Annotated in this window: 57 protein-coding genes and 4 tRNA genes (2 of these 61 only partly in view); 50 read left to right on the top strand and 11 right to left on the bottom strand. The window is 73.7% G+C overall.

The window, feature by feature from the left end; genetic code table 11:
- The 4 genes from ACU4ZT_RS14955 to ACU4ZT_RS14940 all read left to right on the top strand — a co-directional run.
- On the top strand, positions 1-874 hold the 3' portion of the coding sequence (locus tag ACU4ZT_RS14955; protein ID WP_445337465.1) for a serine hydrolase. 44 nt of this gene lie to the left of the window's left edge; 874 of the gene's 918 nt are visible here — the last part of the coding sequence; the start codon falls outside the window, past its left edge; the stop codon is at positions 872-874.
- Positions 875-983: 109 nt separating this feature from the next.
- Positions 984-1,736, top strand: coding sequence for a histidine phosphatase family protein (locus ACU4ZT_RS14950; protein WP_063071498.1), 753 nt, complete (start codon positions 984-986; stop codon positions 1,734-1,736).
- Positions 1,737-1,813: 77 nt separating this feature from the next.
- Positions 1,814-2,797 (top strand): 1,4-dihydroxy-2-naphthoate polyprenyltransferase, encoded by a 984-nt coding sequence (locus ACU4ZT_RS14945; RefSeq protein ID WP_445337464.1) that lies wholly within the window; start codon positions 1,814-1,816, stop codon positions 2,795-2,797.
- Positions 2,798-2,836: 39 nt separating this feature from the next.
- Entirely contained in the window at positions 2,837-4,072 is a 1,236-nt protein-coding gene (locus ACU4ZT_RS14940) for a cation:proton antiporter domain-containing protein (RefSeq protein WP_414763914.1), read from the top strand.
- A 52-nt stretch (positions 4,073-4,124) separates the two neighbouring features.
- Here the strand turns inward: ACU4ZT_RS14940 and ACU4ZT_RS14935 are convergent, their stop codons facing one another.
- Complete coding sequence (locus ACU4ZT_RS14935; protein ID WP_063071501.1) at positions 4,125-4,499, bottom strand: DUF4229 domain-containing protein; 375 nt, start codon at positions 4,497-4,499, stop codon at positions 4,125-4,127.
- A 116-nt stretch (positions 4,500-4,615) separates the two neighbouring features.
- Here ACU4ZT_RS14935 and ACU4ZT_RS14930 point away from each other — a divergent pair, with 116 nt between their 5' ends.
- The 3 genes from ACU4ZT_RS14930 to ACU4ZT_RS14920 all read left to right on the top strand — a co-directional run bounded on the left by ACU4ZT_RS14930 (position 4,616) and on the right by ACU4ZT_RS14920 (position 7,760).
- A complete protein-coding gene (locus ACU4ZT_RS14930) occupies positions 4,616-5,050 on the top strand; it encodes a PLD nuclease N-terminal domain-containing protein (protein WP_063071502.1) in 435 nt (144 codons plus the stop codon).
- A gap of 4 nt (positions 5,051-5,054) precedes the next feature.
- Complete coding sequence (gene menD, locus ACU4ZT_RS14925; RefSeq protein WP_445337463.1) at positions 5,055-6,830, top strand: 2-succinyl-5-enolpyruvyl-6-hydroxy-3-cyclohexene-1-carboxylic-acid synthase; 1,776 nt, start codon at positions 5,055-5,057, stop codon at positions 6,828-6,830.
- A gap of 75 nt (positions 6,831-6,905) precedes the next feature.
- The gene (locus tag ACU4ZT_RS14920; protein WP_063071504.1) at positions 6,906-7,760 is read left to right on the top strand and encodes a DMT family transporter; all 855 of its coding nucleotides are present in this window, start codon (positions 6,906-6,908) and stop codon (positions 7,758-7,760) included.
- A 40-nt stretch (positions 7,761-7,800) separates the two neighbouring features.
- On the opposite strand, the gene ACU4ZT_RS14915 is transcribed toward ACU4ZT_RS14920, so the two are convergent.
- Both ACU4ZT_RS14915 and ACU4ZT_RS14910 read right to left on the bottom strand, forming a co-directional pair.
- Positions 7,801-8,535: a tyrosine-protein phosphatase gene (locus ACU4ZT_RS14915; protein ID WP_270981215.1), complete on the bottom strand. Its 735-nt coding sequence runs from the start codon at positions 8,533-8,535 to the stop codon at positions 7,801-7,803.
- 79 nt (positions 8,536-8,614) lie between these two features.
- Positions 8,615-9,889: an isochorismate synthase gene (locus tag ACU4ZT_RS14910; RefSeq protein ID WP_270981216.1), complete on the bottom strand. Its 1,275-nt coding sequence runs from the start codon at positions 9,887-9,889 to the stop codon at positions 8,615-8,617.
- Positions 9,890-10,049: 160 nt separating this feature from the next.
- On the opposite strand from ACU4ZT_RS14910, the gene ubiE reads away from it, so the two are divergent.
- From ubiE to ACU4ZT_RS14885, 5 genes are all read left to right on the top strand, one after another.
- Positions 10,050-10,787 carry a bifunctional demethylmenaquinone methyltransferase/2-methoxy-6-polyprenyl-1,4-benzoquinol methylase UbiE gene (gene ubiE / locus ACU4ZT_RS14905; RefSeq protein ID WP_270981396.1) on the top strand — a complete coding sequence of 246 codons (738 nt, stop codon included), beginning with the start codon at positions 10,050-10,052 and terminating at the stop codon, positions 10,785-10,787.
- A 36-nt stretch (positions 10,788-10,823) separates the two neighbouring features.
- The gene (locus ACU4ZT_RS14900) at positions 10,824-11,897 is read left to right on the top strand and encodes a polyprenyl synthetase family protein (RefSeq protein ID WP_063071508.1); all 1,074 of its coding nucleotides are present in this window, start codon (positions 10,824-10,826) and stop codon (positions 11,895-11,897) included.
- 90 nt (positions 11,898-11,987) lie between these two features.
- On the top strand, positions 11,988-13,358 hold the full coding sequence (locus ACU4ZT_RS14895) for an FAD-dependent oxidoreductase (protein WP_445337462.1): 1,371 nt from the start codon (positions 11,988-11,990) through the stop codon (positions 13,356-13,358).
- Between the two features lie 123 nt (positions 13,359-13,481).
- On the top strand, positions 13,482-14,159 hold the full coding sequence (locus ACU4ZT_RS14890; protein WP_445337461.1) for a prepilin peptidase: 678 nt from the start codon (positions 13,482-13,484) through the stop codon (positions 14,157-14,159).
- A 122-nt stretch (positions 14,160-14,281) separates the two neighbouring features.
- Entirely contained in the window at positions 14,282-14,776 is a 495-nt protein-coding gene (locus tag ACU4ZT_RS14885; protein ID WP_063071511.1) for a MarR family winged helix-turn-helix transcriptional regulator, read from the top strand.
- A 42-nt stretch (positions 14,777-14,818) separates the two neighbouring features.
- Here the strand turns inward: ACU4ZT_RS14885 and cls are convergent, their stop codons facing one another.
- Both cls and ACU4ZT_RS14875 read right to left on the bottom strand, forming a co-directional pair.
- Positions 14,819-16,288: a cardiolipin synthase gene (cls, locus tag ACU4ZT_RS14880; RefSeq protein WP_445337460.1), complete on the bottom strand. Its 1,470-nt coding sequence runs from the start codon at positions 16,286-16,288 to the stop codon at positions 14,819-14,821.
- A gap of 99 nt (positions 16,289-16,387) precedes the next feature.
- Positions 16,388-16,876 (bottom strand): YajQ family cyclic di-GMP-binding protein, encoded by a 489-nt coding sequence (locus tag ACU4ZT_RS14875; protein WP_063071513.1) that lies wholly within the window; start codon positions 16,874-16,876, stop codon positions 16,388-16,390.
- A gap of 867 nt (positions 16,877-17,743) precedes the next feature.
- Here ACU4ZT_RS14875 and ACU4ZT_RS14870 point away from each other — a divergent pair.
- From ACU4ZT_RS14870 to ACU4ZT_RS14835, 8 genes are all read left to right on the top strand, one after another.
- Positions 17,744-18,556 (top strand): hypothetical protein, encoded by an 813-nt coding sequence (locus ACU4ZT_RS14870; RefSeq protein ID WP_445337459.1) that lies wholly within the window; start codon positions 17,744-17,746, stop codon positions 18,554-18,556.
- 304 nt (positions 18,557-18,860) lie between these two features.
- Entirely contained in the window at positions 18,861-19,724 is an 864-nt protein-coding gene (locus ACU4ZT_RS14865; RefSeq protein ID WP_063071515.1) for a chymotrypsin family serine protease, read from the top strand.
- A 239-nt stretch (positions 19,725-19,963) separates the two neighbouring features.
- Positions 19,964-20,045, top strand: a tRNA-Tyr gene (locus ACU4ZT_RS14860).
- 114 nt (positions 20,046-20,159) lie between these two features.
- On the top strand, positions 20,160-21,146 hold the full coding sequence (locus ACU4ZT_RS14855) for an aldo/keto reductase (RefSeq protein ID WP_445337458.1): 987 nt from the start codon (positions 20,160-20,162) through the stop codon (positions 21,144-21,146).
- A 69-nt stretch (positions 21,147-21,215) separates the two neighbouring features.
- Positions 21,216-21,926, top strand: a complete 711-nt coding sequence (locus ACU4ZT_RS14850; protein WP_414763918.1) for a YoaK family protein — start codon at positions 21,216-21,218, stop codon at positions 21,924-21,926.
- A gap of 62 nt (positions 21,927-21,988) precedes the next feature.
- Complete coding sequence (locus ACU4ZT_RS14845; protein WP_063071518.1) at positions 21,989-22,735, top strand: YoaK family protein; 747 nt, start codon at positions 21,989-21,991, stop codon at positions 22,733-22,735.
- 88 nt (positions 22,736-22,823) lie between these two features.
- Positions 22,824-23,633, top strand: coding sequence for an inositol monophosphatase family protein (locus ACU4ZT_RS14840; protein ID WP_063071519.1), 810 nt, complete (start codon positions 22,824-22,826; stop codon positions 23,631-23,633).
- A 225-nt stretch (positions 23,634-23,858) separates the two neighbouring features.
- Positions 23,859-25,040, top strand: a complete 1,182-nt coding sequence (locus ACU4ZT_RS14835) for a M23 family metallopeptidase (RefSeq protein WP_063071520.1) — start codon at positions 23,859-23,861, stop codon at positions 25,038-25,040.
- A 91-nt stretch (positions 25,041-25,131) separates the two neighbouring features.
- On the opposite strand, the gene ACU4ZT_RS14830 is transcribed toward ACU4ZT_RS14835, so the two are convergent.
- The gene (locus ACU4ZT_RS14830) at positions 25,132-26,871 is read right to left on the bottom strand and encodes a glycoside hydrolase family 13 protein (protein ID WP_414748804.1); all 1,740 of its coding nucleotides are present in this window, start codon (positions 26,869-26,871) and stop codon (positions 25,132-25,134) included.
- 140 nt (positions 26,872-27,011) lie between these two features.
- Between ACU4ZT_RS14830 and ACU4ZT_RS14825 the strand changes: the two genes are divergently transcribed.
- From ACU4ZT_RS14825 to ACU4ZT_RS14795, 7 genes are all read left to right on the top strand, one after another.
- On the top strand, positions 27,012-27,950 hold the full coding sequence (locus tag ACU4ZT_RS14825) for an aldo/keto reductase (RefSeq protein ID WP_063071521.1): 939 nt from the start codon (positions 27,012-27,014) through the stop codon (positions 27,948-27,950).
- 110 nt (positions 27,951-28,060) lie between these two features.
- Positions 28,061-28,132, top strand: a tRNA-Thr gene (locus ACU4ZT_RS14820).
- Positions 28,133-28,173: 41 nt separating this feature from the next.
- A tRNA-Met gene (locus ACU4ZT_RS14815) sits at positions 28,174-28,247 on the top strand.
- A 227-nt stretch (positions 28,248-28,474) separates the two neighbouring features.
- Positions 28,475-28,666, top strand: coding sequence for a hypothetical protein (locus ACU4ZT_RS14810; protein ID WP_445337457.1), 192 nt, complete (start codon positions 28,475-28,477; stop codon positions 28,664-28,666).
- A gap of 601 nt (positions 28,667-29,267) precedes the next feature.
- Positions 29,268-29,717 carry an FAS1-like dehydratase domain-containing protein gene (locus ACU4ZT_RS14805; RefSeq protein ID WP_086517109.1) on the top strand — a complete coding sequence of 150 codons (450 nt, stop codon included), beginning with the start codon at positions 29,268-29,270 and terminating at the stop codon, positions 29,715-29,717.
- Positions 29,714-30,151, top strand: coding sequence for a MaoC family dehydratase (locus ACU4ZT_RS14800; RefSeq protein ID WP_063071524.1), 438 nt, complete (start codon positions 29,714-29,716; stop codon positions 30,149-30,151). Before ACU4ZT_RS14805 ends, ACU4ZT_RS14800 begins: the two co-directional genes overlap by 4 nt.
- Positions 30,152-30,157: 6 nt before the next feature.
- Complete coding sequence (locus ACU4ZT_RS14795) at positions 30,158-31,312, top strand: UDP-N-acetylmuramate dehydrogenase (RefSeq protein ID WP_063071525.1); 1,155 nt, start codon at positions 30,158-30,160, stop codon at positions 31,310-31,312.
- A 33-nt stretch (positions 31,313-31,345) separates the two neighbouring features.
- On the opposite strand, the gene ACU4ZT_RS14790 is transcribed toward ACU4ZT_RS14795, so the two are convergent.
- Complete coding sequence (locus ACU4ZT_RS14790) at positions 31,346-32,575, bottom strand: pyridoxal phosphate-dependent aminotransferase (RefSeq protein WP_063071526.1); 1,230 nt, start codon at positions 32,573-32,575, stop codon at positions 31,346-31,348.
- A 188-nt stretch (positions 32,576-32,763) separates the two neighbouring features.
- On the opposite strand from ACU4ZT_RS14790, the gene ACU4ZT_RS14785 reads away from it, so the two are divergent.
- From ACU4ZT_RS14785 to ACU4ZT_RS14760, 6 genes are all read left to right on the top strand, one after another.
- Positions 32,764-32,836 (top strand) — tRNA-Trp (locus ACU4ZT_RS14785).
- A gap of 86 nt (positions 32,837-32,922) precedes the next feature.
- Entirely contained in the window at positions 32,923-33,195 is a 273-nt protein-coding gene (gene secE / locus ACU4ZT_RS14780) for a preprotein translocase subunit SecE (RefSeq protein WP_063071527.1), read from the top strand.
- A gap of 183 nt (positions 33,196-33,378) precedes the next feature.
- Entirely contained in the window at positions 33,379-34,413 is a 1,035-nt protein-coding gene (gene nusG / locus ACU4ZT_RS14775; protein WP_063071528.1) for a transcription termination/antitermination protein NusG, read from the top strand.
- A 53-nt stretch (positions 34,414-34,466) separates the two neighbouring features.
- The gene (gene rplK / locus ACU4ZT_RS14770; protein WP_012299878.1) at positions 34,467-34,898 is read left to right on the top strand and encodes a 50S ribosomal protein L11; all 432 of its coding nucleotides are present in this window, start codon (positions 34,467-34,469) and stop codon (positions 34,896-34,898) included.
- Positions 34,899-34,997: 99 nt separating this feature from the next.
- Positions 34,998-35,684, top strand: a complete 687-nt coding sequence (gene rplA, locus ACU4ZT_RS14765; RefSeq protein WP_063071529.1) for a 50S ribosomal protein L1 — start codon at positions 34,998-35,000, stop codon at positions 35,682-35,684.
- Positions 35,685-35,788: 104 nt separating this feature from the next.
- Positions 35,789-36,373 (top strand): GNAT family N-acetyltransferase, encoded by a 585-nt coding sequence (locus ACU4ZT_RS14760; RefSeq protein ID WP_445337456.1) that lies wholly within the window; start codon positions 35,789-35,791, stop codon positions 36,371-36,373.
- A gap of 13 nt (positions 36,374-36,386) precedes the next feature.
- Here ACU4ZT_RS14760 and ACU4ZT_RS14755 read toward each other — a convergent pair whose 3' ends face one another.
- On the bottom strand, positions 36,387-37,439 hold the full coding sequence (locus tag ACU4ZT_RS14755; RefSeq protein WP_445337455.1) for an NADP-dependent oxidoreductase: 1,053 nt from the start codon (positions 37,437-37,439) through the stop codon (positions 36,387-36,389).
- A 154-nt stretch (positions 37,440-37,593) separates the two neighbouring features.
- Entirely contained in the window at positions 37,594-38,256 is a 663-nt protein-coding gene (locus ACU4ZT_RS14750) for a YqaJ viral recombinase family protein (RefSeq protein WP_445338669.1), read from the bottom strand.
- A gap of 183 nt (positions 38,257-38,439) precedes the next feature.
- Between ACU4ZT_RS14750 and ACU4ZT_RS14745 the strand changes: the two genes are divergently transcribed.
- The 17 genes from ACU4ZT_RS14745 to ACU4ZT_RS14665 all read left to right on the top strand — a co-directional run bounded on the left by ACU4ZT_RS14745 (position 38,440) and on the right by ACU4ZT_RS14665 (position 52,958).
- Entirely contained in the window at positions 38,440-38,664 is a 225-nt protein-coding gene (locus ACU4ZT_RS14745; RefSeq protein ID WP_063071530.1) for a hypothetical protein, read from the top strand.
- A 10-nt stretch (positions 38,665-38,674) separates the two neighbouring features.
- Entirely contained in the window at positions 38,675-39,622 is a 948-nt protein-coding gene (locus ACU4ZT_RS14740; RefSeq protein ID WP_445337454.1) for a TOMM precursor leader peptide-binding protein, read from the top strand.
- Positions 39,610-40,881: a YcaO-like family protein gene (locus ACU4ZT_RS14735; protein ID WP_254654509.1), complete on the top strand. Its 1,272-nt coding sequence runs from the start codon at positions 39,610-39,612 to the stop codon at positions 40,879-40,881. The genes ACU4ZT_RS14740 and ACU4ZT_RS14735 overlap by 13 nt, the downstream gene beginning before the upstream one ends.
- A gap of 128 nt (positions 40,882-41,009) precedes the next feature.
- Positions 41,010-42,059 carry a SagB/ThcOx family dehydrogenase gene (locus ACU4ZT_RS14730; RefSeq protein WP_445337453.1) on the top strand — a complete coding sequence of 350 codons (1,050 nt, stop codon included), beginning with the start codon at positions 41,010-41,012 and terminating at the stop codon, positions 42,057-42,059.
- Positions 42,052-43,062, top strand: coding sequence for an ABC transporter ATP-binding protein (locus ACU4ZT_RS14725; RefSeq protein ID WP_445337452.1), 1,011 nt, complete (start codon positions 42,052-42,054; stop codon positions 43,060-43,062). Before ACU4ZT_RS14730 ends, ACU4ZT_RS14725 begins: the two co-directional genes overlap by 8 nt.
- Positions 43,059-43,928 carry an ABC transporter permease gene (locus ACU4ZT_RS14720; protein WP_445337451.1) on the top strand — a complete coding sequence of 290 codons (870 nt, stop codon included), beginning with the start codon at positions 43,059-43,061 and terminating at the stop codon, positions 43,926-43,928. Before ACU4ZT_RS14725 ends, ACU4ZT_RS14720 begins: the two co-directional genes overlap by 4 nt.
- Before the next feature lie 167 nt (positions 43,929-44,095).
- Positions 44,096-45,070: a sugar phosphate isomerase/epimerase family protein gene (locus tag ACU4ZT_RS14715; protein ID WP_445337450.1), complete on the top strand. Its 975-nt coding sequence runs from the start codon at positions 44,096-44,098 to the stop codon at positions 45,068-45,070.
- On the top strand, positions 45,067-46,005 hold the full coding sequence (locus tag ACU4ZT_RS14710; RefSeq protein WP_445337449.1) for a TolB family protein: 939 nt from the start codon (positions 45,067-45,069) through the stop codon (positions 46,003-46,005). The genes ACU4ZT_RS14715 and ACU4ZT_RS14710 overlap by 4 nt, the downstream gene beginning before the upstream one ends.
- A 152-nt stretch (positions 46,006-46,157) precedes the next feature.
- Positions 46,158-47,186, top strand: a complete 1,029-nt coding sequence (locus ACU4ZT_RS14705) for a TerC family protein (protein ID WP_445337448.1) — start codon at positions 46,158-46,160, stop codon at positions 47,184-47,186.
- A gap of 120 nt (positions 47,187-47,306) precedes the next feature.
- Positions 47,307-48,128 (top strand): tetratricopeptide repeat protein, encoded by an 822-nt coding sequence (locus ACU4ZT_RS14700; protein ID WP_445337447.1) that lies wholly within the window; start codon positions 47,307-47,309, stop codon positions 48,126-48,128.
- A 60-nt stretch (positions 48,129-48,188) separates the two neighbouring features.
- The gene (locus ACU4ZT_RS14695; RefSeq protein ID WP_414748793.1) at positions 48,189-48,959 is read left to right on the top strand and encodes a response regulator transcription factor; all 771 of its coding nucleotides are present in this window, start codon (positions 48,189-48,191) and stop codon (positions 48,957-48,959) included.
- Positions 48,960-49,045: 86 nt separating this feature from the next.
- On the top strand, positions 49,046-50,638 hold the full coding sequence (locus ACU4ZT_RS14690; protein ID WP_445338667.1) for a sensor histidine kinase: 1,593 nt from the start codon (positions 49,046-49,048) through the stop codon (positions 50,636-50,638).
- Between the two features lies 1 nt (position 50,639).
- The gene (locus tag ACU4ZT_RS14685) at positions 50,640-50,900 is read left to right on the top strand and encodes a hypothetical protein (protein WP_063071537.1); all 261 of its coding nucleotides are present in this window, start codon (positions 50,640-50,642) and stop codon (positions 50,898-50,900) included.
- Positions 50,901-50,951: 51 nt separating this feature from the next.
- The gene (locus ACU4ZT_RS14680; RefSeq protein ID WP_063071538.1) at positions 50,952-51,494 is read left to right on the top strand and encodes an amino-acid N-acetyltransferase; all 543 of its coding nucleotides are present in this window, start codon (positions 50,952-50,954) and stop codon (positions 51,492-51,494) included.
- 113 nt (positions 51,495-51,607) lie between these two features.
- The gene (locus ACU4ZT_RS14675; protein WP_445337446.1) at positions 51,608-52,276 is read left to right on the top strand and encodes a hypothetical protein; all 669 of its coding nucleotides are present in this window, start codon (positions 51,608-51,610) and stop codon (positions 52,274-52,276) included.
- Between the two features lie 108 nt (positions 52,277-52,384).
- Entirely contained in the window at positions 52,385-52,543 is a 159-nt protein-coding gene (locus ACU4ZT_RS14670; RefSeq protein WP_063071540.1) for a hypothetical protein, read from the top strand.
- A gap of 100 nt (positions 52,544-52,643) precedes the next feature.
- Entirely contained in the window at positions 52,644-52,958 is a 315-nt protein-coding gene (locus ACU4ZT_RS14665; RefSeq protein ID WP_063071541.1) for an ArsR/SmtB family transcription factor, read from the top strand.
- Positions 52,959-53,014: 56 nt separating this feature from the next.
- On the opposite strand, the gene radA is transcribed toward ACU4ZT_RS14665, so the two are convergent.
- Positions 53,015-54,376 (bottom strand): DNA repair protein RadA, encoded by a 1,362-nt coding sequence (radA, locus tag ACU4ZT_RS14660; protein ID WP_063071542.1) that lies wholly within the window; start codon positions 54,374-54,376, stop codon positions 53,015-53,017.
- A gap of 47 nt (positions 54,377-54,423) precedes the next feature.
- Positions 54,424-55,210, bottom strand: partial view of an ABC transporter permease subunit gene (locus ACU4ZT_RS14655; protein ID WP_445337445.1) — the 3' portion only. It continues 41 nt past the right edge of the window; only the last 787 of its 828 coding nucleotides appear in the window; its start codon lies off the right edge, out of view; its stop codon occupies positions 54,424-54,426.

Here is a 55,210-nt window from a genome sequence, read left to right as displayed (position 1 = left end):
CCGCCACGCCGGCGGGGGCCCGGCGCGGCACCGCGGCGGCGAGACGGCGGCCGCGTTCCGCAGCGCCTTCCGCGCGCTCGGCGGGCTGGCCCTCGACGGCATGCGCGTCGCCGCCCGCGCGACCGACCTCGACACCGGGGAGGTCGTGCTCGCGGTCGACGACCACGTCGCGCTGCCCGCCGCGGGCCTCGGGCGCGTGCTCCTGCTCATCGAGCTGTCGGCGCGCATGACCGCGGGCGACCTCTCGCCGCTGCACCTGGTGGACCGCCTGCCGGAGGACGAGGGCGGCAGCGCGGGCCTCTGGCGGCACCTCGTGGTGCCGTCGCTGCCCGCGACCGACCTCGGGTCCCTCGTCGGCGCGACCGGCGATGCCGCGGCCACCAACGCGCTCCTCCGGCTCGTGGGCCTCGGCGCCGTGCGCGCCCGCGCGGAGTCGCTCGGCCTCCGGCGCACGGCCCTGCTCGACTTGGCGCGCGGATCCCGGGGGCCGGACGACGCGCCGCAGCTCTCCGTCGGATCCGCCCGCGAGCTCGCCTCGCTCTTCTCCTCGCTCGTGCACGGCGAGGTCGTGGACGAGGAGACGAGCACGCGCGTGGTGGGCTGGCTCGCGCTCAACACCGACCGGTCGCTCGTCGCGGCGTCCTTCGGGCTCGACCCGCTGGTCGAGCGCGGCGGCGAGCACGGCATCGTGGTGGTCGACTGCACCGGGGTGGACGCGGGCGTGCGCGCCGAGGCGGGCGTGCTCCGCGGGCCGCGCGGCGCGGTCGCGTACGCCGTCATGGTGCACTTCGACGACGCCGACCTCCCGGCCCGGCTCGCGGTGCGCGACGCCCTCGGGATCGTCGGGCTCGACCTCCTGGAGCACGTGCACTGAGCCCGGCCGCGGCCGTCCCGCGGATCCGGCGCCCACCGGCCGCGGATCCGCCCGGGCGTAGAGTCGGATGTCGCCCGCCACCCGCCCGGACGACGGAGGAGACCCCCGCATGACCGGCATGAACCCCGCCACCGCCAAGCGCCTCGCCCGCGACGACGTCGCGCCCGTGTACGCGGAGGTGGATGCGGCCATCGCGCGCGCCGAGATCCCCGGCACCCCGGAGTGGCAGGAGAAGGTCCGCGGCCGCATCGTCATGGTGCGCCACGGGCAGACCGAGTGGAGCGTCAACGGGCGCCACACCGGCACGACCGACATCCCCCTCACGGAGACGGGCGAGGAGCAGGCGCGCGCGGTCGGCGGCGTGCTGGCCGGCACCGACTTCGGGCTCGTGCTCGCGAGCCCCCGCTCCCGTGCGCAGCGCACGGCCGAGCTCATCGGCTACGGCGACCAGGCCGAGGTCGACGACCGGCTCGTCGAGTTCGACTACGGCGCGTACGAGGGCCGCACCACCGCCGACATCCAGTCCGAGCGCGGCCACTGGGATCTCTGGACCGACGGCGTCCCCGCGGGCGACACCCCCGGCGAGACGTCGCAGCAGGTCCGCGACCGCGTCCTCCAGGTGCTCGAGCGCGTGCTGCCCGTGCTCGAGTCCGGCCAGGACGTGCTGCTCGTCGCCCACGCGCACGTGATCCGCGCGCTCGCCGTCGCGTGGGTCGGCCTGCCCGCGGAGGCCGGCGGGATCCTCACCCTCTCCACCTCCACGCTCAGCGAGCTCGGCTTCGAGCACGGCCGCCACGCGATCATGCGCTGGAACTGCCCGGCCGACGGTTGGGCGCCGTCGCCCGTGGGCGGCAGCCGCTAGGCCAGCATCGCAGCCGACCGTGGCCCGGGATCGCGGGTCGCGGTCGCGGAGCACCCCGCCGCGTAGGATCGCCCCTCGTGGCACAGAAGAAGAAGCGCACCCGGCAGGCCCCCTCGAACTCCGCCCGAACCCGTCTGGGATCGCACGCGGCGGCGCGCTCGGGGAACCCGGCGAAGGCCCCGAAGGCCACCGCGCGCGACTGGATCTCCGGCGCCCGCATCCGCACCCTCCCGCTCGCCGTCGCCCCCGTCGCGATCGGCGCCGGGGCCGCCCGCGCGCTCGGCCCGGACGAGGGCGTCTCCCTCGGCCTCGCGCTCCTCTGCCTCGCCGTCGCGGTGCTGCTGCAGATCGGCGTCAACTACGCCAACGACTACTCCGACGGCGTCCGCGGCACCGACGACGTGCGCGTCGGCCCCGCCCGCCTCACCGGATCCGGCGCCGCGAAGCCCCGCACCGTGCTCACCGTGGCGCTCGCGTTCTTCGGCCTCGCCGCGGTCTCCGGCCTCGTGATCGTGCTGATCACCGGCCACTGGTGGCTGCTCGCGGTCGGTGCGGTCGCCATCGTCGCGGCCTACTTCTACACGGGCGGCAAGCGCCCCTACGGCTACGCCGGCCTCGGCGACGTGGTGGTCTTCGTGTTCTTCGGCCTCGTCGCCACGGCCGGCACGCAGTTCATCCTCATCGGCATGATCACGGGCGAGGGCTGGCTGGGCGGCGTCGCGGCCGGCGGGTTCGCGGCCGCGGTGCTCATGGTCAACAACATCCGCGACATCGAGCAGGACGGGAAGGTGGGCAAGCGCACCCTCGCGGTGCGGCTCGGCCCGCGCGGCTCGCGCATCGTCTACTGCATCGAGATCGCGATCGCCTACGCGGTCGTGGTCTTCTTCTTCCTCTTCTACCCGAAGGCGCTGCTGGTGCTGTTCACCCTCGTGCTGGCGCTGCCGGCCGCGATCATCGCGTGCACCGGCCGCACCCCGAAGGAGCTGATCCTCTCGCTGCAGCTCACGAGCATGGCCGCCCTCACGTTCGGCCTGGGGCTCGGGGCGGCGTTCGCGTTCTGACGTCGGCCGCGCGGCGCGCGTCGGCCGCTACTGTCAGGGGTGATCGCTCTCCTCCTCGTGACCGGCGCCCTGCTCATCTGGGCCGTCACGCACCGTCGCCTGCGCCGCATCGCCGTCAGCGGTCCGCTGCTGATGGTCATCCTCGGCGCCGTCGCCGGCTGGTTCGTCGTCGGGGAGAGCGCCCTGTTCTTCGACTCCGACGCGGCGCTCGTCGTCGCGGAGGTGGTCCTCGCCCTCCTCCTGTTCGTGGACGCCATCGACGTGAAGGGCCCGCCGCACGCCGTCCTCAGCGCGATCCCCGTGCGCCTGCTCTTCATCGCCCTCCCGCTGTCGTTGGCCTGCATCCTCGCGGTCGGCATCGTGCTTCCGCTCGGCCTGTCGCTCCCCGTCATCCTGGCCATCGCCTGCATCGCCACACCCGTCGACTTCGCGCCCGAGACCTCCATCGTCCGGGACGCGCGCATCCCCGCCCGGGTGCGGCGGTGGCTGAACATCGAGAGCGGATACAACGACGGACTCGTGACGCCCGTGCTGCTCGCCGCGCTCGCGCTCGTGAGCCAGACGTCCGCGCGTCCCGAGAGGGATGCCGTGGCCGCGTTCCTCGCCGCCGCACCCGCGGGTCTCATCGCGATCCTCGTCGGCGGGCTGGTGGGGGTGGGAGGCGGCCGGCTGTTCCGCGTCGCCCGTGCGAGGGGCTGGGCGGACTCGCAGAGCATCCGCATCGGGTTGCTCGCCCTCCCCATCCTGACCTTCGCGTTCGCGCACGAGGTGCACGGGAACGGCTTCGTGGCCGCCTTCGTCTGCGGCGTGGCCTTCCGCCTGGCGCGGGGTCGGGAGTGGGACGAGCACAGCGAGAAGCCGCTCGTGGAGGACGTCACGTCGTTCCTCACGCTCCTGCTGTGGTTCGCGTTCGGGATCGCCGCCCTGGTGCTGTCCAGCGGCGCCGTCGACTGGTGGCCCGCCCTGCTCCTCGCGCTGTTCGCCCTCACCGTCGGACGCTTCGTCCCGGTGATGGTCGCGCTCATCGGCACGCGCTCCACCCGACGCGACCGGATCTTCATGGCCCTGCTCGGCCCCCGCGGCGCCGCGTCCATCGTCTTCGGGCTCATCGCGTTCAACGCCCTCGGCGGGTCCGACGGCTACGACGTGCTCGCGGCGACCAGCTTCATCATCGTGGGGAGCCTGCTGCTCCACGGCATCGGCGGCCCGCTGCTCATCAGCCGGTTCTACGGCACCAGGGCGGAGGCGGAGGCGAGGGCCGCGCGGCCGGGGTGATCATCCCGGTGCCCCCCGGAGGCGGGTGGCGACTCTGCGCGGCGGACCGGCGTCAGCTGCGCTCGGCCTCGCCGTCGGCGCGCGGCTTCGCGGCGTCCACAGCGTCGGCGGCGCCCGCGGACTCGGCCGGGGAGGCCGGGGAGGCGGGCCCGCCGGCCCGGCGCTCGGCCGCGTCGATGGCGGCGTCTTCGCTGTCGTCGTCCTCGACGGGACGGCGGCGTCCGGCGGCGACGGCCGCGAGATCCGCCGCCATGGCCTCGCGCTGCGTGCGCAGGAAGATGTAGGACCCGCAGAACGACACCACCGCGCCGATGACCGCGGCCAGCGGCCACAGGTCGGCGTTCACCGCGACCACGAGGCCGAACGGGATCGCGAACATGAGCACGCGGAGGACGGTGTAGACGAGCCAGTAGCGACGGGAACTCACCGGGCCAGCATAGGTCGGGCGCCTGGGCGGGACCCCGGCCGGGCGCACAGCTCGCATGCCCTTCCCGCCCGCTGGACGCCCGGCATCCTCCCCGGTTGCGGAGCTACCATCGACAGATGCCCCGCCTGCTGATCGGTCTCGCCGTCGTGATCGTGTTCTTCACGGTCTTCGTCATCGTGGACACCGCGATGACGCCGCGGACCCGCATGCGCGGCCTCCCCAAGCCGGCGTGGATCGCCGTGGTCGTCCTCGTGCCCGTCATCGGCGGCATCCTCTGGCTCACCGTCGGCAAGGACCGAACCGACCTCGCCCGCTCCTCCGGCCGTCGCCTCGGCCCGGATGACGACCCCGACTTCCTCTCGAACCTCGGCCGCGCCCGCTCGGAGCAGGAGCGCATCCGCCGCCTCGAGCAGGAGCTCGCCGACCTCGACAGCGACGGCGCCGGTCCCGACGCCGACGGCCCCGCGTCCTCGGGCGGCACGGGCACGGCCCCGCGCCCGAGCCCCGACGGCGACGAGGACCGCGGCGCCCCCGGTCGCCGGGACTCCTGACCCGGTGACCGCCGCCGACTCCCTCCCCGTCCCGTCCGCCGTCGCCCCGCCCCGCACCGGCAACCCCTCCACCGACCGCGCGCTCGCGATGCTGCTGGCGCTCGTGCGCGAGGGCGTCACCGACGTGGTGCTCTGCCCCGGATCCCGCTCTCAGGCCCTCGCGCTCGTCGCCGCCGAGCTGGAGCGCGTCCACGGCGTCCGCCTGCACGTGCGCATCGACGAGCGCGCCGCCGCGTTCCTCGCGCTCGGCCTCGGCGTCGAGTCCGGCCGGCCCGCGCCCGTCATCACCACCTCCGGCACCGCCGTCGCGAACCTGCACCCGGCCGTCCTCGAGGGATGGCACTCGGGCGTCCCGATGCTCCTGCTCACGGCCGACCGGCCCGCCGAGCTCCGCGGCATCGCGAGCAACCAGACCACGCGGCAGCCGGGCATGTTCGGCGAGCGCGTCGCGTGCGTCGACGTGCCGGCGCCCGAGGGCACCGACGACGACCTCGCGCAGGACGCGCGCATCGCCCGCGACGCCTACCGCCGGGCGCGCGACGAGCGCACGCCCGTGCACGTGAACGCGGCGTTCCGGGATCCGCTCTCGGTCGCGGTGCCCGACCTCGCCGAGGCCGCCGCGGAGGCGCGCGCCGCTGCCGCTGCCGCTGCCGTAACCGCCGCCTCCGCTGACGCACCCGCGACCCCGCCTGCCGCCGACGTCCTCGACCTCCCGCACGGCCCACGCACGCTCGTCGTCGCCGGTCACGCCGCGGGCGAGGCCGCCGAGGAGCTGGCGCGCGCCGGGGGATGGCCGCTCGCCGCGGAGATATCCAGCGGATCCCACTTCGGCCCGAACCTCGTCGTCTCCTTCCGCGAGCTGCTCGCCCGCCCCGGCTTCGGCGACCGCGTCGAACGCGTGATCGTGTTCGGCCACCCCACGCTCACGCGCGAGGTCCCGCTGCTCGTCGGGCGGGAGGGCGTCGAGGCGATCGTCGTCGGATCCACCGGCGGCGAGGACTACGACCCGCGCCACCGCGTCACCGCTCACCCCGCCGCCGTGCGCGTGGTCGGCGAGCCCGCGGATCCGGCCGACGCCCGGCGCTGGCTCGGCACCTGGGTGCAGGAGAGCCGGGCGATCCTCGACGCGGCCACCGCCGCGGAGTCCACGCCGCGCGTCCCCTCCGGTACCACGCCCGCCGAGCGTCGCGACTTCGCGAAGGCCGAGCTCGCCGCCGTGCGCGCCGACGTCACCCGCCGCAGCCTGGTGCGCGCCGTCTGGCAGGCCACCTGGCCGCACGACCGGCTCGTGCTCGGGGCGTCGCGCCTCATCCGGGAGGCCGACCGCGCGCTCCCCGGCAAGCGCGTGCGCGTGCACGCCAACCGCGGGCTCGCGGGCATCGACGGCACCATCTCCACGGGCCTCGGCATCGCGCTCGCCTCGCAGGCCGGATCCGGCACGGCCGCCGCGGGCGTCACGCGCGTGCTCGTCGGCGACCTCACGCTCCTGCACGACGTCGGCTCGCTGCTCCTCGGCACGGGCGAGCGGGTGCCGCGCATTCAGGTCATCGTCGGCAACGACGGCGGCGGCACCATCTTCGACGGCCTCGAGGTGTCCCGCACGGCCGCTCCCGACGCCATCGATCGCGTCATGTTCACGCCGCAGCGCGTGGACCTCGCGGCCCTCGCCCGCGCCTACGGGTGGACGCACCTCCGCGCCGCGACCCACGGCGAGCTCGAGGCGGCGCTCACGACCGCGTCGGATGCGCCGCTGCTCATCGAGGTGCCGCTGGTCCGGTAGCGGGTCGGCCAGGGTCCGCGACGCCTCGCCGGTACCGTCGGAGGGCGGGCGCCGACCCGCGCGATCGGGGGACGCATGCTGGGCATCGCGCTCGCGCTCGGATCCGCCGTCGCGCACACCGGCTGGAACGCGCTCAGCAAGACGGGCGCGGCCGGCGGCACGGCGTTCGTGTGGCTGTGCACCGTGATCGGCGCGCTGGTCGCGATCCCCGTCGCGGTCGTGATCGTGCTCGCGCAGGGGCTCGTCCCCGCGTGGTCGTGGCTCGGCGCCGGCGCGGTGGGCGCCGTCCTGCACGGCGGCTACAGCCTGGTGCTCCAGGCCGGCTACCGGCGCGCGGAGGTGAGCGTCGTGTACCCGGTGTCGCGCGGCCTCGCGCCCGTGCTGGTCGCGGTGCTCGGCGTGATCCTGTTCGGCCAGCGCCTCGGCCTCGCCTCGGGCCTCGGGGTGCTCCTCATCGCCGTCTCGGTGCTGCTGCTCCTCGGCGACGGACCCGGCCGGGGCCCCGGGGGAGGCGTCGGCTGGGGCGCGCTCACCGGCGTCGTCATCGCCGGGTACACGCTGTGGGACGCGGCCGTGGTCGTCAGCTGGGGCATCCCACCCGTGCCGTACTACGCGGTGGTCGCGGTGCTGCAGCTGGGCATGATCACCGTCGCCGCCCGGCGGCACCTCGGTCGTGCGGCGCTCCGCGACCGGCGCCGCCTCGGGCTGGCCGCGGCCGTCGGCGTGCTGATCCCGCTCTCCTACGTGCTCAGCCTCCTCGCGCTGGAGCACGCGCCCGTCGGCGAGGTCGCGGCGCTGCGGAGCACGAGCATCGTCCTGTCGGGGGTCGTCGCGTGGATCGCGATGGGTGAGCGGGTGAGTGTCCGCCGGCTCGCGTCGACCGCGCTCGCGACCGGTGCGGTCCTGCTGATCGCGGTGTCGGCGACCTGAGGCGGCCGGCTGGGCGGAGTCCGCGTCGCGCCGTCGGACGTCAGGCCGGGAGCGAGCCCCGCCACGTCCGCAGCGCCTCGCGCTCCGGGTCCGTGAGCCCGGCCGCGGCGAAGAGCGCGTCGAGGTCGATCCCCGCCATCGCCTCGCGGAACGCCCCCTCGCTCGTGGTGCCGCGCTCGGCGAGGAAGTCCGCGATCGCGGGCTCCAGGTCCTGCTCGCCGGAGTTCGCCGACCGCTCCGGGCCCAGGCGGATCGTGGCCAGGTAGTCGTCGACGATGTCGTCCGGCTCGGCACCCACGGCGAGGAGCAGCAGCAGCGCGATGAGGCCCGTGCGGTCCCGGCCGGCGCCGCAGTGGAAGAGGACGCCGCCGGCGGGGGCGTGCGCGATGGCCCGCAGCGCGGATCCGGCGCGCTCCGGCAGCGCGGCGAGGTGCGGCAGGTAGTAGAGCGGCGTGCCGACGAGGCCGGTGTCCCAGTAGGGCACCCAGAAGTCCGGGTGGTCGTCGAGGCCGTCGAGGTCGACGTGCACCACCTGGATCCACTCGGGCCGTGGACGCGAGTCGCGGGCGCGCTCGAGCGGCTGGCGGAGGTCGAGCACCGTGCGGAAGCCGAGCTCGCGCAGGCGCTCCCAACCGGCGTCGGTGATGAGGTCGGCGTCCTCGCAGCGGGCGAGGACGCCCGTGGGGGTCGTGCCGCCGGAGCGGAGGCGGATGCCGCCGAGGTCGCGGGCGTTCACGAGGCCGTCGATCGGGAGGGTGCGGTCGGATGCGGTCATCGGCCGAGTCGACCACGGGGACCGGCCGCGTCGCGTCTGACGAGCGAGTGATCCTCGTCGATCCGGCGGCGGACCCCTCCTAGCCCAGCGCCTCCACGACCGGCCGGAACTTCATCGCCGTCTCGGCGCGCTCGCGCTCGGGGTCGGATCCCGCGACGATGCCCGCGCCCGCGTGCGCGACGATGCCGCCTGACGGATCCACCTGCGCGCCCCGCAGCGCGATGGCCCACTCGCCGTCGCCGTCCGCCGCGACCCAGCCGACCGGCCCGGCGTAGCGCCCGCGGTCGAAGGGCTCGAGCTCGGCGATCAGCTCCAGCGAGGCGGCCGTGGGGTGCCCGGCGACCGCGGCGGTCGGGTGCAGGGCGCCGACGAGGTCGAGCGACGAGGATCCGTCGCCCAGCGTGCCCGTGACGTCGCTCGCCAGATGCCACAGGTTCGGCAGCTTGAGCGTGAAGGGCGCGTCGGTGGTGGAGAGGTCGCGGCTGTGCGGGCGGAGCGCGTCGAGGACGCTGTCGCGCGCGAACGCGTGCTCCTCGTTGTCCTTGGGGGAGGCGGCGAGGCCCGCCGCCGCGGCGGCGTCGGCCCGGGCGTCCGCGCCGCGCGACACCGTGCCGGCGAGGACGCGCGCCCCGACCGTGCCGCGGCCCACGCGCACGAGCGTCTCGGGGCTCGCGCCGATGAGGCCGTCGACCGCGTAGGTCCAGCAGTCGGGGTAGCCGAGCGCGAAGCGGCTGAGCGCGAGGCGGAGGTCGCCGCCGAGGGGGAGGCGGCCCACGAGGTCGCGCGCGAGCACGACCTTCTGCACCTCGCCCGTCCCGATGGTGGCGACGGCGCTCGCGACGGCTCGCTCGTAGTCGTCGGGACCCATGGATCCGGGCCGCAGGTGCAGGCGGTACTCGGCGCCGGAGCGCTCGGGCACGGGGACGGAACCCGCGGCGAGGCCGTCGAGCGGGGAGGCGACGTCGCCGTCCTCCTGCTCGGCCAGCCGGATCCGCGTGACCCACGACACCCCGTCGCGCCGGCCGACGACCACGCGCGGCACCACGAGCACGCTGGCCGCCGCGGAGTCGTCCGCGAACGCGAAGGCGCCGAACGCGATGAGGCCCGTGCCGGGGATCCCGAGTGGATCCGTCACGGTCGCGGCGGCGGCCACCTCGCGCCATGCGGCGGCGGCGTCGCGCACGCGGTGGGGCCCGGTGAACTCGAGCCGGAGCGCCTCGCCGATGCCGCCCATCCCGGATCCGTGCCGCAGCCACAGGAGCGGGTGCCGGGCGTCGAGGAGGGGGACGAGCCGGGCGATGGAGTCGACGGGGGTGGTGTCGACGAGGAGCGCTCGGACGCGGGTGGCGGTCACGGATGCCAGCCTACCGCCGGGGATCCGGGCCTCCCCGGGGAGCCGGCGCCCCCGTCGGCGACCCCTCGCGACCCCCGCCGCCCCCGACCCCTGTTCGGCCCCTGGGCATCCGGCCGCCGCCCACCGCGTGCCCAGCGCGCCCGAATAGACTGAACGGGTGATGCGCGCAGACCTCAGCAAGAAGCCCGGCCAGGTGTCGGCGATGTTCGACGAGGTGTCGAGCGCGTACGACCGCACGAACACCCTCCTCTCGGTCGGCAACGACCAGCTCTGGCGGGTCGCCACCACGCGGGCCGTCGCGCCCGTCGCGGGCGAGCGGATCCTCGACCTCGCCGCGGGCACCGGCACCTCGAGCGCCGCGCTCGCCGCGTCCGGCGCCCACGTCGTCGCCGCCGACTTCTCCGAGGGCATGCTCGAGGTCGGTCGCCGCCGCCACGCGGGGAACCCGCGCATCGAGTTCGTCCACGCGGACGCCACCGGCCTCCCCTTTGACGACGACTCCTTCGATGCCGTCACCATCTCCTTCGGCCTCCGCAACGTCGTCGAGCCGAAGAAGGGCCTCGACGAGCTGTTCCGCGTGCTCAAGCCCGGCGGCCGCATCGTCATCTGCGAGTTCAGCACCCCGCCCGTGCCGCTCGTCCGCCGCGGCTACGACCTCTACATGAAGGCCGTCGCGCCCTCGCTCGTGAAGCTCGTGAGCTCCAACGCCAGCGCGTACGAGTACCTCAACGAGTCGATCCAGGCCTGGCCCGACCAGGAGACGCTGAGCTCGTGGCTGCGCTCGGCTGGATTCTCGTCGGTCGAGCACCGTAACCTCACAGCGGGGATCGTCGCGCTGCACCGCGGCGTCAAGCCCGTCGGCCGCCACGCCGCGGCTCCCCGGCCCGCCGCGTCCTGACCGGCGCGTGACCCACCACAGACAAGGTCGCCCATCATGAGTCCGAGCATCCCGCTCGCCCGCCGCGGCACCTCCGTCGCCTCCCATGCCAGCCTCACCGAGCGCCTCTTCGCGTCGTCGGGCGACCGCCGCATGGCCCGCAGCATCGACGACGGCCTCGCCCTCGTCGAGGAGCAGCTCCTCCGCGAGGTCCGCTTCGCCGACGACGTGGCCGACGTCACCACGCGCTACCTGCTCGACGCGGGCGGCAAGCGCGTGCGCCCGATGCTCGCCCTCCTCATCGCCCAGCTCGGCGAGGGCAACACGCAGCAGGTGGTGGACGCGGCGGTCGCCATCGAGATCACCCACCTCGCGTCGCTGTACCACGACGACGTCATGGACGAGGCGGACATGCGCCGCGGCGTCCCGAGCGCGCAGGCCGTGTGGGGCAACTCCATCGCCATCCTCGCGGGCGACCTGCTCTTCGCGCGCGCCAGCAAGATCGTCGCCGACCTGGGGCCGCGCGCCATCCGCCTCCAGGCGGCCACCTTCGAGCGGCTCGTGCTCGGCCAGCTGCACGAGACCATCGGCCCGCGCGAGGGCCAGGACCCCATCGAGCACTACCTCGACGTCCTGGCCGACAAGACCGGCTCCCTCATCGCGTGCGCCGCGCAGATGGGCGTCATCTACTCGGGCGCGGATCCCGAGCTCGAGTCGGCCGTCGTCGCGTTCGGCGAGCGCACGGGCGTGGCCTTCCAGCTCGTCGACGACGTGCTCGACCTCGCCGACCAGCCCGAGGAGACCGGCAAGCTCGCCGGCACCGACCTGCGCGCGGGCGTCTCGACGCTGCCGCTGCTCTACCTGACCCGCCTCGCTGCCACCGACCCGGACGCCGCGGCGCTGCTCGCCCGCATCCAGCGCGACGTCGAGCACGAGGAGACGCCCGAGACCGAGGCCGACCTCACCGCCGCCATCGCCGAGCTCCGCGACCACGAGGTCACGGCGCGCACCATCGCGGAGGCCCACCGCTGGGCCGCCGAGGCGGTCGACGCGCTCGCGCCCCTCCCGGAGGGCCCGGTGAAGAAGGCGCTCACGCGCTTCGCCGACACCATCGTCGAGCGCACGCGCTAGCTGCCGCTCGTCCCCGCCGGCTCTCGCGGGGATCCGCATCACCACGCCCCGACGGCCGGCACGGGACGACGACGAACGAAGAGGACACCAGTGACCAAGCTGAGGCTGGCCATCGTGGGCGCAGGGCCCGCGGGCATCTACGCGGCCGACATCATCCTGAAGGCCGAGAAGCAGTTCGACGTCTCCATCGACCTCTTCGAGCGCCTGCCCGCGCCCTACGGCCTCGTCCGCTACGGCGTCGCGCCCGACCACCCGCGCATCAAGGGCATCATCGGCGCGCTGCGCGACGTGCTCGACCGCGGCGACATCCGCATCTTCGGCAACGTCGACTACGGCCGCGACATCACCCTCGCCGACCTGCAGAAGCACTACAACGCGGTCATCTTCTCCACGGGCGCGATCCGCGACGCCGAGCTCGACATCCCCGGCATCGACCTGCCGGGCTCGTACGGCGCGGCCGACTTCGTGAACTGGTTCGACGGCCACCCGGACTTCCCGCGCGACTGGCCGCTCGAGGCCCGGGAGGTCGCCGTCATAGGCAACGGCAACGTGGCGCTCGACGTGGCGCGCATGCTGTCGAAGCACGCGGACGACCTGCTGCCCACCGAGATCCCCGACAACGTCTACGCCGGCCTCAAGCGCTCGCCCGTCACCGACGTGCACGTCTTCGGCCGCCGCGGACCGGCGCAGGTCAAGTTCACGCCGCTCGAGCTCCGCGAGCTCGGCGAGGTGCCCGACGTCGACGTGATCGTCTACGACGAGGACTTCGGCGTGGATCCCGCCGCCGAGGAGGCCGCGAAGACCAACAAGCAGGTCATGGTCATCAGCCGCGTGCTGGAGAAGTGGCGCACGCGCGAGACCGGATCCGCGTCCCGCCGCCTCCACCTGCACTTCTACTCGCGCCCCGCGGAGGTGCTCGCGTCCGACGACGCCGAGCCCCGCGTCGCGGCCCTGCGCATCGAGCGCACCCGGCCCGACGGCACGGGCGGCGTGGAGGGCACGGGCGAGTTCCGCGACGTGCCCGTGCAGGCGGTCTACCGCGCGGTCGGCTACTTCGGCTCGCCCGTCGACGGGATCCCGTTCGACGAGAGCCGCGGCGTCATCCCGAACCACGAGGGCCAGGTGCTCGACCTCGACAACGCGCGCATCCCGGGCGTCTACGCCACGGGCTGGATCAAGCGCGGTCCCATCGGCCTCATCGGGCACACCAAGTCCGACGCCATGGAGACCGTCTCGCACGTGCTCAACGACCAGGGCGACTGGTGGACCCCCGAGGCGCCCGAGGAGCAGGCGATCGTCGACCTCCTCGCGGAGCGCGGCATCGACTACACCGACCTCTCCGGCTGGCACGCGCTCGACGAGCACGAGATCGCCCTCGGCGCCCCGCACGGGCGCGCGCGCATCAAGGTGGTCGAGCGCGCGGAGATGCTGGAGGCGTCCCGGTCGCAGCGGTCCGCCTGATCCGCCTCCCCTGATCGACGCCGACGGGCGCCCGCGGTCCTCCCGCGGGCGCCCGTCCGTTGTCCGTCCCCAGGTCGCGGGCCGCGAGCCCGGGCTGCGCGGGGGAGCCCCTAGGGTCGCCGCGTGATCCCCGCCCCCGCGTTCCTCGTCGCGGCCGGCAGCGCGGGCGCTGTCGTGGGCGCCGTGTCCCCGCGCCTCGCCCGCGTCGCCCTCGCCGGCGGGCGCCGCGCGGACGGCCTCGACGCCCGCCCGCTCCATCCGCTCCCCGGCCTCGGACGCACTGCCGCGGTCGTGGCGGCGCTCGTCACGGGGATCCTCGCGGCCCTCGTGCTCGCCGAGACCCCGCCCGCGCGCCTCCCGCCCGCGCTGCTGCTCGTGGCCGTCGGCCCCGTGCTCGTGCTCGCCGACCTCGCCGCCCACCGTCTGCCGGACCGGGCCACGGCTCCCGCGGCGGTGGCGGCGTCGGCCCTGGCGCTCGTCACGGGCGGATCCGGGCTCCTGCTGCAGGCGGTCGGATGCGGAGCCGCCGCCGTCGTCGTGCTCGCGCTCCTGCAGGCCGCGACCGCCGGCGGCCTCGGCTCGGGCGACGTGAAGCTCGCGGGCGTCCTGGGTCTTGCGCTCGGGCAGCTGGGGCTCGCGCACGTCGCCCTGGGCCTCGCGGTGGGCACGCTCCTCGGCGGCGTCGCCGCGCTCGCCCTCCTGGTCGGGGGCCGCGCGCGGGCGTCGACGGCCGTCCCGTTCGGCCCGTGGCTCGTGCTCGGCGCGCTCCTGGTGGCCGGCGCGCCCACTACGCTCGCGTGAGCGTGCGACGACCCCGGCCGATGATCGTCTGTGCGTGGGTCCCCTCGCGCTACGAGAGGCGTACGGTGGAGGAAGTGTCCAAGACCCCGGCATCGACGTACTGACGATCCAGAGGAAATGACATGGCACAGAGATCGCTCGCACTCCTGGAAGACGAGACGGGAGTCCTCCTGGCAGCCGCCTCGCGCGCGGTGGTCTCGCTCTACCGGCCGCTCCTGCAGCCGCTCAACCTCACGCATCCCCAGTACCTGGTGCTCCTGGCGCTCGACATGGAGGAGCCGCAGGCCGTCGTCGACCTCGCGGAGAAGCTGCACCTCACGCCCGGCACGCTCTCGCCACTGCTGAAGCGCCTGGAGGTCTTCGGCTACGTCACCCGCTTCCGCGACACGACCGACGAGCGCCGCCTCTCGGTCGGCCTCACCGACGCCGGGCGCGACATGCTCCCCGTCATCTGGCGGGTCGGCGACCAGGTCCGCCGCGACATCGCGGGCGACGACGCCGACGGCGCGTCGGGTGACTCGCAGCTGCACGCGCTCCTGCAGGCCGTGCTCGAACGTGCCATCGCTCACGAGCAGGCGGATCCGCGGGCCGACAGCACCGCGACCGCGGACGACTGACCCCGGCGCGACCGGCCCTCGCGGGTGCGGCGCCCTCGGCGGCTACTGCACGCCCGAGGTCAGCCGCGCGAGGTTGTCGAGCACGGTGCTGAAGCGCGTGCGCCTGCTCCACTCGTCGAGGGTCAGCTCGCGGCTGCGTGCCCGGTAGCCGTCCTCGACGCGGCGCATCTCGCGCACGAACCCGGGGCCGCGCACCATCAGCGACACCTCCATGTTGAGGCTGAACGACCGCATGTCCATGTTGCTGGAGCCGATGACGGCCACGTCGTCGTCGATCGTGAAGTGCTTGCTGTGCAGGATGTAGGGCGCCCGGTACATCCAGATGCGCACGCCCGCGTTGAGCAGCTCCTCGTAGTACGAGCGCTGCGCGTGGTAGACGACGGGCTGGTCGCCGATCTCGCTCACGAACAGCTCCACCGAGAGCCCGCGCTGCACGGCGGTCGTGATGGCGTACCGCATCGAGTCGTCGGGCACGAAGTACGGCGACGTGATGACGATGCGCTCCTGCGCGTAGTAGAGCAGCGCGTTGAACAGGCGCAGGTTGTTCTCGCCGGGGAACCCGGGGCCCGACGGCACCATCTGGCAGTCGAGCTCCTCGTCGCCCCCCGTCGCGGCGATCTCGATGGGCTCGGTCTCGCGCACGAGGAGCTGGTCGGTCTCCGCGTACCAGTCGGTGATGAAGATCGCGTTGAGGCCGCTCACGATGGGGCCCTCGAGCCGGGTCATGAGGTCCTGCCACTTGAGGCCGCGCTTGCGGTTGACGACCTTGTTGTAGCTGCGGTGCACCATGTTCTGCGAGCCCATGAAGCCCACGCGGCCGTCGACCACGAGCACCTTGCGGTGGTTGCGCAGGTCGGGCCGCTGGTACCGCCCGCGGAGCGGCTGCACGGGGAGCATCAGGTGCCAGAGGGCACCGATCTCCGTGAGCTTGCGCGTGGTGCGCCGGTAGCCGGGCGAGCGCAGCGACGCGATGTGGTCGAGGAGCACGCGCACGGTCACGCCGCGCTGCACGGCCCGCTCCATCGCGTCGAAGAACGGGGCGCTCGTGACGTCCCACGCGAGGATGTAGAACTCGACGTGCACGTACCGCGTGGCCTTCTCGACCTCCGCGGTCATGGCGGCGATGGACTCGTCGTAGTGGCTGTAGAGCTTCGCCCGGTTGCCGCCGACGAGCGGCATCGACCCCAGGGTGAGGTTGAGCTCCACGACGGAGTCGAGCCACGACGGCCAGGAGTGCTCGCGGGTGACCCGCTCGATGCCCTCGGTCGACTCGACGATGAACCGGTTGATCTCCTGCTGCTTCTCGCGCCGCCGCTTGGGCAGCCGCGTGGATCCGATGAGCAGGAACAGGAAGATGCCGAGGTACGGCAGGAAGAAGATGGCCATCAGCCACGCCATCGCGGTGGACGGCCGGCGGTTGCGCGGGATCACCAGCAGCGCGGTGACGCGCACGATGAAGTCGACGACGACCGCGAGCCCCGCGAGGACGAGGGTGGTCATCGAGGGATCCATCAGGCGGAGTCTAACCGGCGGGAGCGCTCCGCCGACGGGCCCGGCGCGCGGCGGACGCGGCCGGCTCGGGCGACCGGCGGCCGCCCGCGGGCACGCGGATCAGCGGAAGTTGACGAACTGCAGGTCGAGATCCACGTCGGCGCCCTTCAGCAGCGCGATGGTCTGCTGCAGCTCGTCGCGGCTCTTGCTCGAGACGCGGAGCTCGTCGCCCTCGACGCGGCTCTTGATGCCCTTGGGGCCCTCGTCGCGGATGATCTTGCCGAGCTTCTTCGCGTTCGCCTGGTCGATGCCCTGCTTGAGGGTGACCTCGATCCGGTACTCCTTGCCGGAGGCGAAGGGCTCGCCCTCCTCCAGGCTCTTGAGGCCGATGCCGCGCTTGATCATCTTCGACTGCAGCACGTCGAGGATCGCCTTCACGCGCTCCTCGCTGGAGGCCTTCATGAGGATGGTGTCGCCGCTCCACTCGATGGAGGCGCCCACGTTCTTGAAGTCGTAGCGCTGCTCCACCTCCTTCTGGGTCTGGTGGACGGCGTTGTCCGCCTCCATGCGGTCGACCTTGCTGACGACGTCGAACGAGCTGTCCACGATGGACTCCTTCCGTTGGCTGTGTCGAGGGTAACGGCAGGAGGCCGGAGTCGCGACGCGGAGCGTCGAGCGGCTCTGCGAGGTGAATCGCCGCGCTCGCGGAACGTGGATACCCGGCCGGGCGGAGGCATCGGATTCGGACCGACTGCGTGATGTCGGTGCGGGAACGGCTATTCCTGCGCCTCGGGAAGCTGTCCCATCCGGGAATTCCGGGCCCCAAGGAAAAAGAGGGGGGCGAGGTATTCAGGTGCGTGCATCCGGACATCCACGCCGTGTGTGGATATCTCGCCCCCACGCCCCGCCACCGCCTTTACCGTGCACACAGGACGCATCAGGAGGGGTTCACATTGAGGATTGCGATCAGGGGTCCGGGTTTCGGGGGAGCTGCGGGGTGATGGACATAGAAGCCATCGCGTCCACCGCCCGAAGTGGAGCTTTCGGATATGGGGGAGTCCGCCGCCGGGGAGCCCGGCGCGGTGCCGACGAGCATCGTCGGGGCCCGGCGCCCCGGGCTTCCGGCAGGGTCCTCACGTTCCCGCCTCGGCTCCGTGGATATGGGACCGTTCCCGTGTCGAACCACTCGGACGCAGCCCCAGCCGGCGCCCGACATTCATGTGCGAGTGGCACCGTCTCGGGAGTCGGCTGCCCATGGAATGCCGACACCGAAGACGCCGATCCGAGTCGGTGGCTCCTGGCCGCCCAGAGCAACGCCAGCGGCTCGATGTCAGGCGATTCCGGTGGGTCGGTGTTCAGCGACCCGGACGCTGACGGTGCGAATCCGAACGGAGTCACTGCGTACGGAATCATCTCGGCCCGAGACATGGACGACGTCCACGAGCTCCATCACGTCGATGTGTCGCGGATCCGCCCATGTCCGGCGCCGGCAGAGCCGCGTCCGTGGCGTGTGCGGCACGGCACGGTCATGCCGCACCGATGCGTCCCACCTCGAAGAGAACCTGCGCATCACGCGCGATCACGCACAGGAACAAGGAGTTTCACATGAGAAGTCGAACAGTCGGGAAGTGGACCCTCGCAGGCGCCGCGGGCGTCATCATCGTGGGCGCCCTCTCGGTGGGGGTGGCGCATGCCGGTGAGGAGAAGGGGCCCTCGACCGGCGATGAGGGGGCGGGGTCGACGCCCGCCGGTGATCGGTCCGCGGAGCTCGTGGTGGAGCAGCCGGATCCGTCGTCGTCGGACACGCCCTCGGACGACGGGGCGTCGTCGCCCGACGCGTTCGCCCTCTCGCTGCCCGGAGACGGGACGGACGACGTCGTCGATCCGGCCACGGTCCCCGGGGGCATCTTCCACGGCTCAGGGGCTGCGGTGGTCTCCACCCGTGTCGACGACACCGTGCTCTCCGGCTTCAGCGAGGACTCCGGCATGCAGGTGCTGACGCGTGTGCCGTCGGCGGATTCGGCGAGGGAGTACCGCTTCTCCGTCAACATCCCGGACGGCTTCCACGCTGTGGTCCGCGACGACGGCTCCGTCGCGGTGGAGGACGCGGACGACCAGGTGGGGACGCGGTTCCTCGTTCCGGAGGCCGTGGATGCGAACGGTGCGGCGGTCGACGCGGTCCTCCGCGTGGACGGTTCGGACATCATCGAGTCCGTGGCTCCGGCGCCGGATGCCGCGTTCCCCGTCGTCTCCAGCCTTGAGCAGTCGATGGACGGCGATGCCGAATAGAGCGGCTGGACAGCGATCGCGTGTTCGGGGGCACCCAGTCGCTCTTCCGCCGGACGGACCACCACGAAGCCGGGCTCTGCACGGCGGGGTTCGTGATGGCCGAGAGGGGTCTCCGGGCGCATGCCAGCCCGACGGAGCGGGTGCCCATCCGGCACACCCGCGGTCCCTCCGCGACCTCCCGGCCACACGACACGCACATCCATCGCACGACCACGCCCAGACAGGAGTCCCCCATGCCACGACCATCGATCGCGACGACGACCAGCGCAGGTGCCGCTGGCGCCCTCATCACGGGAGCCGACCTATGAGACGCCTCGGCCTCTGGGGCCGGTTGTCCTCCGCCCTGGTCATCCTCGCGCTGGTCTCGGGGCTCGGCATGGTGGGCGCGGATCGAGCCTCGGCGACCGAGCCGGAGCGTCTGAACGGCGACCGCATCGTCGGCGGCACGCAGCTGCAGGTCCTCAACGCGAGCTCTCGACAGACGAAGAGCTGCACGGCGGGGTTCGTCTTGACGAAGCGGGGGCTCCGGGCGAACGCCACCCCCTACGAACGGGCCACGCGGTATGTCACCACCACCGCGCACTGCGGCGATCGCTATGACCGGGTCGACGTCAACGGCCACCTGGTCGGGGAGGTCTCGTGGGTGTCGAACGCCTACGACATGATGATCGTCACCGTGCCCCCCAAGGCCGTGCCCATGCGGCATCACACCGGGTCGGGTTCCCACACCGTGTACTACATCAACTACCACTACGAGCCGCGTGCCTTCAGTGCCGTGCTCACCTATTCGCAGCGCCTCCGCGCCGTCGGCGCCGTCCCCGTCCTGCAACTGGCGGAGGAGATGCCCGCGAACGTGAACTGGGCCTGTCACAGCGGGGCGACCACGGACTACAGCTGTCTCTGGTCGAAGTACGGGAATCCCGGGGCGTACTTGAGGACGCTGCGGAACTCCCTCAGCGGAGCCGCCCCCGGCGACTCCGGCGCTCCCATCTTCAGCGACCCGAACGCCGACGGCGCGGACACCGCAGGCGTCACGGTCTACGGGATCCTCCACGGCGGGATGCAGGAATCCCAGCCCCATTACGACTCGAGGGTCATGTACTACGTGCCTCTGACGGGATTCATCTCGGAGATGCAGTACACGTACGCATTGGCCCCTTCGTCGTGACGGTCGGCGACGGTGCGGATCGCCGCTCGGCGACGCCGGTGACGCCGGGGAACAGCTAGGCGCCCGTCGTCAGCCCCGGTCGCGCCCGTCGAGGCCGGATCCACCGCACCGCCGTCGTCCGCCGTGCGCGTGTCTCGGCGATGCGGCGGCGGCCCGGGCCGGGATTTCGGTTCCCGGGCCGACGCCCGCTATCATCGACGAGCGTCTCCGGTCCGTGATCACACAGGTCGGGTGCGCATGGCGAGTTACCCTAGCGGCCAAAGGGATCTGACTGTAAATCAGACGGCTCAGCCTTCGGGGGTTCGAATCCCTCACTCGCCACCGCACGGAACGGCCCCGCTCGCGCGGGGCCGTTCGTCTGCCCCGCCGCATCCGTCGGGGCCCGCCCGCGCGGGCAGCGTCGCCCGCGCGCCCGACGACCTGGATCCACCACCGATGTTCCCCGCCGCCCCCGGCCCCTCGACGCGTGCCCTCGGCACCTCCGGAGTCGTCGTCTCCACCCTCGGCCTCGGCACGAGCGGCTTCGGCTGGACCGCCGACCGCGACGAGGCGTGGGCGATCCTCGACGCCTACCGCGAGGAGGGCGGCACGTTCGTCGACACCGCCTCGTCCTACTCGCAGTGGGTGCCCGGGCACGCGGGCGGTGAGTCGGAGGCGATCATCGGCGGCTGGCTGGCCGCGCGCGGCTGCCGCGACGAGGTCGTCGTCGGCACCAAGGTCGGCAAGAGCCGGGACGCGCCGGGCACGTCCGCGGCGTCCGTGCGTCGCGGGGTCGACGCGTCGCTGCGACGCCTCCGGACGGACCACGTCGACGTCGTGCACGCGCACCTCGACGACACCCGCACCCCGCTCGAGGAGACCGTCGCCGCGCTGTCCGACCTCGTGAAGGACGGCAAGGCGCGGCTCGTCGGCGTCTCGGGCTTCACCCCCGAGCGACTGGAGCAGGCCCTCGCGCTGGCGCACGCATCCGGCGCCGTGCCCGTCGGCGTGGTGCAGGAGGAGTACAGCCTGCTCGCCCGCGACCGCGCGGAGGGCCGGATGCAGGGTGTCGTCCGCCAGGAGGGCGTCGGCCTCGTCGCGCACAGCGTGCTCGCGAAGGGCTTCCTCACGGGCAAGTACCTGCCGGGCGCGCCCGCGGTGCCGTCCGCCCGCGCGCTCGACGCCGAGCAGTACATGACGCCGGGCGGGCACGCCACGGTGCGGGCCGCCGAGGAGGTCGCCCGGCTCCGCGGCGTCACCGTCGCCCAGGTCGCCATCGCGTGGGTGCTCGGGCGGCGCGGGGTGGCGAGCGCGCTCGTGGGCGCGCGGACGGCGCGGCAGATCCGGCAGCTGATGCCCGCCGGGCAGCTCGTGCTCGACGACGAGGAGGTGTCGCGCCTCGCGTCGGCGGCCGCGCGCGCGGCGCGGGACGACATCGCCTGATCCCAGGGGCCACGGAGGGGCGCCCCCTATTTTGGGGCGCCCACCGTCCCGACATCGAGGAGATCTGTCATGCCCCGAGACCGGCCCCACGGCGCGTACGTCGCCGCCCTGCTCGTCCTGACCGCCGCCACCGGAGCCATCGACGGCGTCAGCTACCTCGCCCTCGACCGCGTGTTCACCGGCAACATGACGGGCAACGTCATCTTCATCGGCTTCGGCCTGGTGGGCGTCGCCGGCGTCCCCGTGCTCAACAACCTGGTCGCGCTGCTCGCCTTCATGGCCGGCGCGGTGCTCGCGGCTCGCATCACCTGCCGCGCGCCCGCGGACCTGCGCCTGCCGAGGTCCGCCGTCTGGATCCTCGTCACGGGCACCGCGCTCACCTTCGCGCTCGCGGGGGTGTGGTTCGCGGTCGGCACGCTCGACAAGGGCGTGATGATCGTCATCACCGGGCTGTTCTCGCTGCTGCTCGGCGCGCAGGCGGCCGCCGTGAAGAGCATCGGCCTGCCCGACCTCTCCACCGTGGTCGTGACGATGACCGCCGTGAGCCTGTCGGCGGACAGCCGCATCGCCGGCGGCTCGGGCGCTGCGTGGGCCCGCCGCTTCGGCGCGATCGCGAGCATGGCCATCGGCGCGTTGGTCTCCGCGCTCATCACCACGCGCATCGGCGCCCCGTGGGCGCTGCTCGTGGCGGGCGCGCTCATGGCCACGGGGGTCGGGATGCTGGTGAACGCGCGCCGACTCGACCGGAAGCACGTGCGGGAGGGCGCCGCAGGCGCGTGACGCCCGACACGGCCCGCATAGGGTGAGGGGATCCGCCGCCCGAACGCCGAGGAGATCCGCCCGTGTCCCGTCCCTGGCCCGAGGGCTCCTACATCGCCGCGCTGCTCGTGATGACCACCGCGACCGGCGCCATCGACGGCGTGAGCTACCTCGCGCTCGACCGCGTCTTCACCGGCAACATGACCGGCAACGTCCTCTTCATCGGGTTCGGCCTGGTGGGCGTCGCCGGCATCCCCGTCCTCAACAACCTCGTCGCGCTCGTGGCCTTCATGCTCGGGGCGGTGATCGCGTCCCGCATCACGCGGCGCGCGCCGACCGACGTGCACCTGCCGCGCTCGTCCGTCGGGATCCTCGTCACCGGCACCCTGCTCACCCTCGCGCTCGCCGTGGTCTGGCTCGTGGTCGGCGCGCTCGACACGGGCGTGATGATCGCGATCACGGGCTTCCTCGCGCTGCTCCTCGGCGCGCAGGCGGCGGCCGTGAAGAGCATCGGCCTCCGCGACCTCTCCACCGTCGTCGTGACCATGACGATGGTGAACCTCTCCTCCGACAGCCGCGTGGCCGGCGGAACGGGCGCCGCGTGGGCCCGCCGCATCGGCGCGATCGTCTGCATGGGGCTCGGCGCGCTCGTGGCCGCGCTCATCACCACGCACGTCGGCGGCGCGTGGGCGCTGCTGGCGGCGGGCGGCCTGATGGTGCTGGGCGTCGCCCTGCTGTGGAACGCGCGGCGCGTGGAGCGGAAGCGGCTCGACGAGGGCGGGACGGCGACCCCGGCGGTCGACGAGCGCACGGGCGTCGCCCCCGCCTGATCAGCTCCCCGGGGTCCGCCGTCCGTCCCGCGGTCCCGCCCCTGAGCGCTCGGCGCGGTGACCCGCGCCCCTCTGGCAGGGTGGATCCATGACCTCCCCCGGCGACGCCGCGCTCCTGACCATCGCCCGCGACATCGCGACCCGCGCCGGGGAGCTCGCGCTCCGCCGCCGCCGCGAGGGCGTCGAGGTGGCCGAGTCGAAGTCGAGCCCCGAGGACATCGTCACGCACACCGACCGCGAGACCGAGGACCTCATCCGGCAGGCGCTCCGGGACGTGCGCCCCGACGACGGCTTCCTCGGCGAGGAGTCCGAGGGCACCTCCGGCACGTCGGGCCTCACCTGGGTCGTCGACCCGATCGACGGCACCGTCAACTTCCTCTACGGCATCCCCGCGTGGGCCGTGAGCGTCGCCGTGGTCGAGGGCGAGGCGGATCCGCTCACCTGGACCGCGCGCGCCGGCTGCGTCGTGAACCCCACCCTCGGCGAGGTCTACACGGCGACCGCCGGCGGCGGCGCCGAGCTCGACGGGCGCGCCATCGCGGTCAACGCGGGCGTCCCCCTGTCGCTGGCGCTCGTCGGCACCGGCTTCTCCTACGGCGCCTCGACGCGGATCCGGCAGGGCCGCGTGATCACCGACCTCCTCGGCGAGGTGCGTGACATCCGCCGCATCGGCGCCGCGTCGCTCGACCTCTGCAACGTGGCCGCGGGCCGCACCGACGCCTACTTCGAGCGCGGCCTCAAGCCGTGGGACCACGCTGCGGGCGCGCTCATCGCCGCGGAGGCGGGTGCGCGGGTGACCGGGATCGGCGGCGGTCCCGCCTCCGCCGAGCTGCTGATCGCGGCGGATCCGGACCTCGCGCGCGCCCTCGAGGAGCGGCTGGATGGGCCGGACGCCTAGCCCCCCGAGGCCCGCGCGCGCATCCCCCGGGTGGCGTGAATCCCTCCCAGCGGTTAGCCTTTACCGATCCGTTACATCGCGACCGGGTTCGATCCGGTCGCACGCGCACGCCCCGACCCCCGTCGACCGGCCCGCGCAGCACACTGTCCCTCGCACTAGGAGCTCCACGATCCTGTCCGTCCTCCGCGCCTCGCGTGCCCCCCAGTCCTCCGTCCGGCGGCTCTCGTGCTGACCCCTGACGAGACCGCAGGGGTCGTCTACCCGACGCGACGCGAGCGACGCGAGGCCGAGCGCCGAGCGGCGGAGGCGGCGCTCGCCCCTCGGGCGGATGCGCAGGACGCACCCCAGCCCGAGCCGACGCCCGCCGCCACCGAGGCCCCCGCCGCTCCCCGCATCGCCCCCGTCGCCGTCGAGGCCCCCGCCGCGCCGACCACGCACCTCCCCGCGGACGCCGAGCCCGCCGCTGTCGCCGCCTCCGCCGACGACGTGCCGCTCGCGACCCGCGCCCGTCGGATCCGCAGCGCCGCGTCCGCCGCGTCAGACGCGCGCCGCTCCTCCTTCGTGCACGCGAAGCGCGCGAGCGTCCCCTCCGCCGCGCCGCACGTCCGGGTCCGAGGCCGCCGCGTCCCCGCCTCCTCGCGTCCCGCCCTCGCGGCGCCGTCGCCCGAGTCCACCGCCGGCCGCCGCCGCTCGAACGCCTCGCGCGGCCTCACGCTCCTGACCATGGCGTTCGTCGCCACGGTCACCATCGCCACGTCGCTGCCGTCGTCCGCGTTCCTCACCGGCCAGGACATGGCGCAGGCGAACGTGGTCACGGATGCGCCGGGCACCGCGGTCCCCAGCCAGAGCATCGCGCTCTCCTCCGCCCCCGAGGCCGTCGTCGTCGGCGGCACCGACGACGCGTTCACGGCCACGACGCCGCAGCAGATCATGCTGGCGCAGACGTCCACGGGCGCCGGCGCCTTCACGAACGACATCAACGGCACGATCCAATGGCCCTTCGCGGCCGGCGTGCCCATCAGCGGAGTCTTCGGCAAGCGCATCGCGCCCTGCTCCAACGGCTGCTCGAGCAACCACCAGGGCGTCGACTTCGCCCCCGGCATGGGCGCGCCCATCCAGGCGATCGCCGACGGCGTCGTGCGCGAGTCCGTCAACAGCGACACGGGCCTCGGCGTGCACCTCGTCATCGACCACGTCATCGAGGGTCAGCTCGTCACGAGCGTCTACGGCCACATGCTGCCGGGCTCCATGCGCGTGCAGGCGGGCGATCCCGTGAAGGTCGGCCAGCAGATCGGCCAGGTCGGCAACACGGGCGCGTCCACCGGCCCGCACCTCCACCTCGAGGTCCGCATGGCGGACGGCACCGCGGTGGATCCCTTCGCCTGGCTCAAGGAGCACGCGAACTAGCGCATCCCGCGCGGCCGACCGCCGCGTCCGTCGCACGATGACGCCCCCTCCGCCTGCAGGCGCGAGGGGGCGTCGTCGTGATGGGGAGGGGTCAGCCGGCGATCATCCACACGGTCGTGTCCGACGGCACCGCGTCGCCGTCCAGCGGCTGGCTGGCGAGGAGCACGCGGCCCTCGGGCAGCGGCACCGACGCGGATCCGAGGTTGGCGATCACGGTGACGCCCGCGCTCCGGAACGCGATGACGTCGTCGTCCTCGGCGGTGATCCACTCGATCGCGCCCAGCGCGAGGCCGTGCTCGCGGCGCAGCAGCAGCGCCTCCGTGTAGAGCGACAGCGTGGACGCGGGGTCCGCCTGCTCGGTGTCGCGCGCGAACCGGTCCCAGTCGTCGGGCTGGGGCAGCCAGCTCGCGTCGCCGTCGCTGAACCCGTACGACGGCTTCCCGGCCTCCCACGGGATCGGCACGCGGCAGCCGTCCCGCCCGTAGCGCTCGCCCGCGGTGCGGTGGAACGTCGGATCCTGGCGCGCCTCGTCCGGCAGGCGCGTGTCCTCGGGCAGGCCGAGCTCCTCGCCCTGGTAGACGTACGCGCTGCCGGGGAGCGCCAGCATGAGCGCGCTCGCGGCGCGGGCGCGACGGAGGCCGAGCTCCTCGTCGACCGTCACGGTCGACTCCGGCCCGATGCCCACGCCCTGCGGGTTCTCACCCGAGAGCGCGAGGCGGCTCGCGTGCCGCACCACGTCGTGGTTCGACAGCACCCACGTGCTGGGGGCGCCCACCGACCCGAAGGTCGCGAGCGACGCGTCGATCGTGCGGCGGAGCGCCTGCGCGTCCCACGGCGTCTCGAGGTAGCTGAAGTTGAAGGCCTGGTGCATCTCGTCGGGGCGGACCCAGTCGGCGAGCTTCGCGAGCGGCTCGACCCACGCCTCGGCGACCATGGCGCGGTCGCCCTCGTACGAGTCGAAGATCTCGCGCCACTCGCGGTAGATCTCGTGCACGCCTTCCTGCGCGAAGTACGGCGGCGGGGGAGCGGGCTGGTCGTCGGCGCCGCCGGCGCCGCCCATGCTGCCCTGGCCCTCGGGCGGCGTGTAGTCGGGGAGGCCGGGCGCCTTGACCATGCCGTGCGCCACGTCCACGCGGAAGCCGTCCACGCCGCGGTCGAGCCAGAAGCGGAGGATCTCGCGGAAGCGCTCGCGCACCCACGGGTTCGTCCAGTCGAGGTCGGGCTGCGAGGAGTCGAACAGGTGCAGGTACCACTGGCCGGGCGTGCCGTCGGGCTCCGTGAGGCGGGACCAGGCCGGGCCGCCGAAGATCGACTCCCAGTTGTTCGGCGGCAGCTCGCCGTCGGCGCCCTTCCCGTCGCGGAGCATGTAGCGCGCGCGCTCCTCGCTCCCGGCGGGGGTCGCGATCGCCTCCTGGAACCAGCGGTGCTCGGAGGAGGTGTGGTTCGGGACGATGTCGATGATCACGCGGAGGCCGAGCTCGTGCGCGCGGCGCTGCATCCGGTCGAAGTCGTCGAGGGTGCCGAACAGCGGGTCCACCGCGCAGTAGTCGGCCACGTCGTAGCCGGCGTCGTTCTGCGGGGAGAGGAAGAAGGGGGAGAGCCAGATCGCGTCGACGCCGAGCTCGCGGAGCGCGGGCAGCCGCTCGGTGATGCCGGGGAGGTCGCCGATGCCGTCGCCGTCCGAGTCGGCGAACGAGCGGGGGTAGACCTGGTAGATGACGGCGGTGCGCCACCACTCGGATCCGGTGCCGGGCGCGTCGTCGCCGTCGGGACGGGTCAGGAGGGCGTCCCGGGCAGCCGGGGCGGGCGCTGTGGGGGAGGGCGGAGTCATGGGATCGAGCCTAGGTGACGCCCCCTGGCCGACCCCGCCGACGACCGCGGGCCGGGGAACGGCGGAATAGCCGGGCGCGCGCCGCGGCTTGACCCTGGAGGCGGCGGCCCGCCGCCATCACCGGACGAAGGAGATCAGCCATGACGAACCCCGCACGCGTGCCCCTCGGATCCAGCGGCCTGGAGGTGAGCCCCCTGTCCTTCGGCGGCAACGTCTTCGGCTGGACCGCCGACGAGGCGACCTCCTTCCAGCTCCTCGACGCCTACGTCGCGGCCGGCGGGAACTTCGTCGACACCGCCGACGTCTACTCCGCGTGGAAGCCCGGCAACTCCGGCGGCGAGTCCGAGGAGATCATCGGCCGCTGGCTCGCGGACCGCGGTCGCCCCGACGGCCTGATCATCGCCACGAAGGTCGGCGCCCACGAGGCCGCGAAGGGCACCTCGCGCGACAGCGTCCGCCGCGGCGTCGAGGCCAGCCTCCGTCGGCTCGGCGTCGACGCGATCGACCTCTACTACGCGCACGTCGACGACCAGGAGACCCCGATCGAGGAGACCGTCACGGCGCTCGCCGAGCTCGTCGCCGAGGGCAAGGTCCGCGCGATCGGCGCCTCCAACTTCACCGCGGAGCGCCTGCAGGCCGCGCTCGACGTCTCGGCCCGGGAGGGCGTCGCCCGCTTCGAGGTGCTGCAGAACCGCTACAACCTCGTCGAGCGCGACGCCTACGAGGGCGAGCTCGCCGACCTGCTGATCCGCGAGGGCATCGCCTCCGCCCCGTACTCGAGCCTCGCCAGCGGCTTCCTCACGGGCAAGTACCGCGGCGGCGAGGTCGACAGCCCCCGCGCCGGCACCGCGTCGAAGTACCACGACGACCACGGCCGCGCCCTGCTCGAGGTCCTCGACCGGGTCGCCGAGGCGCACGGCGTCTCCGTCACCACGGTCTCGCTCGCCTGGCTCCGGGCCCAGCCGTCGGTCACCGCGCCCATCGCGAGCGCCCGCGACCTCACGCAGCTGCCCGACCTGCTCGCGTCGGTGGACCTCGAGCTGACGGCCGACGAGGTCGCCGAGCTCTCCGCGGTCTGATCCCGCGATCGCCCGATGGCCCCCGCCCCCGGGCCGCCCCGCGTCCCGGGGGCGGCCCGGGACCTGCTATCGTCGTAGGGTTCCAGCGCGTATCCGACGCGCCCGGGCACGCCCCCATAGCTCATTGGTAGAGCACTTCCTTGGTAAGGAAGAGGTAGTGAGTTCAATCCTCACTGGGGGCTCGATCCTCACCGGTCCGGCTGCGGTCGGCCGCAGGGATCGTGGCGGGGTAGCTCAGGTGGTTAGAGCACACGGCTCATAATCGTGGTGTCGCGGGTTCAAGTCCCGCTCCCGCTACGGAAGCGCGGATCCCTCGGGGTCCGCCCTCCTCGATAGGCCCCGGACACCTCTCGCCAGGTTCCGGGGCCTTTCCTCTGCCCGCTGGCCGGTGCTGCGAGATGCCGCCCTCGGGATCCGCGCCGCCGTGCGCGCAGCCGCAGCCGCGCCCGTAGCCGCAGCCGCGCCCGTGTCCGGCCGCGGACGTCGCCCTTCCGGCGCCCGCCCCCGCGGCGTAGCCTCCGGGCATGACCCACCACGAATCCCCCGACCACCCCGACCACGCCTCGGGCGCCGAGCACGACGACGTGCTCTACAAGACCCAGGGCAACCCCGTCCCCGACGCCCACGACGAGGAGCGCCGCGAGGCGCCCGCCGGCGGCGACTACACCGCCAGCGAGTCCGAGGCGGAGAAGGAGGCGCGCGAGGGCGGCGCCTGATCCGCACCCCGCGCACCACGCGCACGAGGGCCGCCGCGACGCGTTCGCGGCGGCCCTCGCGCATGCCCGGGGTGCGGCGGACGGGGTCCCGGCCGGTCGACACGCCGGGCTCGCACGGGGTCGCGGATCGGACGCCCGGCCCGGATCCGCATGATGGCGCGGGAGCGGCCGCGACACGCCGAAACACTAGATGTAGTGGAATGACAGGTCTGTAGTTCGGGTTATATAGTGGAGAACCTCACCGCCCCACCGGGTGGCCGAGCACACCGGATCCTCGCGAAGACGCGGGTCCGGAGGCCATCGGGGCGAGAGCCACGAGACCTGAGGAGCCGCACCGGCGGCTCCCGATCCAGACACAACGGGAGGCACCCATGGACTACGACAACAACGACACCGTCGGCGGCTACGCGATCCCCGTCGACCCCATGGAGCTCCTGCAGTGCGACTCCTGCCAGTAGGCAGCTGACGCCGCAGCGGCAGCATCGCGACCTCGGGCCCCGGTCCCCACGAGAAGTGGGGGCCGGGGCTCTCGCGTGTCCGAGCGCATCCGGGGGAGCGGCCCGCCCGGGGCGCTCGCGCAGCCGCCGCGTAGGATCGTCCGGTGCCAGTGAATCCAGAGCTCCAGGGCCGCGTGCTCCCCGCCGCCGCCCCGTACCTGGTGGGACGCGAGAAGGTGCGCGAGTTCGCCCGCGCCGTCGGCGCCACCCACCCCGTCCACCTCGATCCCCGCGCCGCGCGCGCCGCGGGCCACGCCGACGTGGTCGCCCCGAGCACGTTCCCGGTCGTCGTGCAGGAGGCGACGCTCGCGCAGCTGCTCGCGGAGCCCGACGCCGGCATCGACTTCAGCCGCGTGGTCCACGGCGAGCAGGCCTTCACGTACTCCCGGCCGGTGGTCGCGGGCGACGAGCTCACCGCCACGCTCACCGTGACCAAGGTCGCCACCCTCGGCGGGAACGCGATGGTGACCGCGGAGTCCGCGATGACGGACGCCACGGGCGCCCATGTCGTCACGGCCGTCTCCACCCTCGTGGTCCGCGGGGACGACGCGTGAGCGCCGCAACCGCCGTGCCCGTGCTCGCCGACCTCTCCGTGGGCGACGTCGTCGCCGAGCGCGCGATCCACCTCACGCGCGACTCCCTCGTCCGCTACGCCGGCGCCTCGGGCGACTTCAACCCCATCCACTACCGCGACGACGTGGCCGCGTCGGTCGGCCTGCCGGGCGTGCTCGCCCACGGCATGCTCACCATGGGCCAGGCCGTGCAGCCGGTGGCCGACTGGGCGGGCGACCCGTCGCGCATCGTCTCCTACGGCGTGCGGTTCACGCGGCCCGTGGTCGTGGATCCCGCCGACGGGCAGGACCTGACCATCGTCGCCAAGGTCGGCGCCATCGACGCGGAGGCGGGGACCGTGCGCATCGACGTGGCCGTGTCCGTCGACGGCAAGACCGTCCTCGGCCGCGCGCAGGCGCAGGTCCGGCTGGCGTAGGGCCCCATGACGATCCAGACCCATCGCGACGCCCCGCTCGCCGACCTCACCACGCTGCGCGTCGGCGGCCCGGCCGAGGAGCTCGTCACCGTGAGCGAGCGCGACGAGCTCGTCGAGATCCTCACCGGCCTGTGGGCCGTGGGCGAGGATTGGCACGTGATCGGCGGCGGGTCCAACTCCCTCATCTCGGACGAGGGCGTGGCCGGCAGCGTCATCCGCATCGCCACGCGCGGCGTCGAGGTCGGCGCGGAGCGGGCCGACGGGACCGTCCTCGTGCGCGTGCAGGCGGGCGAGCCGTGGGACGCGCTCGTCGCGCGCACCGTGGCCGACGGGCTGGCCGGGCTGGAGGCGCTCTCGGGCATCCCCGGGTCCACCGGGGCCGCGCCCGTGCAGAACATCGGCGCGTACGGGCAGGAGGTCGCCGATGTCCTCGAGGGCGTCGACCTCCTCGACTACGAGACGGGCGCGGTCGAGCGGCTGACCGCCGCGGACCTCGGGCTCGGCTACCGCACGTCGTCGCTCAAGCGCGGCCGGGTGGGCGTCGTGCTCTCCGTCGACTTCGCGCTCACCCGCGGCGAGGGCCCCGACGCGCTCGGCCTGCCCATCGCGTACCCGCAGCTCGCGGGCGCGCTCGGCGTGGAGCTCGGGGATCGCGTCCCGGTCGCCCGCGTGCGCGAGACCGTGCTGGCACTCCGCGGGTCCAAGGGCATGGTGCTCGACGACGCCGACCACGACACCTGGAGCGCCGGCTCGTTCTTCACCAACCCGATCGTCAGCGCGGCCTTCGCGCGCACGCTCCCGGCCGACGCCCCGCGCTGGCCGCAGGAGGCGCCGCCCGAGGACCTCGTCGTGCCGCTCGGCGACGAGTGGGAGGTGGCCGAGGCCATCGAGCGCCAGGCCGTCGAGCGCCGCCGCCGTGCGCCCGCGGGCGTGAAGCTCAGCGCCGCGTGGCTCATCGAGCACGCGGGCGTGCACCGCGGATTCCGGCTGCCGGGGTCCGGCGCGGCCGTCTCCTCCAAGCACACGCTCGCGCTCACCAACCGCGGCACCGCGACCGCCGAGGACGTCGCCGCCCTCGCGCGCTACGTGCAGGGCCGCGTGATGAGCGAGCACGGCGTGATCCTGCAGCCCGAGCCCGTGCTGGTCGGCCTCTCCCTCTAGGGCCGGGCCGACCCGCACGGGCCGGATCGCGGATCAGGCCAGCAGGTCGCGGATCCGGCGCACGCCCTCGAGCAGCGCCTCGTCGCCGAGCGCGTAGCTGAAGCGCAGGAAGCCGCTCGGGCCGAAGGCCTCGCCGGGGACCGCCGCGACCTCGGCCTTCTCGAGCAGCACGTCGGCGACCTCGAGCGAGGTGGTCGGCGTGACGCCGTCGATGTCGCGGCCGAAGAGCCCCGTCACGTCGGGGTAGACGTAGAACGCGCCCTGCGGCGTGGGCGTGACGAAGCCGGGGATGGCGTCGAGCTCGGCGACGATCGTGCGGCGGCGGCGGTCGAAGGCCTCGCGCATCCGGTCGACGGTGTCGCGCGGGCCCCGGAGCGCCGCGATGGCCGCGCGCTGCGAGACGTTGGACACGTTGGAGGAGAGGTGCGACTGCAGGTTGCCGGCGGCCTTGATGGCGTCGGCCGGGCCGACCATCCACCCGACGCGCCACCCGGTCATCGCGTACGTCTTGGCGACGCCGTTGACGAGGATCGTGCGGTCGGCCAGCGCCGGCACCACGTCGACGATGCTCGCGGCCTCGGCCCCGTCGTAGACGAGGTCCTGGTAGATCTCGTCGCTGATGACCCAGAGGCCCTTCGAGTCCGCCCATTCGCCGATCTCGCGGGTCTGCTCCCGCGAGTAGACGGCGCCCGTGGGGTTCGAGGGCGAGACGAAGAGGAGCACCTTGGTGCGCGGGGTCCACGCGGCCTCGAGCTGCTCGACGGTGACGAGGTAGCCCTGGTCGGCGCCCGCGAAGACGTCGACGGGCACGCCGCCCGCGAGCCGGATGGCCTCGGGGTACGTGGTCCAGTACGGCGTGGGCACCAGCACCTCGTCGCCCTGGTCGAGCAGCGTCTGGAACGCCTGGTAGACGGCCTGCTTGCCGCCGTTGGTGACGATGATCCGGTCGATCCCGACGTCGAGGCCCGACGACGTGCGCGTCTTCTCGGCGATCGCCTCACGCAGGTCGGGCAGGCCGGCGGCGGCGGTGTAGCGGTGGTTGCGGGGATCGCGCGCCGCCTCGACCGCGGCCTCGACCACGTAGTCGGGCGTCGGGAAGTCGGGCTCGCCCGCTGCGAAGCTGATGACGGGGCGTCCGGCGGCCTGCAGGGCCTTGGCCTTGCCGTCGACCTTGAGGGTCGCGGACTCGGCGATGGATCCGATGCGGGTGGAGACGCGGCTGAGGGGGACGGTGCTCTGCGGTTCGGCCATGCCCATGAGCATAGGGATCCGGCCCGTGCGCCACGCCGGGTCCGCGGTCCCCGGGCGGACGCTCGGACCGGGTGGGCGCGGATGCTGGTACACTCGTCCGGGTCGGTATCTCCGCCATGCTCTTCCGCGCCCTCTTCCGTCCGTGCTCGCACGGTCCGAGAGGGAGGGTCGCGAAGGGCGCGGGGCGGATGTCGACGCAGAGGGTGGTGGCTCAATTGGTAGAGCAGCGGTCTCCAAAACCGCAGGTTGCAGGTTCGAGTCCTGTCCGCCCTGCTAGATGGAACGGGTCCCCGGGCACGTGACATCGCGGCTCGCCCGAACTCCGGGCGGAGCCGAGCAATGCAGGAAGGGACCCACGCGTGGCGCGGAAGATCGTCGACGAGCCGAGCGAGGAGATCGTCGCGCAGGCTCGCGAGCAGCGGGATGCACGACGCAACCCCTTCGCCCGGCTGGTGCTCTTCATCAAGCAGGTCGTGCAGGAGCTCAAGAAGGTGGTCACCCCCACCCGCAAGGAGCTGCTCACGTTCACGGGAGTGGTGCTGGCCTTCGTCATCGTGATGATGGTGATCGTCTCCCTCCTCGACCAGCTGTTCGGGTACCTCTCCATCGTGGTGTTCGGCAACGGCGCCTAGCACCAGGCCCGCCCGCGAGGGCGGGACGGGACGGACGCGCACAGCGGGCGGGACACCCGCCCGGCATCGCGCGGGCACGACGGCGGCCGGGATCCCCACGGATCCCGCATCCGCGCGGCCCGGCGCGGGATCAGCACGGCACGGAACGGCAACGCACGACGAAGAACGAGGGAAGTAGATCCATTGGCTGAGAGCAAGCGCGACGACGTCGACCTCGCCCCCGCGGCGGAGCAGTCCTCCGAGGTGGACGAGGTCCAGGAGGGCCACGCCATCGAGTCCTCCGAGGAGAGCTCGGACGCGGCGGAGCACACCGCCCTGCACGTCGAGTCCGACTCGGTCGAGACCGACCTGACGGCGGCGCTCGACGCGATGGAGTCCGTCGAGGACCCCGAGGCCGACGCCATCGTCGAGGACGCCCTCGACATCGACTCGCCCGACGAGGCCGAGGCCGCCGTCGAGGCGACCGACGACGAGGCCGAGGAGGAGGCAGCCGAGGAGGCGCTCGAGCCCGCCGACGTCCCGCCCGCCACCGCCGAGGACGTCGCCCAGGCCGAGGCCGACCTGGTGCCCGCCGACGACGCCGTCGAGGACGACTCCGATGTCGACCCGTACGAGGACTTCCGCAAGGAGCTCCGCTCCAAGCCGGGCAAATGGTACGTCATCCACTCCTACGCGGGCTTCGAGCGCCGCGTGAAGAGCAACATCGAGAACCGCATGGTGTCGCTCAACATGGAGGACGACATCTACCAGATCGAGGTCCCGATGGAGGACGTCGTCGAGATCAAGAACGGCCAGCGCAAGATGGTCAACCGCGTGCGCATCCCGGGCTACGTGCTCGTGCGCATGAGCCTCAACGAGGACAGCTGGTCGGTCGTCCGCCACACCCCCGGCGTCACGGGCTTCGTGGGCAACGCCCACAACCCCACGCCGCTGCGCTTCGAGGAGGCCTTCTCCATGCTGAAGAGCCTCGTCGAGATCAAGGAGGTGGCGCAGGTCAAGGGCCAGCCCACCAAGGGCGGCCAGGCCCAGCGCGTCGTCGCGGCCGAGGTCGACTTCGAGATCGGCGAGACCATCACGATCAAGGAGGGCTCGTTCGCGGGCCTCCCCGGCTCCATCAGCGAGATCAAGCCCGAGAGCGGCAAGCTCACGGTCCTCGTCTCCCTGTTCGAGCGCGAGACCCCGGTCGAGCTCAGCTTCGACCAGGTCACCAAGCTCTAGGCGGTCGGGCCGCGCGGCCCGCTCGATCTAGCAATCAAGGAGAAGGAAGAGAAATGGCACCGAAGAAGAAGGTCACGGGTCTGATCAAGCTGCAGATCAAGGCCGGCGCCGCCAACCCCGCACCGCCCATCGGGCCGGCGCTGGGACAGCACGGCGTCAACATCATGGAGTTCTGCAAGGCGTACAACGCCCAGACCGAGTCGCAGCGCGGCAACGTCATCCCCGTCGAGATCACCGTCTACGAGGACCGGACGTTCACGTTCATCCTGAAGACGCCCCCGGCCGCGGAGCTCATCAAGAAGGCCGCCGGAGTCGCCAAGGGCTCGGGCACGCCGCACACGGTCAAGGTCGCGAAGCTCACGATGGACCAGGTCCGCGAGATCGCCGAGCAGAAGCAGGCCGACCTCAACGCCAACGACATCGACGCCGCGGCGAAGATCATCGCCGGCACCGCCCGCTCCATGGGCATCACGGTCGAGGCCTAACCTCCACCACCCGCGGATCCCGTCCGGGATCCGCTCCAGCATCACGCGGGAGAGCCAGCCAGGCTCACATCCACCGCACTCTCGAAACAGGAGACACGAATGGCGAAGTCAAAGGCCTACCGGGCCGCAGCCGAGAAGATCGACCCGACGAAGGCGTACACCGCCTCCGAGGCCGTCGAGCTCGCGCGCGAGACCGGATCCAGCAAGTTCGACAGCACCGTCGAGGTCGCGCTCAAGCTCGGCGTCGACCCGCGCAAGGCAGACCAGATGGTCCGCGGCACCGTCATCCTTCCCCACGGTACCGGCAAGACCGCCCGCGTCATCGTCTTCGCGACGGGCCCCGCGGCCGAGGCGGCCATCGCCGCCGGAGCCGACGAGGTCGGCGGCGACGAGCTCATCGAGAAGGTGGCGGGCGGCTACACGTCGTTCGACTCCGCCGTCTCGACGCCCGAGCTCATGGGCAAGGTGGGACGCCTCGGAAAGGTCCTCGGACCGCGTGGCCTCATGCCCAACCCCAAGACCGGAACGGTCACCCCGGACGTCGCGCGCGCGGTGTCCGACATCAAGGGCGGCAAGATCGAGTTCCGCGTCGACAAGCACGCGAACGTCCACTTCGTGGTCGGCAAGGCGAGCTTCTCGCCCGAGCAGCTCTCCGAGAACGTCGGCGCCGCGCTCGAGGAGATCGTCCGCCTCAAGCCGTCCTCCTCCAAGGGCCGCTACGTGCAGAAGGCCACGGTCTCCACGACCTTCGGCCCCGGCATCCCGGTGGACGTCAACTCCATCTAGCCCCACCGCGCGACGAGCGCACGCACGACCAGCAGCACAGGAAGGGCCCGCTTCGGCGGGCCCTTCCGTCGTTCCCGGGGTCCGGCGCTGCCTAGGCTCGAGGGGTGAGCATCCCGGATCCCGCCGTCCCCTCCCTCCGCGTCGCGACGCCCGCGGACGCCGACGCGGTGGCGGCCCTCGCTGCCCGCACCTTCGCCCTCGCCTGCCCTCCGAGCACGACGGCGGAGGCGATCGCCGAGCACGTCCGGACGGTCCTCTCGCCCGCGCGCTTCGCCGCGCACCTGGCGAGCCCGGCGCATCGCGTGCTGCTCGCGGAGGTCGACGGCCGCGCGGTCGGCTACACGATGATCGTGGCGACTCCGCCCGCGGATCCCGACGTCGCGGGCGCGCTGCGGCTGCGGCCCGTCATCGAGCTGAGCAAGGTCTACGTCGAGCGCGGATCCCACGGGGCCGGCGTCGCGCGCCCGCTGATGGCGGAGACGCTGCGTGCGGCGCGCGGGCTGGCGGGGGAGCACGGTGCCGACGCCCTGGCGGGCATCTGGCTCGGGGTCAACGAGCACAACGCGCGTGCGATCCGGTTCTACGCTAGCCAGGGGTTCCGCATCGTCGGCACGCGGTCGTTCCGCCTCGCGGACTCCGTGGAGACCGACCGCGTCATGGAGCGGCCGCTGGCGGATCCCACCCCGTGACGAGGTCCCCGGATCAGCCGCGCGACACGTTCAGCACGACCTTGCCGCGCGCCCGCCCGCTCTCCATGTGGCGGTGAGCCTCGGCGGCGTCCTGCAGATCGAAGACCTCGTCGACGTAGACCCGGATGTCGCCCGACTCGAGCAGCCGGGCGATGACCGCCAGCGTCTGCCCGTCGGGCGCGACCTCGTAGTGGGTGGCGCGCACGCCCGCGGCGGCGGCGTCCTGCACGAGCGTCGGCCAGCCCTGCATCGGCGCGCTGACGATGAGGCCGCCGCGGCGCAGCACCGGGAGCGAGCGGGTGCCGGTGTCGTCCGTGCAGTTGCCGACCAGGTCGATCACCACGTCGACGTCGGCGAGCACGTCCTCGAAGCGCACCTGCGTGCGGTCGATGACCTCGTCGGCGCCGAGCTCCGCCAGCCAGTCGACGTTGCGGGGCGAGCCGGTCGCGATCACGCGGGCGCCGAAGTGCCGCGCGAACTGCACCGCGAAGTGGCCGACCCCGCCGGCCCCCGCGTGCACCAGCACGACCTGGCCCTCGTGCGCCTTGCCGATGTCGACGACCATGCCCCACGCGGTGAGCGCGCTGACGGGTGTCGCCGCGGCCTCCACGTGCGACAGGCGCGCGGGCTTCCGGGCGAGGCTGACGCTGGGGACGGCGACGTAGGGGGCGTAGCTGCCGGGCATCCGCGGCGCCATGGCCAGGCCGAAGACCTCGTCGCCCGGGTGCAGCGCGTGGTCCTCGTAGGGCGACTCGACGACGACGCCGCTGAAGTCGCGCCCGAGCACCGCAGGCAGGGCGCCGAGCGCCGGGCCGCCGGGCCCGCCGGCGCGCAGCCGCAGGTCGACCGGGTTCACGCCCGCGGCGACGACCTTCACGAGCACCTCGGAGTCGAGGCGGCGCGGCACGGGCACGTCGGCCATCCGCAGCATCTCGGGCCCGCCCGTCTCCGTGACGACGGCGGCGCGCATGGTGGCGCCGAGCGGGGTGAGGGCGAGGGACGCGGCCGCGCGATCCCGCTGGGCCTGGGCGGCGACGCCGGCTCTCGACTGGACGACCTGGCTCATGGTGCGACCCTCCCTCGGACGTGACGGTGCGGTGGATCCCACCGCGCCCCCGCACCACCAGTGAAGTCGGCGGATGAGTCCGGCGTGTTTCCGCGGTGTTCCCCGGGCGAGAAGAATGCGCGGGCGGGACCGGTCGGCGTCGTGCCGGGGCGGATCAGGCCAGCCCGCGGGCTCCCGCCGGCGCGTTCGCCATGCGCACGATGAGGGCGATGAGGTCGTTCGCGCGCGCCACGAGCGCGGCGATCTCGGCCTCGTCCCGGTCGATCCACTTCCACTTCGGGATGTCGTGCACGGGTACGAAGTCCACGTGCTGCTCCCAGACGATGAGCGAGCGCTCGGCGCCGAGCACGTACTGCTGCCACCAGATCTGCCGCAGGTAGTTGCGCGGGATGCTCCGCCACGGCTTCGCGGTGGTCTTGATCTCGGCGAGCTCGAGCCGGCCGTCGGCGCGGAGGCCCACGCCGTCGGGGGTCGCCAGGTGCCGGCGCTGCCCCTCGGCGTGGAACAGGTGCGCGCTCGGGACGATGCCGTGCTCCGCCTCGACCCAGCGGGCGATCTCGGGCTCGCGCTCGCGCCCGTGGTCCGTGTAGCGGTTGCCGCCGAAACCGGATCCGTAGAGCTTCTCGAGCGCGACGGCCTGGAGGGAGGCGTCGGTCGCGAGGCGGGCCACGTCGGTCGCGGTGATGCCGAAGCTGCGCGCGCGGAGCCACGCGACCCGGTCGGACGAGTGGGCGACGATGCGCGTGAGGTGCGGCGGGGGAGGCGGCGGCGCGGGTGCGGTGGGTGCCAGGTCGTCCTCCCACGGGAAGGCCAGCATCTCGTCCGTCACGGGCTCCAGGGTACGCCGCGGATCCGGTGCCCCGGGGACCTCGCGCGGGCGGATCATGCTGCCCGACGACGGGCTTGTCAACAGGCAATGCGTTTGCGACCAGGGCGCGGAGGATCGTGCTAGAAAGGCGTCGTCCCACCCACCCACACCAGCACGGAGAGAGGAAACGGCATGACCCTGCTCATGGAAGGACCGGCCCGCACGGGAGCATCGGCGCTCGCGGAGGCGCCCACGCGCGTCGAGGAGGTCGACGCGGCGCGCGCCGACGCGCTGCTCGCGGAGGCGTTCGGCTTCACCATCACGCACCGCGGGCGGGAGGCGGAGGTCGTGATGGCCGACGTCACCCTCTGCTGCAGCACGTGCTGCTCGTGCAGCAGCAAGCAGCAGCCTCGCTGACGCATCCGCCATGGACCCGTCGACGACCTACTCGGTGAGTCCCCGCTACGCCGTCGGGGAGGTGGAGGACACCCTCCACCTCCTCGGCGGCCGCGAGCTGGTCTCCCTGCAGCTGCCCTCCGGCGACGCCGTCTCCGCGGTGTCGCGGCTCCTCTCCCGACCCTTCACGCGCGCGGACGTCGACGAGGCGTTCGGCGTGCACGCCCCGGTCGTGGCCGACCTCGTCGACGAGCTCGTCGTGCGCGACGTCGTCGTGGGCGCGCCCACGCGGCCCGCCGCCGATGCCGCGCCCGATCCCGTGGGCCGCCTCGACGACCCCCACCAGGCCGAGCTCGCGCACGTGCTCGACGAGGCGCGGCGCAACGGCGGCGACCGCACGGGCCTCGGCCGCCCCCGGGATCCGCGCACCCCCGCGCGGGTCGCCCTGGTCGGCGACGCCATCCCGACCCTGCTCGCCTCCCTGGCCGAGGCGCTGCCCTCGGCGGAGCTCACGGACGAGGCCGGCGCCGACCTGGTCATCGCGGCCGGCGGCCGGCGGGTCCTCCGGGAGGTGGGCGCCCGGATGCACGCGGCCGGTCGCGACTGGCTCCCCATCCACCCGTTCGACGGCCGCTTCCAGCTCGTCGGCCCGGTGGTCGTGCCGGACGAGGGGCCGTGCCTCGAGTGCGTCGCCCTGCGCTGGGCCTCGACCACGCCGTTCGCCGCGGACCACGCGGCCGCGGCCGACGCGGTCGCGCCCATCGCCCGGGATCCCGGGCTCGACGCCATCGCGGCGGGCTTCGCCGCGCGCTACGCCGCCCGCTGGGTCTTCGCGCGCGACTGGCTGGTCGCGAGCACCGTCCTCGTGGTCGAGCCGAAGGTGCTGTCGGCGGAGGCGCATCCGGTCTTCCGCGTCGCGCGCTGCGGCACGTGCGGGCCGCGTCCCTACGCGGGGGTGGTGTCGCCGTGGCGCGCCTGAGGACGGCGGGCACCGACGTGGTGAGCCCGTACACCGGGCTCGTCGCGTACTCGCACCCCATGGCGTTCACGCCGGACGCCATCCCCGACGCCCTGCACTCCGCCCGCACGGCCGACACGGGCTTCCTCGCGGGCATCCCCACCGAGGGGTTCAGCATGGGGCCGGGCGGCGACGGCGCCGCGGCCCGCAGGTCGTGCGTGGGCGAGGCGGTGGAGCGCCTCTCCCTGGCCGGCGCCCGCGGGTCGTTCCGCACGCCGCTGGGCTCCGACGCCCGCCAGGTCGAACCGGACGCGTTCCGGCGCTTCCATCCTGCGCAGCGCGAGGATCCGGCGTTCCCGTTCGAGCGCGCCGAGCGCGGCGACCTCCTCACCTGGCTCGCCGCGCGCTCGCTGCACGGCGGGAGGCCGGTGCACGTCCCGGCGCAGATGGTGGTCTTCGACGACCCGCACGCGTCCGACGGGCACCGCGAGCGGCACCTGGAGCCGGCCACCTCGTCCGGCGTCGCGGCCGGGCCCACGTTCGGCTTCGCCGCGGGGCGGGCGATCCTCGAGCTCATCGAGCGCGACGCGTTCCAGCGGGCGTGGTTGCGCGGATCCACGCCGCCGGTCTTCGACTGGCGTGCCAGCCCGCGGCTCGCCGAGGCCACCCGGAGGGAGCTCGCGCGGCTGGAGGAGCTCTGCGGGCGGTTCGGCGCCGCCTTCTCGCTGCGCGTGCTCGACGCCGCGGCGGACGTGCCCGTGCTCCTCGCCGTCATGCGGAGCGACCGGATCGGCGTCGCGGTGGGCTGCGCGGCCGACTTCCGCCTGGACCGGGCCGTGCTCAACGCCGTGCGCGAGGCGGTGCACACCCACAACTGGTGCCTGCGGCTGCTGCCCCGGCCGCCCGTCGAGCCGTCCGCCGTGGTCGAGTTCGAGGACCACGTGCGGCTGCACTGCCCGCCGTCCGCCCGCCCGCTGTCGGCCGCCCTCGACGCGTCGGACGAGCGCGTGGCGTCCGTGGGCGGGCCGTCGAGCTGGGGAGAGGTCGTGGAGGGGCTGCACCGGGAGGGGATCGAGGTACTGCTGGCCGGGATCACCTCGCCGGAGGTGCGCGCCGCGGGCTTCCACGTGGTGCGCGCGCTGAGCCCTGACCTCGTCGCGCTCGACGTGCGGCACGACGCCCGGTTCCTCGGGCATCCGCGGCTGTACCGACGGTGGCGGGACGGGCCGGCGATCCACGGGCCAGCCGACCTCGTCGGCATCCCGCACCCGTTCCCGTGAGGGCGGCCCGCCGCCCCGCGTCTCCGTCATCGCGAGCCGGCCCGACCCGGCGCGCCCGCACCGCCCGTCGCCCGCACCACCCACCGCGCCCGCACCGCCCACCGCGCCCGCACCACCAGGAGGACCCCATGAGCATCACCGACATCGGCACGGCGCCCGCGCGCACGGCGGAGGACGGCCCCGGCGGGACGGGCACGGAGTCCCGTCCCGCCGCGGCGCCCGCCGGCAGCGTCGGCCCGATCTTCAGCGTCGGCGGCGCGGTCGAGCGGGCGGCGGGCGACCTCGCCGAGGACTTCCACGAGGCGTCGAAGATCACCCGCATCACCCACCCGGGCTGGACCGACGTGCGGTACGCGCAGCAGCTGGCGCAGGAGGCGCAGGGCGTCGCGGACGCGGGACCGGGCGGCGCCACGAGCGCCCCGCGCCTGCTCCCGGCGCTCGCGCTGCCGCCGGCGCTGCCGCTCCCGCACGGGCTCGGGGCGACGATGGCGGCCCGGCGGTCGGCGGATCCGGACGAGCTCGCGGCGCCCCTCGCGCTCCCGGAGCTCGCGACCGTGCTCCGGCTCGCCTACGGGCCGCGCGGCGACGGCGGCACGGGCCGCTTCGTGCCCTCGGCCGGCGGGCTCTACCCGCTCGACCTGCACGTCGTGGTGCGGGCGGCGGAGGGCGTCGCGGCGGGGATCCACCAGCTCGACCCGCTCGACGAGGCGCTCGTCGACGTGTCCGGCCTCGACCGCGTCGGCCGGCTCGCCCGCTTCCGACGTGCGGCGCCGACGGCCATGGCGCCCCTCGCGGAGCAGGCGGCCGTGACGATCGTGATCACCGGCAGCTTCGAGCGCTCCCGCACGAAGTACGGGCTGCGCGGGTACCGGCTCACGCTGCTCGAGGCGGGGCACGTGGCGCAGAACGCGCTGCTGGTGGCGACGGCGCTCGGGCTGCCGTCGATCGGCTGGGTCGGCTTCGTCGACCACGAGCTCGACGCCGTGCTCGGGCTCGACGGGGTGACGCAGTCGTCGCTCTACGCGGTATCGCTGGGCGGGCGTCCGGAGCGGGGTTGCACCGGATCCGTGCCCGCAGCCGCAGCCGCGCCCGCACCCGCCGCGCGGCGTCCCCCCGACCCGCACGCGGCGGCCGCCGGCGCGCGGCACTTCGCCGAGGAGGAGGCATCCCATGACTGACGCGGTGGAGCTCGACGGGATCACCCGCGCCTTCGGCCGCACGCGCGCCCTCGACGCGGCGTCCTTCGCGCTCGCGCCGGGGCTCGTGCACGCGCTGCTCGGGCCGAACGGATCCGGCAAGACCACGGCCATCGACGTGCTCACGGCGACGCGCCGGCCGGATGCGGGCCGGGCCCGCGTGCTCGGCCACGACGTGCGTCGGGGCGGCCCGACGGCCTCGCTCGTCGCGGTGATGCCGCAGGCGCTCGCGTTCCCGGAGTACCTCACGGTGCGCGAGGTCCTGGCCCTCGCGCTCGTGCCGCACGCGGGCGCGCTGACGCCGGCCGCGGCGATCGACCGCTTCGACCTCGACCGGCTCGCCGCGCGCCAGACCGGCGGCCTGAGCGGCGGCGAGCGGCGGCGGGTCGCGCTCGCCTGCGTGGTGGGCGCGGGCACGCCCGTCGTGGTGCTCGACGAGCCCTCCGCCGCGCTCGACATCCCGGGGCGGGCGGCCGTGCGCGACGCCATCACGGCGGTGCGCGACTCCGGCCGCACCGTGCTCCTCGCCTCGCACGACATGGAGGAGGTCGCCGCGCTCGCCGACACCGTCGTGTGCCTCGACCACGGACGCGTCCTCGGCCACTGGACGGCGTCCGACTTCCGCGGGCTCGCGGGGGTGCGCCGCGTCGGCTTCCGGGCGACGCCGCACGAGGCGCGCGCGTTCCTGCCCTGCGGCGCCCGGCCCGAGCAGGTCGCCGAGCCGCTCCCGGGCGAGCGGGTGCGCTGGGTCATCGACACCGACCGGTCCGACGTGGTCGCGGGCCTCGTCCTCGCCGCCATAGCGGAGCCGGAGCTCACCGTGACGGAGCCGGGCCTCGGCGAGATCTTCGCGCGCGTGCTCGAGGGCGGAGGGCCGGGCGGCGCCGCGCCGGGTGGCAGCACCCCGGATCACGGATCCGCCGCCCCGCCTGCGCCCAGCGCCGACCCCGCCCGCCGCACCGAACACGAGGAGCCCCGCGCATGACCGGCACCGATCCGCACCCCGCCCCGACGATCGGCGCGCCAGGCGCGTCCGTCGCATCCGGACCATCCCGGCAGGGCCCCGCGCCGACCCCCGCCCCGCTCCCGCCCCGCCCCACGGCCCGACGCCGGGCCGCGATCTACCGCGCCCACGTCGTCAGCGAGCTGGCGCAGAACGCGCGGATGCCCGCCTTCGTCCTCCCGCTCCTCGCGTACCCGGTCCTCATCTACGTGGTGGTGGGCCTCCCGCAGGGCGGTCCTCCGGGCGCGCGGCTCAGCGTGCTCCTCGGCTACGTCCTGTTCTCCGTGCTCGGCACGGTCACGTTCCAGTTCGGCGTCGGCGTCGCGTCGGCCCGCGAGTCGCCGTGGGAGCGGTGGCTGTTCACGGCGCCCGTGCCGGCGTGGATCCGCCTGGCCGCCAAGCTCACGGTCGCGTGCGTGTTCGGCGTCGTCTTCGTGATCCCCGTGGTCGCGGTCGGCGTCCTCGCCGGCGGCGTGCGCGGCGATCCGGCCACGCTCGCCGCCGTCGGGCTCGCCGTGCTGGCCGGCGCCATCCCGATGGCGCTGCTCGGCCTGGCGATGGGCTACTGGTTCCCCGCCCGCGGAGCGCTCGGCCTCGCGAACCTCGTGTACCTGCCGCTGTCGTTCGCGGGGGGCCTGTTCACGGGCGGCGACACGAGCGGCACGCCCTGGGAATCGCTCACGGTGCTGCTGCCCACCGGCGCGTGGAGCACGCTCACGAGCGCGGTCGCCCGGCAGGACACCACCGTCATCGGCCCGCCCCTGGTGATCCTCGCGGCCTGGGCCGTGCTGCTCGGCGGCGTCACGCTCGCCGGCTACCAGCGCACCCAGTCGGCGAACTTTCGCTGACGCCGGCCCGCGAGCGGGCGCGGCCCGGTGTGTAGCGTGGATCCCGCGCGGCGTCACCGGGCCGCACCGCACGTCATCCGTCACCGTCGACGAGAGGGAAGCATGTCCGCGAGCACCACCCCGTAGCCCTGTTCACCGGCCAGTGGGCCGACCTGTCGCTCGAGGAGGTGGCCCGCCTCGCGAGCGGGTGGGGGTTCGACGCCCTCGAGATCGCCTGCTCCGCCGAGCACCTCGACGTGTGGCGCGCGGCCGACGACCCGGCGTACCTCCGCGGGCGGCTCGAGATCCTCGAGCGCCACGGCCTCGAGGTGCACGCGCTCTCGCAGCACCTCACCGGCCAGGCCGTGTGCGACGACCCCATCGACTTCCGGCACCAGGCGATCCTCCGCTCCAAGGTCTGGGGCGACGGCCAGGCGGAGGGCGTCCGCCAGCGCGCCGCCGAGGAGCTGAAGCTCACGGCGAAGGCCGCCGCCGGCCTCGGCGTCACGCGCGTCACGGGCTTCACCGGATCCCGCATCTGGCCGTACGTCGCGATGTTCCCGCCCGTGCCCGAGTCGGTCATCGACGCCGGCTACCAGGACTTCGCCGACCGCTGGAACCCGATCATCGACGTGTTCGACGACGAGGGCGTGCGGTACGCGCTCGAGGTGCACCCGAGCGAGATCGCCTACGACTACTGGACCACCCGCCGCACCCTCGAGGCGATCGGCCACCGCCCCGGCTTCGGCCTCAACTGGGACCCGAGCCACATGATGTGGCAGGGCATCGACCCCGTCGGCTTCCTCCTCGACTTCGCCGACCGGATCCACCACGTGCACGCCAAGGACACGCGGGTGACCTCCGACGGCCGCGGCGGCCGCCTCGGCTCGCACCTCCCGTGGGGCAACCCGCGCCGCGGCTGGGACTTCGTCTCGGTCGGGCACGGCGACGTCCCGTTCGAGCGCGCCTTCCGAGCCCTGCGCAGCATCGGCTACGACGGGCCCGTCTCCGTCGAGTGGGAGGATGCGGGGATGGACCGCCTGCACGGAGCCCCCGACGCCCTCGCGCGGGTGCGCGCCCTCCTCTGGCCGACGCCCGACAGCCTGTTCGACTCGGCGTTCGCGAACAACCGGGACGACGCGCCCGCCGGATCCACCGCGTGACCCTGCGCGACGGCCAGCTGGCCCGCCTCCTCGTCGTCGACGTGGAGACGGGCGCCGAGCGCATGGTCGCCGAGTCGGCCGTGCTGCACATCGAGGCGCCGAACTGGACGCCCGACGGCCGCTGGCTCGTCGTCAACGCGGAGGGCGGGCTCTGGCGGCTGCCGGCACCCGACCCGGAGGAGCCGGATCCTGACCTCCCCGAGCCCGCGGTCGACTTCCAGGCGGTGGACCTCGGCGGCGTCCCGCCCATCAACAACGACCACGTCTTCTCGCCCGACGGCGCGCACGTCTACGTCTCCGGCCGCGACGGCCATCTCTACAGCGTGCTCTGGAACGACGGCGCGGGCGGCGAGGGCCGGCGCATCACGGCGGACCGGGATCCGGCGCTCGGCTTCAAGAACTACCTGCATGGCGTCTCGCCCGACGGCTCGACGCTCAGCGTGATCGGCGGCCAGCTCGACGCGCGCGGCGAGTGGACCACGAACATCCACCTCGTGCCCGTCGACGGCGGCCCCACCACGCAGCTCACCGACGACGGCTTCCCCGACGACGGCGCCGAGTTCTCGCCCGACGGCGGCTGGCTCTACTTCAACTCGGAGCGCGGATCCGACCTGCCGGGGCACGCGCAGCTGTTCACGATGCGCGTCGACGGCTCCGACACGCACCAGTTCACCTCCGACGAGCGCGTCAACTGGTTCCCGCACCCGTCGCCCGACGGCGAGCACATCGTCTACCTCAGCTTCCCGCCCGGCACGATCGGCCACCCCGCCGACCGCGACGTGATCCTCCGCGTCATCGACCGGCAGAGCCACCGCACGCGCGACCTCGCGTCCTTCCCCGGCGGCCAGGGCACCATCAACGTCACCAGCTGGGCACCCGACTCCCGGCGGTTCGCGTACGTCGCCTACCCGTTCCAGGCGCCCAGCCTCACCTGATCCGGGGGGATCAGCCCGGACGCACGGGTCAGCCACGCAGCGTCGACCCAGCTGCTTTTCCCCGGATGCGGAGGCCCCGCATGGGATCATGGAGGCGTCCGCGCGCCACCTAGCCGTTCCGATTCCCGTCGGCCTCATCACCGGAGACCCCCGTGAACATCACCACGACCACCTGGCTCATCACGATCGCGGTCACCATCGCGTTCTTCGTCTACGAGTTCTTCACCCACGTGCGCAAGCCGCACGAGCCCACCATCGGCGAGTCCGCCCGCTGGTCGGCCTTCTACATCGGCCTCGCGCTGGCGTTCGGCGTCGGCATCGGCTTCACCAGCGGGTGGGGCTTCGGCGGCGAGTACTTCGCCGGCTACCTCACCGAGAAGGCCCTGTCGATCGACAACCTGTTCGTGTTCCTGCTGATCATGACCGGGTTCGCGGTGCCCCGGAAGTACCAGCAGAAGGTGCTGATGATCGGCATCGTCATCGCGCTGATCATGCGGGCCGGCTTCATCGCCCTCGGCGCGGCTCTCATCGAGAACTTCTCCTGGGTCTTCTACATCTTCGGCGCGCTGCTGTTCGTGCTCGCGTACCAGCAGCTCAAGGGCGACCACGGCGGCAACGCGGCGGACAACATGTTCGTGCGCATCGCCCGCCGGATCCTGCCCGTCCACGACGACTTCGTCGGCGACCGCTTCACCACCAAGATCGACGGCAAGCGCTTCGTCACGCCGCTGCTGCTCTGCGTCATCGCGATCGGCTTCGTCGACCTGGTGTTCGCGCTCGACTCGATCCCCGCCATCTACGGCCTCACGAACGAGGCGTACATCGTGTTCACCGCGAACGCCTTCGCGCTGATGGGCCTCCGCCAGCTCTACTTCCTCATCGGCGGCCTGCTCGAGCGGCTCGTGTACCTGTCGCAGGGCCTCGCGGTGATCCTCGCGTTCATCGGCCTCAAGCTCGTGCTGCACGCGATGCACGTCAACGAGCTGCCCTTCATCAACGGCGGCCAGCCGATGCTGTGGGCGCCCGAGATCCCGATCTGGTTCTCGCTCCTCTTCATCGGCGCGACCATCACGGTGGCCACCGTCGCGAGCCTGGCGAAGACCCGCGGCGACAAGCAGAAGGAGGACCGCGCGAGCGTGGACGGCGAGACCGCCATGCGCGCGACGGACGAGGGGCGCTAGCTCCCCGCACCTCCGCACGATCCGGGCCCGGCGCATCGCGCGCCGGGCCCGTCGTCGTGCGGCCCGGCGCATCCGTGCGCTGGCCGCTCGTGGGGCGCGCCGACCTGGCAGCATCACCGGGTGCCCGACGACGCCGATGCCGCGACCCGCGCCCGCCACCTCTGGGAGGAGGGGCTGCGATCGGAGATCCTGACCCTCCTCAAGCAGCGCGTGCGCGAGGATCCCACGGACCGGGCGTGCCGGCTCGTGCTCGCCGAGCTGTACCGCGAGCTCATCGCACCGGATCAGGCGGGTCGCTGGGGCATCGCATTCCCCGCATGGACGACGGACGTCGAGCGCGATCGGCTCGCGCGCATGATCGCGCACTCCGGGATCGCGCACTCCGGGATCGCGGACGACGAGATCCCGGCGTTCCTGGCGCTCCCTCCCGCGGACCCGTCCGAACCCGAGCTGCCGGACGAGGCCGCCGCGCTGCTGCCCGAGATCGAGCGCTACCGGGCGCACTTCGCCGACCCGGCGCGCATGACGCGATGGGAGCGGAAGGCGGCGCGACAGGCGGCGGAGCAGGCAGAGCGTGCGGCGATGTGGCCCTCCGGCGCCATGGAGGTCGTGGGCATGGCGACGGACTTCTCGTGGTGGATGGTCGGTGCCGTCTTCGCTCTGGGAGCGGGGCTCGTCTGGCTGGCCGCGCTGTTCGATCAGCCGGTGACCGCGCTCGCTCGCTGGACGGGCACCGCCACGCTCGGCACGATGGCGGCCGCATGCGCCGCGCGCGCCTTCGTGATGCGAGCCGACGAGCGGTTCCGGCGCCGCCGCGAGCCCGACAGCGATCCTGTCGACGTCGACGTGAGTCGGTGGATCATCGGGGCCATCATGCTCGGGCTCATCGTCTACGGTCTGGTCTCCGCGAATCTCCGGACCGGCGGCCCGCTCCCGTTCTGACCATCCCGCCGAGGCGGCCCCATGGCGGGCTCATGGCCGCTTCATAGGAAGATCCGCACAATGGACCCCGTGACCACCACCCCGCCCTCCGGCTTCCAGCCCGCCGCCGCTCCGCAGCCCCGCCTCACCCGCGCCGACGGGTCGCCCATCCGGGTGCTCGTGGTCGACGACGAGGCGTCCCTCACCGACCTGCTCCAGATGGCGCTCCGCTACGAGGGCTGGCAGATCCGCACGGCCGAGAGCGGGCACCAGGCGCTCGCCGCCGCGCGCGAGTTCAAGCCCGACGCCGTGGTGCTCGACATCATGCTCCCCGACCTCGACGGCCTCCAGGTGCTGTCGCGCCTGCGGGCCGACGCCGAGGACATCCCCGTGCTCTTCCTCACGGCGAAGGACTCGCTCGACGACCGGCTCGCGGGCCTCACCGCGGGCGGCGACGACTACGTCACCAAGCCCTTCAGCCTGGAGGAGGTCGTGGCCCGGCTGCGTGGCCTCATCCGCCGCTCGACGCTCGTGGTCAGCGACACCGTCGACCCCGTCATCCGCGTGGGCGACCTCTCGCTCGACGAGGACAGCCACGAGGTCTCCCGCGCCGGCGTCCCGATCGAGCTCACCGCGACCGAGTTCGAGCTGCTGCGCTACCTGATGCGGAACCCGCGTCGTGTGCTGAGCAAGCTGCAGATCCTCGACCGGGTCTGGAGCTACGACTTCGGCGGCAAGTCGAGCGTCGTCGAGATCTACATCTCCTACCTGCGCCGCAAGATCGACGCCGGGCGGACCCCGATGATCCACACGGTGCGCGGCAGCGGGTACATGCTCAAGGCCGCGGAGTGACGACGGCCCCTGAGCCCTCGGGCGGCCCCGCCGACTCCGCGGGATCCACCCCGCTGCGGTCCCGCCTGGCCGCCGCCGCCCGCGGGATGACCCTCCGCCGCCGTCTCGTCCTCAGCGTCGTGGGCCTCCTGGCGCTCGCGAGCCTCCTGATCGGGGCGGTCAGCATCCTCGCGCTCCGGGCGTCGCTCCTGCAGCAGGTCGACCAGCAGCTGCAGGCCACGGCGGCGCGGTCGGAGAGCTACGTCGACCGGGATCCGGGCGGATACGGCAGCTTCCCCGGAGCGCCACCCGGCGGGCTCGGCGCGTTCGGGCAGCAGGTCGGCACCATCAGCGCGACCATCATCGACGGCGTCGTCTCCGGCGGCTACATCGCCGACCGGACCGCGGCCGCCGGCGAGCCCGGGGGCGCCGGCGCCGTCGAGCTCACCCGACGCCAGAGCCAGCAGCTGCAGAGCGTGCCGACCGACGGCGTCCCGCGCACGGTCGATCTCGGCGGTGCGCTCGGCAGCTACCGGCTCGTGGGCGGCACGTCGTCCTCGGGCGCGACCATCGTCACGGGCCTGCCGACGAAGCCGGCCGACGACGTGGTCGAGCAGCTCGTGCTCGTGATCACGGTGGTCGCCGCCCTCACGCTCGCGCTCGCCGCGCTCCTCGGCACCGTCATCGTCCGCCGCGCCCTGCGCCCGCTCGACCGGGTCGCGGACACGGCGACCCACGTGGCGGCGCTGGAGCTCGACCGCGGCGACGTCGCGCTCGAGGCGCGCGTGCCCGCATCCGACACCGACGAGCGCACCGAGGTGGGCCGCGTCGGCGCCGCGCTCAACGGCCTGCTCGGCCACGTGGCGGACGCGCTCACGTCGCGGCAGGCGAGCGAGGCCAAGGTGCGGCGGTTCGTGTCGGATGCGAGCCACGAGCTGCGCACGCCGCTCGCCTCCATCCGCGGCTACGCCGAGCTCACCCGGCGTGGGCCCCACGCTCTGCCGGAGGACGTGACGCACTCGCTGTCGCGCATCGAGTCGGAGTCGGTGCGGATGACCACGATCGTCGAGGACCTGCTCCTCCTCGCGCGCCTCGACGAGGGGCGCGAGCTGGAGTCGGATCCCGTCGACCTCACGCGCATCCTCCTCGACACGGTCGGCGACGCGAGCGCGGCGGGCCCGGACCACGACTGGGACCTCGATCTGCCGGACGACTCCGTGACCGTGCCCGGCGACGACGCCCGGCTCCGCCAGGTGGTCGTCAACCTGCTCGCCAACGCCCGCACGCACACGCCCGCGGGCACGCGCGTCGTCGCGTCGCTCGCGGTGGAGGGCGCCGGATCCGACGGGCACGCGGTCATCCGCGTCACCGACGACGGCCCCGGCATCCCGCCCGAGCTGCAGGCCTCGCTGTTCGAGAGGTTCGTGCGCGGCGACGGATCCCGCGCCCGCTCCACCGGCGGCACCGGCCTCGGCCTCGCGATCGCGCAGGCCATCGTGTCGGCGCACCACGGCGCGGTGTGGGTGGAGTCGGAGCCGGGCCGCACGGTCTTCGGGGTGCGGCTGCCGCTGGAGCGGCGGGCGGCGGAGGCGCGTGCCGCCGCGACTCCGGCTGCGCGCGCCGACGGCGACGGCGCCGCGTGGCCGCCCCCGTCCGGCGCCCCCGTCGCGGACCGCCCCGGTCCTGGCGACCAGGGCTGACGTGGATCCCGTCCGCCGCCTCATGTTCTGGCTGCGCGTGCCGTTCGTCGCGGATGCCGCGCTCGTCGTCATCGGGATCGCGCTGCTCGTCGGCGGCGACGGGGTCGGCTGGTGGGTGCTCGTGTTCGCGGGGCTGCGCGCGGTGGTCGGCGTGGTCGCGATCGTGTGGATCGCGCCGCGGATGATCGCGCGGCTCGCGACGCCCGCCCCGGGCACCGACGACGCACCGCCCGCCCCGGACGCGGGAACCGCCCGTCGCTAGGCTGGACAACTGATCCGGGCGCCCGAGCCGCGGATCGAGAGGGTCGTCATCGTGAGCGCAGAGCCAGTCGTCGTCGAGCCAGCGGAGCCCGCAGGCGGCATCCGCGTGCGACGCGCGCGCACCGGCGACGTGCCGCGGATCCAGCAGCTCGTCGAGCCGCTCGTGATGGAGGGCATCCTCCTCGGCAAGGACCTCGTGGTGCTCTACGAGAACGTGCAGGAGTTCCGGGTCGCGGTCGACGCGTCCGGCGAGGTCGTCGGCTGCGGCGCGCTGCACGTGATGTGGGAGGACCTCGGCGAGATCCGCACGCTCGCCGCCGCGCCGCACACGCGCGGCACCGGCGTCGGCCACGCGCTCCTCGAGCGCCTCGAGGACGATGCGCGCGAGCTCGGCCTCAGCCGCCTGTTCTGCCTGACCTTCGAGGTCGGCTTCTTCTCGCGCCACGGGTACCACGAGGTGGCGGAGTCGATCATCGCGCAGGAGATCTACTACGAGATGCTCCGCTCGCATGACGAGGGCATCGCCGAGTTCCTCGACCTCTCGCGCGTGAAGCCGAACACGCTCGGCAACACGCGCATGCTCAAGGCGCTCTGACCGGCACCCGTCGGGGCGCTCGCGCCTCCGCTCGATCCGGCCCCGCAGCCCCGGCCCGTGACCGCCGGGCGCGTCGATCCGGCCCTTCGGCCGCCCGACCGTACCCTGGCGTCATGTCCTCGACCTCGCCCGGAGGCCGCCCGTCCGCGGCCGTGTACCGCCGCCGCCGTCTGCTCGCGCTCCTCGTGGTGGTGGCGGTGATCGCGGTCGTCGTGATCATCGTCGCGAACATCGGCCGCGGCTCCGCCGATGTCGCGGCGCCCGACGCGACCCCGACGTCGGACGCGGCGCCCGCCGGCGATGCGGCCGACCCCGCGGCCGAGGCCGCCCCGGAGCCCACGCCGAGCGCGAGCGCCGGCACGGAGACGAACGCCGACGGGTCGTGCGCCGTCGGCCAGCTGGCGGTGACGCCGGTCACCGATGCCGCCTCCTACAAGTCGGGCGTGCTCCCGAAGCTCTCCTTCACCGTGACGAACACGGGCATGGAGCCCTGCACCGCGAACCTCGGCACCACCACGCAGGTGTTCACCATCTCGAGCGGATCCGACGTGTACTGGAAGTCGACCGACTGCCAGACGGGCGCCGAGGATGCGCAGGTCGAGCTCGCGGCCCGCACCCCGCAGACGTCGTCGCCGTTCGAGTGGTCGCGCCAGCGCTCGTCCACCACGACGTGCCAGGAGAAGCAGCGCCCGGCCGTGCCCGCGGGCGGCGCGACGTACACGCTGTCGGTCGAGGTGGCGGGCGTGAAGAGCGCGCAGTCGAAGTCCTTCCTGCTCTACTGAGCGGCCTCGTGAGCGCGCGCATCTGAGCACGGTTCTCGATTGGATGCATCCATTGCAATCCATGCATGCGTCTGTCATCCTGGTGCTCCACCGACGTAAGGACGCATCATGACCGACACCACCGAGACCCACGCCGAGCACACCATCGCCGAGCACCAGCACGGCACCGACTGCGGTCACGAGACGGTCACGCACGACGACCACGTGGACTTCGTCCACGACGGCCACAAGCACGCCGAGCACGGCGACCACTACGACGAGCACTGATCCCGAGCGCGGCGACGCGCCAGGATCGAGACGGGGACCAGGCCATCAGGCCCGGTCCCCGTCGTCGTCTCCGGCCACCCCTCGCCGTAGGATCGTCCAGGTGACCTACCCACCCACCGGCTTCGAGCAGGCCGCCGAGCTCTTCAAGGTGCTGTCGTCGTCGTCGCGCCTGGGGCTCATCGGGTTGCTGGCGTCGCGGCGGATGACCGTGTCCGAGCTCGTCGAGGAGTCCGGGATGTCGCAGCCGCTCGTCTCCCAGCACCTGCGCGTGCTGCGGGCGTCGGGGCTCGTCACCGTGGAGCGCGAGGGCCGCATCGCCCGCTACGAGGTGGCCGACACCCATGTGACGCACGTGGTGGACGACGCCGTGGCGCACGTGCGGGAGCATGCCGTCGGGCACGTCGACGCCGGCTGACGCGCGCGCCGCGGGCCGCATGCCCGGCGGCTGCCTCGTCTGCGCCCGACCGCGGATCAGAACGCGTCGTCGAGCTCCTTCTCCCGCTCGCTCTTCGCGAGGGAGAACGCGCGGCCGAGCGCGGAGAACAGCGGCCCCCACTCGGCGTCGACGATCTGCGTGAACCCGAGCCGCCGGGCCTCCGCCGCGCGCTGCGGAGCTGAGGTGACGCCGCGGATCTCGCCCGCGAGGCTGATCTCGCCGAACGCGGCGAGGTCGTGCGGCATGGCCTTGCCGTTGACGGCGGAGACGAGCGCTACGGCGATGGCGAGATCCGCCGCGGGCTCGGTGAGCCGCACGCCGCCGACCGTGGACACGTAGACATCGCGATCGGACAGCCGCACGTTGGCGCGCTTCTCGAGCACGGCGAGCAGCATGGCGACGCGCGACGCATCGACCCCGTTGACGACCCGGCGCGGCTGCGGCGCCTTCGTGTCGACGACGAGCGCCTGCACCTCCACGGGCAGCGCGCGGCGGCCTTCCATCGCGACGGTGACGCACGTGCCGGAGACCGAGTGGACGCCGCGCGAGAGGAACATGCCGCTCGGATCCGGCACCTCGACGATGCCGTCGCCCGCCATCTCGAAGCAGCCGACCTCGTCGGTGGGGCCGAACCGGTTCTTGAGCGCGCGGATGAAGCGGAGCGACGTCTGCCGGTCGCCCTCGAACTGGCAGACCACGTCGACCAGGTGCTCGAGGAGCCGCGGGCCGGCGATGGAGCCGTCCTTCGTGACGTGGCCGACGAGCAGGAGCGGCAGGTCGCGCTCCTTGCAGACGCGGATGAGCGTGACGGCGACCTCGCGCACCTGGCCCGGGTGCCCGGGGAGCCCGTCGGACGTGCTGCTGGAGACGGTCTGCACGGAGTCGACGATGAGGAGATCCGGCGACACCTGCTCGATGTGGCCGAGGATGGTGCCGAGGTCGGTCTCCGCCGCGATCATGAGGGACTCCTGCAGCCCGCCCGTGCGCTCGGCGCGCATGCGCACCTGCGCGACCGACTCCTCGGCCGTGACGTAGAGGACCTTCGCGCCCTTCGCGGCCGCGCGTGCCGCGACCTCGAGCAGCAGCGTGGATTTGCCGACGCCGGGCTCGCCGCTCATGAGGATGGCCGCGCCGGGCACGATGCCGCCGCCGAGCACCCGGTCGAGCTCGCCGACGCCGCTCGGCATGTGGCTGGCGGACGCCGTGCCGACGTGCATGATGGACCGCGCCTGGCTCGATCCGGCGGGCGTGAGGGTGGTGACCCGGCCGGCCGCGGCGGGCGTCTGCGACACCTCCGCGACGGTGTTCCAGCTCTGGCACTCGGCGCACCGACCGACCCACTTCGGTGTGGTCCACCCGCACTCCGAGCAGCGGTACGTGGAGTGGATGCGGGCCATGCGGGGGACTCTACCGGCGGCCGCCGACATGGTCCGACGGCTTCGTGTCACGCGTCTCGGCGGCGGAAGAGGAGGGCCGCCGCGGCGCACGGGAGCACGACCCAGACCGCGACGGCCGCGACCTCGAGGAGCGTGGTCGGGGGCGGGGTGATGCTGCCGGTCGTGCCCGTGAGGATCCGGCTGGCGGTCGTGAGCAGCAGGTCGTACACGGGCACGTCCCCGAGGTCGGGGATCAGGCCGACGACCTGGGGGAGGACGAGCTGTACGGCGACGAGCGTCGTGATCGCGGCGACGCTGCTGCGCATGAGGGTCGCGAGCGCCAGGCCGAGGAGGGCGACCAGGGCGAGGTAGGCGCCGGATCCGAGCAGCGGCCCGAGCACGCCCCACGACGCGAGGCTGCCGTCGTAGCCGATGTCGGCGCGGGTGCCGGTCGTGAGCAGGTAGGCGGCGAGGCCGGGGATCACGCCGAGGCCGAACGCGACCAGCGCGACCGCGAGCGCCTTCGCGGCCAGCGCCTCCAGGCGGTTCGGCACCGCGGCGAGCGTCGAGGCGATCGTGCCGCTCGAGTGCTCGGAACCCATCGCGAGGACGCCGAGGACGCCGACCGCGATCTGGGTGACCAGGAGGGGCATCGTCAGGACGGCGCCCGTGCCCGCGTCCGCCATCGACGGCGACGCGTCCGCGGGCAACGGGGTGGCCACGAGGGGCACCAGCGCGCTGATGCCCACCCCGGCGAGGGCGACCAGCGCGACGGCCCAGCGAGTGGAGCGCAGCGTCGCGAGCTTCAGGAGCTCCGCGTGGGTCGCGCGCCGGAAGGTGACCCGCGTCGGCCGG

The organism is Clavibacter davisi, from assembly GCF_052751415.1.
Note: the sequence above shows the minus strand (reverse complement) of the source record. Positions and strands in the feature narration are given on the sequence as shown.

What these genes read in the sequence shown, in the direction of transcription:
- ACU4ZT_RS14950 (WP_063071498.1), top strand. Translation starts at nt 984, where the DNA reads ATGACCGGCATGAACCCCGCCACCGCCAAGCGCCTCGCCCGCGACGAC.
- ACU4ZT_RS14930 (WP_063071502.1), top strand. Translation starts at nt 4,616, where the DNA reads ATGCCCCGCCTGCTGATCGGTCTCGCCGTCGTGATCGTGTTCTTCACG.
- ACU4ZT_RS14920 (WP_063071504.1), top strand. Translation starts at nt 6,906, where the DNA reads ATGCTGGGCATCGCGCTCGCGCTCGGATCCGCCGTCGCGCACACCGGC.
- ACU4ZT_RS14915 (WP_270981215.1), bottom strand. Translation starts at nt 8,535, where the DNA reads ATGACCGCATCCGACCGCACCCTCCCGATCGACGGCCTCGTGAACGCC.
- ubiE (WP_270981396.1), top strand. Translation starts at nt 10,050, where the DNA reads ATGCGCGCAGACCTCAGCAAGAAGCCCGGCCAGGTGTCGGCGATGTTC.
- ACU4ZT_RS14900 (WP_063071508.1), top strand. Translation starts at nt 10,824, where the DNA reads ATGAGTCCGAGCATCCCGCTCGCCCGCCGCGGCACCTCCGTCGCCTCC.
- ACU4ZT_RS14885 (WP_063071511.1), top strand. Translation starts at nt 14,282, where the DNA reads ATGGCACAGAGATCGCTCGCACTCCTGGAAGACGAGACGGGAGTCCTC.
- cls (WP_445337460.1), bottom strand. Translation starts at nt 16,288, where the DNA reads ATGGATCCCTCGATGACCACCCTCGTCCTCGCGGGGCTCGCGGTCGTC.
- ACU4ZT_RS14870 (WP_445337459.1), top strand. Translation starts at nt 17,744, where the DNA reads ATGTCCGGCGCCGGCAGAGCCGCGTCCGTGGCGTGTGCGGCACGGCAC.
- ACU4ZT_RS14865 (WP_063071515.1), top strand. Translation starts at nt 18,861, where the DNA reads ATGAGACGCCTCGGCCTCTGGGGCCGGTTGTCCTCCGCCCTGGTCATC.
- ACU4ZT_RS14855 (WP_445337458.1), top strand. Translation starts at nt 20,160, where the DNA reads ATGTTCCCCGCCGCCCCCGGCCCCTCGACGCGTGCCCTCGGCACCTCC.
- ACU4ZT_RS14850 (WP_414763918.1), top strand. Translation starts at nt 21,216, where the DNA reads ATGCCCCGAGACCGGCCCCACGGCGCGTACGTCGCCGCCCTGCTCGTC.
- ACU4ZT_RS14840 (WP_063071519.1), top strand. Translation starts at nt 22,824, where the DNA reads ATGACCTCCCCCGGCGACGCCGCGCTCCTGACCATCGCCCGCGACATC.
- ACU4ZT_RS14830 (WP_414748804.1), bottom strand. Translation starts at nt 26,871, where the DNA reads ATGACTCCGCCCTCCCCCACAGCGCCCGCCCCGGCTGCCCGGGACGCC.
- ACU4ZT_RS14825 (WP_063071521.1), top strand. Translation starts at nt 27,012, where the DNA reads ATGACGAACCCCGCACGCGTGCCCCTCGGATCCAGCGGCCTGGAGGTG.
- ACU4ZT_RS14810 (WP_445337457.1), top strand. Translation starts at nt 28,475, where the DNA reads ATGACCCACCACGAATCCCCCGACCACCCCGACCACGCCTCGGGCGCC.
- ACU4ZT_RS14795 (WP_063071525.1), top strand. Translation starts at nt 30,158, where the DNA reads ATGACGATCCAGACCCATCGCGACGCCCCGCTCGCCGACCTCACCACG.
- ACU4ZT_RS14790 (WP_063071526.1), bottom strand. Translation starts at nt 32,575, where the DNA reads ATGCTCATGGGCATGGCCGAACCGCAGAGCACCGTCCCCCTCAGCCGC.
- rplK (WP_012299878.1), top strand. Translation starts at nt 34,467, where the DNA reads ATGGCACCGAAGAAGAAGGTCACGGGTCTGATCAAGCTGCAGATCAAG.
- rplA (WP_063071529.1), top strand. Translation starts at nt 34,998, where the DNA reads ATGGCGAAGTCAAAGGCCTACCGGGCCGCAGCCGAGAAGATCGACCCG.
- ACU4ZT_RS14755 (WP_445337455.1), bottom strand. Translation starts at nt 37,439, where the DNA reads ATGAGCCAGGTCGTCCAGTCGAGAGCCGGCGTCGCCGCCCAGGCCCAG.
- ACU4ZT_RS14750 (WP_445338669.1), bottom strand. Translation starts at nt 38,256, where the DNA reads ATGCTGGCCTTCCCGTGGGAGGACGACCTGGCACCCACCGCACCCGCG.
- ACU4ZT_RS14745 (WP_063071530.1), top strand. Translation starts at nt 38,440, where the DNA reads ATGACCCTGCTCATGGAAGGACCGGCCCGCACGGGAGCATCGGCGCTC.
- ACU4ZT_RS14740 (WP_445337454.1), top strand. Translation starts at nt 38,675, where the DNA reads ATGGACCCGTCGACGACCTACTCGGTGAGTCCCCGCTACGCCGTCGGG.
- ACU4ZT_RS14730 (WP_445337453.1), top strand. Translation starts at nt 41,010, where the DNA reads ATGAGCATCACCGACATCGGCACGGCGCCCGCGCGCACGGCGGAGGAC.
- ACU4ZT_RS14725 (WP_445337452.1), top strand. Translation starts at nt 42,052, where the DNA reads ATGACTGACGCGGTGGAGCTCGACGGGATCACCCGCGCCTTCGGCCGC.
- ACU4ZT_RS14720 (WP_445337451.1), top strand. Translation starts at nt 43,059, where the DNA reads ATGACCGGCACCGATCCGCACCCCGCCCCGACGATCGGCGCGCCAGGC.
- ACU4ZT_RS14695 (WP_414748793.1), top strand. Translation starts at nt 48,189, where the DNA reads ATGGACCCCGTGACCACCACCCCGCCCTCCGGCTTCCAGCCCGCCGCC.
- ACU4ZT_RS14690 (WP_445338667.1), top strand. Translation starts at nt 49,046, where the DNA reads ATGACCCTCCGCCGCCGTCTCGTCCTCAGCGTCGTGGGCCTCCTGGCG.
- ACU4ZT_RS14675 (WP_445337446.1), top strand. Translation starts at nt 51,608, where the DNA reads ATGTCCTCGACCTCGCCCGGAGGCCGCCCGTCCGCGGCCGTGTACCGC.
- ACU4ZT_RS14670 (WP_063071540.1), top strand. Translation starts at nt 52,385, where the DNA reads ATGACCGACACCACCGAGACCCACGCCGAGCACACCATCGCCGAGCAC.
- radA (WP_063071542.1), bottom strand. Translation starts at nt 54,376, where the DNA reads ATGGCCCGCATCCACTCCACGTACCGCTGCTCGGAGTGCGGGTGGACC.